The sequence below is a fragment of the Silvimonas sp. JCM 19000 genome, assembly GCF_054652575.1.
In genome coordinates this window covers 1-57080 of the sequence record NZ_BAAIHC010000026.1, presented here as the reverse complement: position 1 = coordinate 57080, position 57080 = coordinate 1, and the positions used below count along the sequence as shown (strand labels likewise).

The window sequence follows — 57080 nt, the reverse complement described above, 5'->3', positions numbered from 1 at the left end:
AGATTGATAAGAAAATGCTAATGTCATTTCAAACGCAGTGATCAAGGCGTCAGAAATGCGGCGCGAGTCTCACCATTCCGCCACGCTGCCATCGGCATGGCGCCACAAGGGATTGCGCCAGTCCGGCGCGTTTTTGCTGCGTTCAATAATCAGTGCCTCATCCAGTTCCACGCCCAGCCCTGGTTTGGTGAACGGTTTGATATGGCCGTTCTCGAGTGCGAAATCGTCCTTGTTCAGCACGTAATCCAGCACCTCGCCGCCCTTGTTGTAATGGATGCCCATGCTCTGTTCCTGGATAAACGCATTCCACGACACAAAATCCACGTGCAAACAGGCCGCCAGCGCAATCGGACCCAAGGGGCAATGCGGCGCCAGCGCGACGTCGTAGGCCTCGGCCATGCTGGCGATTTTCATGCATTCAGTAATGCCACCGGCGTGCGACAGATCGGGTTGCAGGATGGACAAGCCGCCGGCCGCCAGCACGTTCTTGAACTCAAAGCGCGAATACATACGTTCGCCCGCTGCCAGCGGAATATGCGTTTGCGCTGCCAGCTTGGGGTAGTACTCGGCTTGTTCGGCCAGCACCGGTTCTTCAATGAACAGCGGCCGATACGGCTCCAGTTCCTTGATCAGCACCCGGGCCATCGGCATGGTAACGCGGCCGTGAAAATCGAGGCCGAATTCGATTTTGTTGCCAAACGCCTCGCGAATTTCGGCCACTTTGCGCACGGCGGCATCGATGGCGCGGCTGTTGTCGATAACGGCCAGTTCTTCGCAGCCATTCATCTTGAAGGTGTCAAAGCCCACATCCACGCGCGCCTGTATGTCACGAATGATGTCAGCGGGCCGATCGCCGCCCACCCAGCTATAGGTCTTGACCCGATCCCGCACCAGCCCGCCCAGCAGCTGGTACACCGGCACGCCCAGTGCTTTGCCTTTGATATCCCACAGCGCCTGGTCGATGCCCGCAATCGCGCTCATCAAAATGCCGCCGCCGCGATAAAAACCGGCGCGGTACAGCACTTGCCAAAGATCATTGATGCGGGCGGGATCCTGCCCCACCAGGTATTCGCTCATCTCGTGCACGGCGGCTTCGACCGTTTTGGCGCGGCCTTCCAACACGGGCTCGCCCCAGCCGACGAGACCTTCGTCGGTTTCGATCTTCAAAAACATCCAGCGCGGCGGCACGCGGTAGGTGGTGATGCGGGTGATTTTCATAGTCGAGTGATGTCCCCGGTGGCGGCCTGATAAGCCGCGATAAAGTCGCGCGCCTGGCTGCTGGTGCGGCTGACCGGCTGGCCCGGTTTGTACAGATCGCTGCCGAGGCCAGCGCCGATGCAACCGGCGCGCAAAAAGTCTTTGAGATTGAGTGGCGTCACCCCACCCACGGCCATTACCGGCGTGCTGGCGGGCAATACCGCGCGGATGGCCTTGATGTAATCGGGGCCGAAGGCACCGGCCGGAAACACTTTGAGCGTCTGGGCGCCGGCTTCCAGTGCGGCAAAGCATTCCGTCGGTGTGGCCACGCCCGCGGCCACAATCTGGCCCAGTTCAACGGCGCGGCGGATTACGGCCGGGTTGGTGTTGGGGGTGACGATAAGCTTGCCGCCCAGCGCGGCCAGTTCATCAACAAAATGCGGCTGCAACACCGTGCCGCCGCCGATCAAGGCTTGCTCACCAAACGCCGCCACCACGCTGCGCAGGCTGATGGCCCAATCGGGCGAATTCAGCGGAATCTCGATTGCATCGAAACCAGCATCAATCAGCGCGCCCACATGGTCGAGCGCTTCCGGTGGGGTGATGCCACGCAGGATGGCGATCAGGGGCAGAGCGGTGGGCCAGGTCATGGCGTTCCTTGGGCAGATTATTCGTGATACAGCTGGCTGCGGCCGCCATCGATCAGGATGTCGGTGGCGTTGATAAAACGCGCTTCGTCGCTGGCCAGAAACAGGGCGGTATAAGCCACTTCTTCCGGCTCGCCGATGCGCTTGCACGGCAGCAGATCAGTCTGCCGCTGGCGCTCGGCCGGGCTGAGCGTGGCCAGCCAGTCTTCGGCCAGCGGCGTCAAAATCAGCCCCGGCGATACCGAGTTCACCCGGATACCTTGCGCCGCATATTGAATGCCCAGTGCTTTAGTCAGCCCGATCAAGCCATGCTTGGCCACAGGGTAGGGGAAGGCGCCGGGAATGATCTTGTGGCCGTGCACCGAGGCAATATTGACGATGTTGCCGTAGCCACGCGCCAGCATGTGCGGCAGCAGCGCCTGGGCACAGTGCCACGCGCCTTTAAGGTCGACGGCAAAGCAGCGCTCCCACTCGTCGTTGCTGAGTTTGAGCGGATCGTTAAACACATTGATGCCGGCGTTATTGATCAGGATATCCACCTGGCCAAAGCGCTCCAGCGCGGCCTCGGCCATGCGTTGCACGCTGTCGGCATCGGCCACGTCGGCTTCGGCGATCAGCGCGTTTTCCACGCCCACTTCGCTAAGCAAAGCACGGGCGCGTTCATCGCGTTGGCGCACATTGATGACCACCCTGGCGCCGTGCTGCGCAAACAGCCGCACGCACGCTGCGCCTATCCCCTGGGCTGCGCCGGTAACCAGCGCGACCTTGCCTTCCAGCCGTCTCATGCTGCGTCCTCCGTCGGGTGCCAGGCATCGTCGCGCACGGTAAACACATAGTCGCGCTGCAGCGTTTCGCCTTGTTGCAGTACCGTCAGGCCGTGCGGGCCATCGGGCAGGTTCAAGGCGTTGACGGGATGGTCGGCGGGTTCAACGCAAAAGTAATCGCGACCGGGCGGCGAATAAAACACGTAATAGTGGCTGTCGCACATCAACTCGACGTGCAGTTCGCGCTGTGGCCAGAACACGGTGATAACGCCCTGGGCACCGCTAAACGCATGATTGATGCGCGTGGTTTCCGGCAAGGCACGCGGCAGGCGGTAATCAAATTCGCCGCTGACGGGCACCAGTTCAATGGGCAGATCGTCTTCCGCCGCGCGCCAATAAGCTTGCGCCGGGGCCGCCACCAATACATCAGGCGTACGGGGAAAAAACGGATGCAGGCCCAGACCAAACGGCAGCCGGGTCGGGCTCTGGTTGGTGACTGTCACGCGCAGGCGCAAACGCGGACCATCCAGCGTGTAGCTTTGCGTGGCGTGATAGGCAAACGGGCCGGGGCCGGTATAGGTGTGGCTGAGGGTTACCGCGCTGTCGTCTTGCTGCGTCACTTGCCAGGGGGCAAACGCGCCGTGGCCGTGGATGGGGTATTGCTCGTTGTCGCGCGTGCGCGGCACCACATAGGTCTTGCCCTCAAACTCAAACGTGCCGTGCCCGATGCGGTTGGACCACGGCACCATGGTGTAGCAGCTGAGCGAGTTGGGTTCAGTCGGGCTGGCGGCCGGATCGCGCGGGCGAAAGATGGCTTGTGGCGTGGCGCCACCCAGCCAGTCAAAGCGCGCAATGCCACCGGCCAGTTGCGGCATGACTTCCAGCAGCAACTGCGCGTTTTTGAGCGTAACGGTGCCGGGTGCGCTGCTCATCAGACTTCTCCCAGCCAGATTTGCTCTGGCAAACCACGCACGCCCGGAATCTGGATGGCAAACACTGACCCGGCCTCGGGTTGTTGCGCGATGGCGGTGTCGTCCAGCCCGGCGCGGGCGCTGGTAATCAACAGGGTGTCGAGCTCGGGGCCGCCAAAGGTGACGCAGGTGGGCTGGCGCACCGGCAGCTGGATCTTGCGATCAACCCGCCCATCCGGCGCATAGCGGGTGACGCAATGCCCGGCCCATTCGGCGTTCCACAAATAGCCCGCGGCATCAACGGTCGAACCGTCCGGTTCAATCACCTGATCTTGCAGATCGTAGAACACGCGGATATCGGCGACGGCGCCACTGGCGCTGTCGTAGGCGCACTGCATGATCTTGTGCTGCAAGGAATCGCACCAGTACAGCGTGCCGCCATCGGGGCTGAAGGCCAGGCTGTTGGAAATGGCGATGGCGGGCAGCGCCAGTTGTTGCAGGCGGCTTTGCGTATCAAAGCGGTAGAAATGGCCTTTGGCCTCGGCGCCGCGCTCGTACATGGTGCCAAAGACCAGGTTGCCAGCGCGATCAACGCGGCCGTCGTTGCAGCGCGTGCCAGCGATTTCGGCCTCAACCGGCATCAAGCGTTTGATGGCGCCGCTGGCGGTATTGAACAACGCCAGACCGGCATCAAAGGCCACCAGCAACACGTCGTCATCCTGGGTAAAAGCAAAGCAGCACACGCGCTGCGGCATGCTCCAGTAGCGATGCTGACCGCTGTGCAGATCGAGTTGCCACAGTTCTTTGGCATGGATATTGGTCCACCAGACCTGGCCGGTGTGGGGATGCTGGATGATGCCTTCGGCCAGGTTGTACTGGCCTGCCGACAGGCTCTGCAGCGCTTGATGGTTGATGGCTTGATTCATGCAGCTATTCCTGTGATGGCGCGGCGTGGATCAGGTCCAGCCGCCGTCGATAATGAAATCCTGAGCCGAAATCATGCTGCTGTCGTCTGCCGCCATAAACAGGGCCAGCGCGGCCACGTGTTCGGGCCGGACGCGACCGGGCAGGGTCTGGCTATGGTCAATTTCGCGTTCTCCGGCTTCGTCCACCCAAAGCCGCAATTGTTTCTCGGTCATGGTCCAGCCCGGCACCAGCGCGTTGACGCGAATGTGGTGCTGGCCCAGTTCGCGCGCCAGGCTGCGGGTGAGGCCATGGATGGCGGCTTTGGCGGTGGCGTAGGCGGGGTAGCCAGGCGCCTTGATCATCCAGCTGGTGCTGCCCAGATTGATGATGGAACCGCCACCGGCTTGCTGCATATCGGGCGCGACGGCTTGCGCGGCAAAAAACTGATGGCGCAGGTTGATGTTCATGGCGTTGTCCCAGAACTCGACCGTGACTTCTTCCACCGTATGGCGCGCGTCGTTGGCGGCGTTGTTGATCAGGGCGGTGACGGGGCCATGCGCCTCGCGCGCGGCCGCAATGGCAGCTTGCAGGGCGCTGATGTCGGTGACGTCGCACTGGATGAACAGCGGGGTGTGCAGAACTTGTTCGGACAACTGCGCGGCAAGGGCGCTACCGGCTTCGGCGTTACGGCCGATAAAGGCTACTCGGGCGCCCTGGCGCGCGAACGCATCGACAAACGCGGCGCCGATGCCGGTGGTGCCGCCGCTGATAAAGACGCTTTTGTCGATCAGGCTGGGGTAAGTCGCAAACAGGTTCGCGTTCATCCGGCACTCCCGAGGCGTGAAAAGCCGCCCGTAAGGGGCGGCACGGCGGTTAATCTACGCTGCGTTTCAAACGCCGAGGATCAGGTGTAGCCCTGAGGCTGCACCCACAGCATGGGTCATGACCCACCCGGCAAAGCCATCAACAAGCACGCACACATGGCGGGTTTGATCAGCGGCTTTGAAGGGTGGGTCTTGACCCACCCTATGCAGCGATTTCCATACGGTGGGTCATGACCCACCCCCCAAAGCCATCGAGAAGCTCGCACACATGGCGGGTTTGATCAGCAGCTTTGAAGGGTGGGTCTTGACCCACCCTATGCATTTATCAAGATGTTTTGCCGCGGTTCTTCAGTTGGTCGATCAGCACCGCCACAAACAGGATGGCGGCGCGGACTTCGTATTGGTAGAAGGCGTCGATGTTCTTCAGGTTCATGGCGTTCTGCACCATGCCCATGATCAGCACGCCAACTACCACGCCGCTGATGGTGGCGCGGCCCCCGGCCAGCGAGACTCCGCCCAGCACGCACGCTGCAATAACATCCAGCTCAAAGCCCTGGCCCGAGTTGGGTTGGCCGCTGGTAATGCGCGAGGCCAGGATAATGCCGGCCAGCGCAGTCACCACGCCCTGAATCAGAAAGATGTAGATCCGGGTACGGTCCACCGCCACACCCGCCAGGCGTGCCGCGTCGGGGTTGCCGCCGATGGCCAGGGTGTTACGGCCATAGACCGTTTTGTTGAGCATTACGCCAAACACGATCACGCAACCAATCCAGAACAGCACCGGGATCGGAATATGAAACAGATCGTTATTACCCAGATTAAAGAAGCCTTCGTTGCTGATCCCCACGGCCTGACCGTGCGAGGCAATAAAGCCCAGGCCGCGCACCGCGCCCATGGTCACCAGCGTGGCAATCAGCGCATTGATGCGTAATTTGGCGATGGTAAAGCCGTTGAACAGCCCGATTGCCGCACCCGCCAGCAAGCTGCCGCCCACGCCCATGACAATGCTGCCGGTGGAGTTGATGATCATGGCGCACAGCACGCCCGAGAAGGCGATGGTTGAGCCGACCGACAAGTCAAAGTCGCGTGAGGCCAGACAGAACATCATGGTGCACGCCACCATGCCGATCTGCGACACCGACAGCGCCAGGCCCTGCATATTGGTCACCGAGAAAAAATACTCGACGTTGAACGACAGCACCACAAACAGCACCAGGAAAATCAGGATGATGCTGTAGTCGCTGGCGAACTTGATCAGCTTTTGTTGTCCGGCGCTGCGGCCCGGAGGCGGCGGTGCGGACGGCGGGTTGGCGGAAGCGCTGGTCGGCTCGGCCGGCAGCGGTTGTACCTGAGTGGGCGTGGTTTGCATGGCTAGTCCTCTGCGGGGCGTTAATCGGTGGTTTACGCCGCCACCGGCGTTGCGGCCGGGGTAGGGGCGCTGACGGGCAGGGCCAGCGTCAGTACATTGCGTTCATTGGCGTCAGTGCGGTTCAGTTCGCCGGTAATGCGGCCCTGGCACATGGTGATGATGCGATCGGACACGCCCAGCACTTCGGGCAGTTCGCTCGACACCATGATCACGGCCACGCCTTTTTCGGCCAGGCCGTACAGCACCTGATAAATCTCGTTCTTGGCGCCCACGTCGATGCCGCGCGTGGGTTCGTCGATGATCAGCACGCGCAAATCCTGTTCGGCCAGCCAGCGCGCCAGAATGGCTTTTTGCTGGTTGCCGCCGGACAAAAAGCGGATTTCCTGATGGCGGCTGGGGGTCTTGATGCGCAACAGCTTGATATAGCCTTCGGCGGTGCCGGCTTCGGCGCTGTCATTCACAAAGAAATGCGCGCGCCGGTAGTGCCGGCGGCAGCTGATATTGATGTTTTCCGACACCGAGCGGCCCGGCACGATGCCTTCTTGCTTGCGGTCTTCCGGGCACAACACCAGGCCGGCATGGATGGCCTGGCTGATGCTGGTGATATTGCCTTTGATGCCGTCCAGTTCCACCGTGCCGGTGGCGCGCACGTCGGCGCCATAAATCAGCCGCATCAGTTCGCTACGGCCCGCGCCAACCAGGCCAAAGAAGCCGAGGATTTCGCCTTTGCGTACCGAGAAGGTGGCGGGCGTCGGCACTTTTTTGCCGCTCAGGTTTTTGACCGTCATCGCCACATCGCCCAGCGGGCGTGGCTTGTAGTCAAAGATGTCCTTGATCTCGCGCCCGACCATGCCTTGTACCAGCTGGTCGCGCGTGATCTGGCTCAGATCATGGTGTTCGGCCACTTTGCGGCCATCACGGAAGATGGTGCAGCCATCGCAAAGCTCAAAGATTTCTTCGAGCCGGTGCGAGATATAAATCAGCGCCTTACCGCGTGCCTTCAGGTCGCGGATCATGCGGAACAGGATTTCGCTTTCGCGGTGCGAGAGCGAGCTGGTGGGTTCATCCAGCGCAATAACGGTGGCATCACGCAGCACCGCTTTGCAGATTTCCACCATCTGGCGTTGGCCGATCGACAGATCAATCAAGCGCGCCAGCGGGTCGATATCCACGCCCAGACGCTGCAAGTTGTCACGTGTCCAGCGGATGGCCTGACCCCGCTGGACAAAACCGAAGCGCGTGGGCAAATGCCCCAGCAGCAGGTTTTCCATCACGGTCAGTTCGGGAACGTATTGCAGTTCCTGGTGGATGATGGCGATGCCGGCATCGATGGAATCACGGCTGCGGCTAAAGTGCCGCTCCGTGCCATCGAGCATCACCTGGCCGCCATCAGGAATATATTCGCCGCCCAGAATCTTGAGCAGCGTGGACTTGCCCGCGCCATTTTCGCCGAGCAAACCATGCACCTGGCCACGGTCAACCGCAAAGCTGACATCCGACAGCGCCTTCACGCCCGGGAAGGTCTTGGTGATCGATCTGAATTCCAGAAAATGCGACAAAGCGGGACTCCTTGCTTCAACTTGATTTCCGCTGCGATAGGGTGGGTCGGGACCCACCTTTCAAAGCCATAAAAAACAGCATCAACGATTGCGGTCCAGGTCCGCGGCTTTGGGGGGTGGGTCTTGACCCACCCGATGCCGCGCATGTTCCAACGCCTTTCCGCTGCGATAGGGTGGGTCGGGACCCACCTTTCAAAGCCATAAAAAGCAGCACTAACGATTGCGGTCCAGGCCGGCGGCTTTGGGTGGTGGGTCTTGACCCACCCTATGCCGCGCTTATTCCGGCGCCCCCGAATGCAGGCGGACGCCAGAACAAGCAGACGGTTTTAAAACCACTGCCGCGCAGTGGCCCGAACCATCACTCCAGACCCATTTCTTTGCGGACTTGCTGGATATTGTCGCGGGTCATCAACATCCCGGTGGTCAGCGTCAGCTTCGGCGGTTCCTGGTTCTTGGCAATCCAGTTGTACATGTTGACCGAAGTTTCATAGCCATGACGTTTCGGGCTGATCAGCACCGTGCCAAAGAAGCCGGTTTTCTCGCCTTTCTTGAACTCGTTCAGCGCCGACTGGCTGCCGCCGATGCCGATGCCGATCATGTCGTCAGCCTTGGCGCCGTGGCCTTCTGCCGCACGCACCGCGCCCAGCACGGCTTCGTCGTTCAGACCAAATGCCAGCCAGTGCTTGAACTTGGGGTTCTGCGTGATTGCCACGTTGGCGGCGTTGAATGCGGCCTCGGTGTCGGTCTTGGCTTGCGGTGCGTTGATGATGTTGGCCTTGGGGAAACCACCGGCGGTCAGCGCAGCAATCGCGCCATCGGTACGGTCTTTGGCGGTGGGCAGCTGGTCGTAGCTGATGCGGATGGCACCCACTTCTTCCGGCTTCCAGCCGCGTTTCTTGATCTCGGCCATCATGGCGCTGCCGACTTGCTCACCAATCTTGAACGCCGAAATGCCCATATGTGGCACGGCTTCCAGCGGCTTGCCGCTGCCATCGACAAAGCGGTCATCGACGGTCATGACTTTGAGGCCGGCCGCTTTGGCACGGGCAACCACCGCAGGCCCCAGCTTGACGTCGGGCGCGCAGATCACAAAACCCTGGGCATGTTGCGCGGCCAGGTTATCGATGGCGGCCAATACCTGGTCACCACTCGGAACACCAATCTTGACCACGGTGAAGCCTTTGTCTTTGGCGGCCTGATCAGCGAATTTCCATTCGTCCTGGAACCACGGTTCTTCCGCTTGCTTGACCAGAAAACCGATCTTGACCGGATCAGCAGCGTGGACCAGGGCCGGTGCCATCATGGCGATGGACAAGCCCAGCGTGCTCAGTACCTTCTTCAATTGCAGCTTCATTTTTGTCGACTCCTTGTGTCCCGTGGGAAACGGGGTTGCTTGTGGACGGCGTGGTGCGCCGTCGTGCCGTGCGGGTGCAGAAAACCCGCCGTTCTTCTTCGGTAATGCGACTACGCGTACTTCGTTTCTTGATCTTGTGGGCGCTACATGGGGTGCGCGGGGCTAATCCAGCAAGCCGCGCGCGCGGGCAACTTCGATGGCACCAAAGCCGGCCAGATTGCTCTGTTGCTCGTCTGTGGTGACCACGATATCGCCCGAGAAAAAATCGTCGTGCTTGACCAGCAGGGCCAGCGCTTCACGCAGCATGGCTTTGCCGGTCACCACAAACTGGGTGCCCGGCGTCATACGAAAGGCGGAAGAATTCTTCAGGGTCAGCAAGTCAGCGCCCAGCACCGCGCCCAACAAAAAGTTGGCGCGGGCGTTGCGCTCATAAATCGTGAATTGATCAAGGATGCGCACGGTAAAGCACGCGCGGCCCAGCCCGATCTTGCCGGCCGAACGCGCACCGGCCAGCAGCATTTCGGTATCGATCTCGTCGGCGAAATCACTGTCGAGTGAGCCAGCGAGGATGGTGTTGTGGGTGATCACATGCAGCAACTCGCCCGCCAGCGTGGTGACACAACCGCTGATGCAGGCGTTTTCATCCAGATGCACAAACTTGGAATGCGAGCCCGGCAGCACGATGACCGTGGGCTTGTCTATACCGAGGCGGCGTACCAGCCCGATGGTCTCGACTTCTTCGCCGCGCATCATGTCCATGGCTTCGACGTTATGCAGGCCGATGTTCTCCACCCGATTGCGCACACCCGGCACAAACCACACCGGCGGCGCGCACACCTCGGGAATATGCGCCTGCACCATGGCAGCGGCCAGCGCGGCGCGCCCGGCCGGGGCCAGTACGTGCGGAACCTCGTGCAGGCCGACGTTGGAGGTGATCATGCCCGAGCCCAACACCAGATCGATCTGCGCCATTTCCAGCCGGGCATCGTCCAGCGCGGCGGCAATGGTCTGACGCACGCCGTTCTGCAAAGCCACCGGGCTGCCGCTGATGGCGGTATCGCGTACCCCCACCTGGCGAGCCGCCTGACACAGCGCCTGCTGGTCACGCCACACCGTAACGCGGGTGTTGGTAGTGCCTGTGTCGATGGTGAGGATATGCATGCGCAAAGGCCGGCGATTGGGGTGAGCGCATTTAATCCTTGTGTAGCGCGCTGTGACAAACTACAAATTTATTTGCTATCGTTAAGAAAAATTTGATGAGACATCATGCCCCGACGTTTACCTCCGCTTAACGCATTACGCATGTTTGAGGTCGCCGCCCGCTTGACCAGCTTTACGCAGGCGGCGCAGGAATTGCATGTGACCAATGCGGCAGTCAGCCATCAGATCAAGCAGCTCGAAGAATTTTTAGGGCTGCAATTGTTTGAACGCAGGAATAATCAGCTAAGCCTGACGATGGCAGGAGAAAGTTACTTACCACGGGTGCGTGAGGCTTTCAGGGCCTTGCAGCAGGCCACCGACGCCTTGCTGGATGACAAGACCACCACCTTGCGGGTGGCAGTGCCGCCCGCTTTAGGGACGAAATGGCTGGTGCCGCGCTTGTACCGTTTTCTGAATCTGCACCCGGATGTGCGGGTTGAGGTGTCGTCCGACTTTGACCGCGATTACCAGCGCAACGACATCACCATCGACCACCGCCAGGTGGATGCGCCCGACTTGGTGGTGGAGCGCTTTACCTCAAGTACGGTATTCCCTGTATGTAATCCGGCTATTGCGACTACGATCCGCAACACGCTGGACCTGTCGCGCCACACGCTGTTGCACGAGCGCAGCCAGCAGCGCCAGTCGCATCTGCCCAACTGGCAACAATGGCTGGAAGAATCGGGCGCCGCGCAGGTAGATGCCAGCCACGGCCCGGCTTTCTCTGATGCGCAAATGACCTTGCAGGCGGCCATAGACGGGCAGGGCATCGCGCTGGGGCAACAGATATTGGTGGAATACGACATCGCAGCGGGGCGTCTGGTGCGCCCGCTGGGCAAGGAAGTGTCGTTGCGCGTGCCGTATTACCTGATCTTTCCGCAGCACGCGGCGCAGAGTCATGCGTTTGCCGTGTTCCGGCAATGGTTGATGGATGAAGCAAAGCGCAGCACCTGACACCGCGCTCTGACCATCCGCCCGGCGGCGATTGTGCAATGCAGCATGAAGGCTAGAATCCAGCAAACGGTCGTTTTAATGCCGGGAGCCCAGATGAATAGCCGAATTCGTGAACCTGAACTGATGGAAGACAGCGCCAATGGCGGTAACTGGGGCGCTTTGATATTGCGTTGCAGCACGCTGGACGCCGATGCCGCCGCTGCATTTTTTCTGGATGCGCGTAACGCGCCGCTGCCTTTGGGGCTGGCTGACCAAAGCCTGGGCCTGCAAACCTGTTGATCGGCTGGGCCGTAACGCGCAATGCATCGGGCGCGCTCCAGCCATCCACTGCAACAGGCGGCTGTTTGGCCACTATCCGATAGGGTGGGTCAAGACCCACCAGCCAAAGTGGCGTGGCAAAGCGCTGCAGTTTGGTCGTCGGCGTTAATGTGTGGGTCTCGACCCCCGCCATGCCGGACTGCGGCGCATGGCGTCGGCCGCCAGCGATCAACCCACTTTTATATATAAAGGCAGCTTCGGCTGCCTTTTTCTTTCTTGTAATTTAACAATACAAACCACACTATCCATTACGCGTGTAACTGCTCGCGCCCATAAAAAGGGCCGCTCGAAAGCGGCCCTGGTCTGCAGTGCGAGGATCACCCGCAAAGCAATTACAGCGTGGTCGGTGCTACGGCGCGGAACGCATATTGCGTCATGCCGTTAATGGCCGAGGTCTTTTGCGCAGCGGCTTTCGGCGTAGCGACCTGAGTGGCCGGGGCAGCAGCCGGTACGGTGGCCGGGGTCACGGCGCGGAAGGCGTAGCTGGCCTTGCCGGCGCCGGTGCTGGCGTCGCTGGACTGCTCGATCGGGTGCGTAGCGCGTTGTGCGTACTGTGCCAGACCATCAGCAGCTTGCGCGGCGCCGAGCACACCGGCGAAAGCAAACGTGACCACAGCGATGTTGGTTGCAAACTTGTTCATGATGGTGCTCCTTTGTCTTGTTTTGGTGCCGCTATGCTTGCGGCATCGATGGACTGCATCATATTGACGCGACATATATTGATAAATATCAATACCGGATATTGTTTGTTTCCTGTGGGTTAACAAAGTATGGATACGTTGCTGAGCATGAAGGTGTTCAACCAGGTGGCCAGCCTGGGCAGTTTTGTCGCGGCGGCCGAGCGCATGGGCTTGTCCACGGCCATGGTCAGCAAGCATGTCAAACATCTGGAAACCCATCTGGGCGTGCGTTTGCTCAATCGCACCACGCGCAAATTGAGCCTGACCGGGCCGGGCGGCGTGTACTTCGAGCGGTGTCAACAAGCCATCCATGATCTGGAAGACGCCGAGGCCATGCTGAGCCAGGCCTCGGCCAGCCCGCGCGGCACGCTCAAATTAAGTGCGCCGGCCGCCTTCAGCACCAATTACCTGGCGCCGGTGCTCAGCGACTATTACGCGCGCTATCCGCATATGAAGGTCGATTTGTCGCTCACCGACAAAGTGGTCGATCTGGTGGAAGAGGGCTTTGATATGGGCATCCGCATTTCGGCCTCGCCGCATCCCACGCTGGTGGCGCGCCGGCTCAGCCCGATCAATTTATTGTTTGTGGCGTCGCCGGCTTACCTGGCCAAGCATGGCGCGCCCAAAAAACCGTCCGATCTGGTCGACCATCACTGCATTACCTACACCTACACCAACAACGGCAATGCCTGGGTGTTCGACGGCCCGGATGGCAAGTATTCAATTTCGATTGATCCGCGGTTGCGGGTGAACAACGGCGAAATGGCAGTGGAAGCCGCGCTCGCGGGCCTTGGCATTACAGTGCAGCCGACGATTCTGATCGAAGAACATATCCACGCCGGCCGCCTGGTACCGGTTTTGCTCGACTATCCCCGCCCTCCGATTTACGTCTACGCGGTGTATCCAAGTCGCGCATTTGTCTCGGCCAAATTACGCACTTTTATCGATTTGCTGGTGGAGCATTTCGGCGAGAACCCGCCGTGGGAAGAAGGTCCGCTGCGCGCCTATATCGAGAGCAAAAGCCGCACGCGCTCGCAGCCACGCACCACGGCGGGCCGCGAAGATCCAGAGCCCGTGGTGTCGCGGCCGGGCCTCGGCTAAAGGCAGCCCAGTCCGCTGCTGCAGATGTGGCGGGGCGACGGCCTTATTGCGCCGGTCCGTCGATCACACCCGGCGCCACCGGTTGCGGCGGGGCCGGAATGCGTTGCACCGCGACGGTCTGATCGGCTGCCGGTTGCGCCAGATCGGGCCGGGCGCCGGTGCCGCGTAACACGATCATCTTCTGCAATAAATCAAACCAGAACGGCGCGCCAAACATGGCCGCCAGCGCCGTCACCCCCCAACCACACAGCATCAGCAAAATGCCGCCAAAATGATGCAGCGAGGCCAGCCGGGTATCCGTCCAGCCCAAGGGCAGACTGGCCAGATTCTGAATCGCCTGCACCGCATTGTCGGCGCTGGCATTCTGGTACAACTCGGGCTTGATGCTGCCATTGGTCCACAGCGTATGAAACAGATACAGGCTATCCACATTGAGCAGCGCCGCCAGCGCCATGGCCACAAAGAAAGTGATGATTTGCTGGCGCTGTTTATAGCGGCCACTCACGCGTTCCATGCTGTGATCAAACCATTGCGCCAGACCCGCCACCACACGCGCTTCTTCGCCTTGGGCCTCGCGCAGCACGCCAGCCAGAAAGGTGCGCAATTGCGGGTCCGCAATGGTGTCGGTCAGCTCGGGCACGGCATTTTGTTGCTGGCTCTGGCGCAGGATGTCGAGTAGCGCGCTGGCAAACTGGCGCGACGGGATATACGCCGGTTTGTATTTAAGGTCGGCGGCCGTGGCTGCCTTGCCATCGCCCAGCGGATTGACCCGCGCATGGTTGTACAACGCCAGGGCCAGCCCACCCATTTGCGGGTCGTTCAGCATGTCTTTGACCGCATCCAGCAGCGTATTGGCGCGTAATTTAAAGAAGCTGGCGATGGCCTCGTTAACGCTGCTCACAATCAGACTGACCGAAAAATAACAGAACGCCATACCGGCGATGACTTCAAGTACGGTGCTGCCAAACATGGGAAAACTCCGCGAGCCTGTTGCGCGCGAGCATACCACCGCGCCAGCGCCACGACAGCCAGGCGCGGTTGTAACATAGCTGTCTTTGATCGCCGGTAGCCTCGCCGCATGCTGCTCAATACTGCCCAACCTTATGCCATTGAATCCGCCGGGCTGGTCTGCGGATTTTTGTGCTCGCCTGCCACCACGCCGCATCCGGTAGACGCCGCCGAGGCGCTGGCGTGGCTGGCTTTGCCGCCCGAGCAGACCGAGGGGTTTTTGTGGCTCCATCTGAATTTGTCGCAAGCGTCGACTGAACGCTGGATTCGCGAACATCTGGATTTGCCGGAGGCGTTTCATGAATCGCTGCATCAAGCCAGCCGCTCCTCGCGCGTGGAGCAAGAGGGCGATGCGCTGCTGGCGGTGATGAATGATGTGCTGTTTGAGTTCTCGTTTGAGGCCACCGACATTTCGACCTTGTGGGTCAGTCTGGAAAGCCGCTTGGTGGTCAGCGCCCGCACGCGGCCGCTGCGTTCGATTGATCGTTTGCGCGAGGCGGTCAAGAAAGGCGAAATCCTGCGTTCACCGGTGGATTTGATGGTGCGTTTGCTCAGCTTGCAGGTCAAAGTGCTGGAGCAGATCGTGCGCGACGCGGTGATCGAGGTCGACAATATCGAGGACCGCTTGCTGGCCGAACGGCTGCAAAGCCGCCGGGTTAATCTGGGCGCGTTGCGGCGGGTGATGGTGCGGCTGCAGCGGCTACTGGCGCCGGAACCGGCAGCCTTGTTCCGCTTGCTGAACAAGCCACCGCATTGGGTGGCAGAAGAAGATGTGCTCGATTTGCGCCAGTCCACCGAAGAATTTGCCGCCGTGCTGAACGACATGAGCGCGTTGCAGGAAAGGATCAAGTTGCTGCAGGAAGAGATCGCGGCACGCATCAATGAACAGGACAACCGCAGCCTGTTCGTACTGACCGTGGTCACGGTCCTGGCGCTGCCGTTCAATATTATTGCCGGGCTGCTCGGCATGAACGTCGGCGGCATCCCGCTGGCGCAACACGCGCATGGCTTCTGGATCGTGGTGGCGATCGTCGCCGTGTTTACCGCAACAGTGGCGTTCTTTGCGCTCAAACGCTGGCGGAGCTGAGCATTTCCGCGCTACCCCGGCCACAGCGCATAGGGTGGGTCTAGACCCACCATTCAAAGCCGACTAACAAAAACGCGAACGTTTCCTTTTTCTCTGCCCACTTTGCCCGATAGGTCTAGACCCGCCCAATAGGTTTACCGCTGTAAGAAAATTCCCTTACAAATCCCAACAGGGTTGTCAGTTTTCTGCTTTCAGATTACAGCGTAACCCTATGTATTTATTGAATATTTTTTACCAGGAGCCGTCCTGGTACACAGCCTTGGGCAGACACGCGAAGATGCGCCTTATCAAATCCCGGCCTTCTTCAAGGACTATCGCCATGCTGTTCAAGCCCCATCGTGCCAAGAGCTACAAAGCCAGCCGTACCCCGGTGCGCCGTCGTGTCGGTGCGGTTGCGGCGCAGCGACAACCCTTGCCCGCGCTGGCCTGGCGCAAGCGCGCCGAGTAATCGGCCTGACTTGATCGCGCCATAAAATCTACTGCGCTTTGATTCCTCTCGATTCCTGTTGATTTGCAACTGTGTGGCCACGCCAGCGGCGCCGCCCCGTTGCTGGAGTATTGCCATGACTATCGCAAATGCACAGATTGCTTTTAATGCCACCTGCATCGACTGCGGCCAATGTGACGTGCTCGATGCCGCCCCGGTAGTGGCCCCCAAGCGTTACGACGCGTTATCGCGCACGCTGCACTGGGTGTTTGCAGTCGCCATCATTTACGCCAGCGTGGCCGGTTATTCGATGCATATCGTCACCAATCCGATGCTGCATTCTTTCTTGTCGCAAATGAATATGTCGCTGGCCACCGTGCTGATCATGCTGTTTCCGCTACGGCTGATCTGGAAGCTGGTGCGCACCGAGCCCGAACCCGTCGCCAGCATCCCGACCAGGCAGCAAAAAATTGCGCACATCGCGCACAACGTGTTGTACGGCCTGATTGCCTGGGTGTTGATTACGGGTTTTGTGATGGTGCCGCACGGCTACAACCTGTTCTGGACCATCCCGATCCGCACGCCGTTTGAAGAAGGCGCCATGACGCATGCCTTCAATGTGGCGCATCGGATAGGCTGCATGACGCTGGCCAGCATGGTGTTGCTGCATGTTGCCGCGGCGCTCAAACATCAGTTTGTGTCACGTAATGGCGTGCTGGACCGCATGTTGTGAGCTGACGCGACCGCCCTATAAAGCAATGCTGTAGAAATTGAGCGGGTGGTCGATACCGGGAATTTCGATCACGCGCTCAAATACAAAGCCGACGCGCTGGAGCAAGCGGCCCGAGGCAATGTGCTCGCGATCGGTAATCGCCACCACCCGTTGCAGATTTTTTGTCTGGCGGCCCCACGCCAGCCAGGCGCGTGCGGCTTCACTGGCGTAACCCTGGCCTTCAAATTGTGGCAACAGGGCGTAGCCCAGATCGACGTCATCAAGGCCGGCGCGCTTGATCAGTCCGCTCATGCCGAGCAGTGCGCCATCGTCAGTCCGCACCATCACCCATAAACCGAAGCCGGTTGCGGCGTACATGGCCAGCGGACCGTCCTGGATATAACGCTGCGCATCGCTTTCATTGCGGACTTTTTTGTCGCCAATAAACTGCAACCAGCCCGGGCTGTTGAGCAATTGCACGATAAATCCGGCGTCGTCGCGCGTAATCGGGCGCAGGGTCAGGCGTTCGGTGGTGATGGGCGTCATGGGGCTAATCTGGCGGGCAAGGAAAACGGCTATGGTGCAAGCGTATGCGCCGCGCTGGCAAGCCAACGGCGCAGCTCCTTGCGGAGTCTGCGCCGTTTTTGCGTTCCCACTTATCAGAGGAGTGCGCGCGCCCTGTGACCGGGGCCGTGCGCATTACGCGTTAAAGCTGGCTTAGCTGGATTTTTTCGGCTGCTTTTCGTATTCAAACTTCGGCAAGGCCTTGAGTGCGTCTTTGCTGGCACCGGTCAGTACAAATTTGCCGTCGTTGGTGGTGAACTGGTCCACCGGAATGGCCACGTCATGGCGCGCCACACCCAGGAAACCGCCCACGCCGATCACGGCAAACGACAGCGACTTGTCCGGGGCCACGATCACATCTTCGACCTTACCGATCTTCTCGTTCTGGTCGTTGTAGACGTCCTTGCCCAGCACGCTTTTCTTCACGCTCCAGCCATTAACGATCAGTTGTTCTTGCTCGACGGTCACCCCCAGCGTGCTGCGGCCAGCAACAGCGGCAGTAGCGGGCAGGGCGGCGCCAAGACTGGCGGCAAACAGGGCGGCGATCACAGCATTCTTCTTCAGGGACATAGCGGGTACTCCGTTTTAATGTGTCCCCAGTATTGCTGCAGCGCAGCGCGGCCAGTAGCGTCATCTGGCCGAGTTGCCTGTAGGCCATCCAGGCTTGCCGTGTCCGGGCGTTTCCGATGCGGCGGCGCTTTAGCCCAGCAATTGGCTGGCGTCGATGCCCAGGCGCAAATTGCCCCAATGGCGGCCGCTGATATAAATCGGCAAATCTACTTCGGTCATGATTTCGCCGGTATCGCGCATATAGGTTTGCAACAAAAAGCGCTGGGTATTGGCCGCGGCACGTTTGCCGGACGCGTCGCTAAACATGCGCTTATTGCGGCTGGTGCGCAAATCGCTATCGGCGTCGCCGGTGGGTGGTTTGCTGAACCAGCTGTTATTGACCGGGCAAAACGCCTGGGTATTCAACATAAAGGCCACTTTGCCGCCTTTGACATCGCGCACCAGCTGATCGCATTCCGGCTGGCATTGCTCGTTCATGGCGTCGATATAGCGCGCGTTATATTGCTGCGGTTTGGTGCCCGGGATAGGCGTCAGATTCTGATCGAACAAATCAATACCGCGATCGGCCAGCGCCTGCATTCGCGTCTGCAATACATCGCGCGCTTTAAGCGCTCGATTAATTACATGGTCCAGATCGCCATGCCCCAAGACAAAGGTGCCGATCATTTCTTGCACGCGTTCAGTCAAGACCGCCAGATCACGCGTGGCGGTGGAAGCTTGCACCATGCGGGTACTGATTGATTCCGCGTCAGCATGAATTTGCGCCACGCGCCGATTGGTGCCGGCATTGTTATCGGCCACGGCCTGCAAATGGGTGGCGATACCACTCAGGCTGTGGCTGGTGGTTTCAAAATCGCCCACCATGGTACTGAAGTGATCGCACGCATTGATAATGCCGGTGCGCGTGGTGTCGGTGCTTGCGTTGATGCGCTGGGTATGCACGTGGATATTGTCGACTTCGTGCAGCATCGAATCCATATTGCCGCCGATTTCTTCCGTGGCCACGCGTACTTTCTCGGCCAGTTTGCGCACCTCATCGGCAACAACGGCAAAGCCGCGACCGGTTTCGCCGGCGCGGGCGGCTTCAATGGCGGCATTCAATGCCAGCAAATTGGTTTGATCCGAAATTTCCTTGATAAACCCGACAATTGATTTAATGCCGACTGAGCGATCTTTGAGCTCGGTCACCACTTTATTAAAGTCGTCCAGCAATGCGGTGATGCCGCTGATACTGGCGCTGGCGGCACGCAATTCGGCGGTCGAAGTGCGCGCCAGTTCGAGGTTTTGTTCGGTGCTGTCGGCAATGCCGCGCGTTTCGTGCGACACCATATCGACATTGGCGGCGGCGGCATTGCTTTCGTCCTGGACTTCCTGCGCAAAGCGGGCCTGATTGGCGGTGCTGGCGCTGGAATCATCCACATTTTTAAGCAAGCGGGTGGATTCCACCGCAATCTTGACCGTAAGCGATTGCACCGCGGCAATCATCTCGCGTTGCCGCTGCAAAAAGCGGTTGTAGCTATTGGCCAATTGGTGGATTTCGTCATGGGTCATGGTCGCCATATCGCGCGACAAATCGCCGGTGCCGCTATTGGCTTCGTCCAGCGCCGCAATCATGGTTTTGAGCGGGCGTACCACCAGATGGCGCAAATACCAGACCATAAAGGCGGTCAAGGCAAAGGAGGCCACGCCTACCCATAAAGCCAGTTGTTGCAATGTATGCACGCGGGCCTGCAAGGCCGCGCTGGCGGCGGGGCTGACTTGCTGGCGCTGCAATTCGGCCAGAATATCTTGCCCGCTTGACCACGCCACATAGACAAAAGCCAGTTGCAGCAACACCAGAATAAACAGGCTGGCGAATTTGCGGCTTAGCGTGTTGAACGCAATTTTTTCAAGCTCGATATAAGCTTGTTTAAAAAAATCCATTGGTACTCCCGTCAATCGGCGATGTTGCTGGCCGGCGTGCGTATATAAGCGCGCGATTATGTTTGAGAGCCTCAATCATTGAAAGTGTTGCAACGACTTTTTCGCTGGTTCAAGGCAGTAATCACACAAACGGTAGGGTCTTTAGGGGCAGGCTTAACCCAGTCCGGATGCGGCTTTCAGCCTCATGACACCAGCATAACCACGGCGCGGGCATTAATTAGATATATAGCCAAAAGCCAGCCTTTGAACCTGGCGCTAATTGACCCCGCTATGCATTTAACTGCCCGGCGCCATTAAAGGCCGCCAATTACGAAATAAAATTACAAAAAAAGACGGGCGCCTGGCCCGTCTTTGTTGTTTTAACCGACCGGATGATTACAGCGTCAATATCACGCTGCCGGTGGTTTTGCCGCTTTCCAGATCGCGATGTGCCTGAGCCGCCTGCGCCATGGGATAAGCGTGGCCCACCGGGTTGTGCAAACCCTGCGCCAATTCGGCCAGCAACACCTGCGCACCTTGCTGATACCACGCGACGTGCGTGGCAAAGGCCAGTACGCTGGGCTTGGCCAAGGCAATCGGCCCCATGGTTTTGATATCAACGGGTGCCACCGCGCCACCGGCCTGGCCGATATTGGCCACGGTGCCAAACGGCCGTACTGCGCCAAAGGTGGCGGGCAACACGGCGCCGCCTATGCCATCCACCGCCAGATGCACGCCCACGCCATCGGCCAGTGCCCGCACTTGCTGCGGCCAGTCGGGCTGGCTGTGCAACAACACCTGTTCGGCACCGTTGGCGCGGGCGATGTCGGCTTTGGCCGCGCTGCTTACTGTGGCGATGACGTGGATGCCTTTGCGCACCGCCCAGCGTGTCAATAACTGGCCCAGGCCCCCGGCGGCAGCATGCACCAGCAGCCAGTCGCCCTCCTGCAACGGCACCACCCGGTGCAACAACATATAGGCAGTCAGACCGCGCAACATGCTGCTGCCTGCGGTGTGGTCGTCCAGCTGGTCGGGCAACGCAATCAACGCAGTGGCGGGCAAATTACGGACTTCGGCATAGGCGCCCATGGGTGCACCCATATACGCCACCCGCTGGCCGGGATGCCAGCCGCTCACGCCTGCGCCCACGCGCTCGATAACCCCCGCGCCCTCAAAGCCAGCCACGGCAGGGTAGTGCGCCAGCGGGTACTGGCCTTGACGGAAATAGATATCGACAAAATTAACGCCAGCCACGCTCTGGCGTATGCGGACCTCGCCCGGCCCCGGTTCGGCCACGCTCTGATCAATTAATTGCAGGACGTCGGGGGCGCCCGGTTGGGTGATAACAACGGCAGCGGTCATGGCAGTACCTCATGCAGAGTGGATGAACGTCGCCATTAAACGCCCCTGCCGCAGGTGCATATAGTCACCATAGGCGCGCATGGCATGTGCAATACTGCGCAAGATGAACTGGCAAGATATCCACTATTTTTGTGCCTACGCCCGCAGCGGCTCGCTGTCTGCGGCGGCGCGTGAGTTTGGCGTTGATCACGTCACCGTCGGCCGCCGCATCGCCGCGCTGGAACAGGCGCTGGACTTGCGTCTGGTTGATCGGCTGCCGCGCAGCACGGTGCTGACCGACGCCGGGCGCGCTTTGGCGCTGCAGGCCGCCAGCATGGCCGAGCAGGCGCAAACGCTGGCGCGGCATGCGCGCAATCTGCAAGCCCGCAGCCGGACCACGGTGCGCATCAGCGCGCCACCGGCCGTGGCCAGCTGGCTGCTGGCGCCCCAGGTGGCGACGTTTTGCCAGCAACATCGCGATATCAAACTGGTACTGAGCGGGGCGGCGCAGACGGTGGCGCTGGACCGGGGCGAGGCTGATATCGCACTGCGCATGACGCGGCCGACCGAGCCGGAACTGATCGCGCAGCGCGTCGGCATCATGCGGTTTGCGCTCTACGGCAACGCCGATTACGCCCGCACGCCCGCAGAAGACTGGCAATTTATCGGCTACGACGCGCCGTTGGAAAACACCACGCAGCAAAGCTGGTTGCGCCAACTGGCGCAGGGCAAGGCCCTGGTGTTTGAGGCGAGCGATCTGGCGTCGCAGATTGCCGCGGTGCGCGGTGGCCTGGGCGTGGCGGCCTTACCGCAATTCATTGGCGACGCCGAGCCCGAGCTACAGCGTTTGCCCGCGCCATTGCCTGCGCCCGAACGTGAGATGTGGCTGGTCACTTATCCTGATCTGTATCGGGCGGCGCCGATCCGTAGCGTGATGGCGCTGTTGGCCCAGGCGTTCAGTCAGGCCTGCGCGCCAGGCTGAGTCGGGGCTATTTATTCAGCCCCAGATCTTCGCGCAGTTTGAACAGCACATCGTGCCCGATCGAGCCATGCAAACGCGCCAGAAACTGATCGGCCAGATGCAGCAAGCGCCGTTTTTCGCTGGCCTCTACCGTGCCGGATTGCAGATAGCGATTGAGTGCATGCGCGGCCGACAACATCAAGCGGCTGTTGAGCGTGCGCTCGGCCGCTTCGACCAGCAAACCCACGGATTCGCTGACCGCGTTGCGCATCATCAATTGCACGCCGCGGTTGTTCAGATCGATCACGTCCTGGCCGATACGCTGGATAAAGTCTTTCCAGGCCGGGCGCAGATTGGCGGCGCTTTCCAGCACGCCGGAAGTCTGGCGCGTGGTGATAAAACGTTGTGCCAGCGCCTGCAGCCAGCGCCACGGCGGTATGCCCGGAGCCGGGCGCTCGCCCTCCACCGTGGGTGGGCAAACCAGATCGGCCGTCATGATCAGATTAACCGCCAATTCCAGCGTGAATTCGGGGTGATGCAAAAACGGCTCGATCTTGTTTAATTCATCGGCTTTACCGCCAAAGATAGCGGCCGCGAGTATGCCGACCACCTGGCTATTGACGCCACCATCACGCCGCGCCACATCCACCAGCGTGCGCAGATATTTATCGGCATCGGCTGCCACGCCGCCGCGTTTGGCCGCCAGCGCCAATTGCAATACGGTCTCCGGCGCCAGGGCACTGCTATTGCCGCCACAGGCCACGGCTTTTTCCAGTAAGGCGCGCGCTTTATCGGATTGCCCCAGCATATTGGCCAGATTGCCGGCCTTTTGCAGGCGCGAGACGTTGTTCGGCGAAATGGTCAGGCATTGGTCGAACACGCCCATTGCATCTTCCAGCCGGCCTTCCGCCAGATAGGAATGCGCCAGCTCCTCATACGCATCCACGTAATTGGCGTGTTCGCTGATTGCCGTATTCAACAGCGTATTGGCCTGTTCTTTGCGCCCTTGTCGATTAAACACTTTAGCCAGGCCTAGCCGCGCCCACGGCACCACGCGTTTGTTCAGGATTTCTTCGTACAAGGTTCGCGCTTCATCCAGCCGTCCGGCTTCGAGCAACAGGCTGGATAACAGCCGCAATAAATCATTGCGATAAGACGCGTCGGCGCGCGGCATTAATTCGCGCGCAATCTGGATTGCGCCGTTGATGTCATCGTCGGCAATCTTTTCATACAACGGTTTTAGCGCTTGTTTGCGATCCCATGCATTGCGCAACCGATCCGACAATCTGGCACCGGTAAATGGCTTGAGCAAATAGTCGTCCGGACCCACTTCGGCCACCGCCACCACGCGTTCATACGAGGCTTCGGCCGTGATCATGAACCAGATCGTCGATAAGGGCAGTTCGCCGGTGCGGCGTAATTCTTCGAGCAATTCCTGCCCGTTCATGCCGCCGCCAAAATCGTAATCGCACAACACCACGTCGTAATTGCCGTTCTTGAGGCGCCGCCGCGTCTCTCCCACGCTGCTGGCGACGTCGACGCGGGTGATGCCGATGGTGGACAGCGTCAGCCGCAGCGATTGCCGCACGGTGGGCGAATCGTCAGCGGCAAGAACGCGGGCTTCTGCAAGCGCAGTAGAGGCCATGGGGGCAGGGGCTCAGCACAACGAGGTTGATCATAAAAGTTGTGGCCAGGTTACAGAGGTGGCAAGCAAAAATTGCCATGCCGGTCGGGCAGGGCGCAGCGGCTGGCCAGTCTTTGTAAGCTAACGTATCAAAATTTGCTGATTCGGATTCTGCCCGGACTTGGCCACGCCGACGAGACGGCGCCGACGGATTGTGGTTTATGCCACACGCATTGGCGCTGAACGGCGGTAAATGCCGCTTTTTTTGCCTGCGGCACCCGCAGATATTGGCACCACCTTTGGCAGTGAGCACCGTCACTGCGGTGCTGGATTAATTGGGAGCTGTCCTATGCGAGCGCGTGTGGTCGGCATGGTCTTATTCAGCGCGCCACCACGCCGGTTTCAGTGGCTTCTTATTTATTCTCAAATTCTCTTGTGGATCGCATCATGAAAAACCGAATTGCACGTCTCACTCAATCTGCAATTGCAATTGCAGCGATATGTACTAGCAGTTACGGCTTTGCCTATGACGGCACAGTTAATTTCAAAGGATCGGTGGTGGACGCGCCATGCTCAATCAGCGTGGAAACAAAAGACCAGTTGGTTGAATTTGGCGCAGTCGCATCAACGGGTTTTACCGGCGTGGGCTCCACCGTAACCACCAAGAAATTCCCCATCGTGCTGGAGAATTGCGCCGTGGGCACCTACACCAAAACCAGCATCCGTTTTGACGCCACGCCCGATGGCGAACATATCAAACTCACACCTGATATCGGCGTGGCTAAGGGCGTAGCAGTGCAATTGCTGTATCCGGACGGCAGCCCGGTGCTATTGGGCTACGACTCGCTGTCCACCAACCTGAATAACGGCTCCAACACTCTGCAATTTGGCGCACGCTATATCCAGACCGCCGCCGCCGTTACCACCGGTCCTGCTAATGCGCAGGCGCAATTCACGGTGAGTTATCAGTAAATAGTCCGCAGCGCAGCAGGCGCCGGCGCGCCTGCTGCGCTTTAATCCCACCCGCCGTCGCGCATTGAATTCAATTATCTAGCCAGGAAGAACCATGTTTGCAGGTCCGCGTTTGATTGCCATGCTGATCACGCTTTATAGCGGATTAATGCTTGCGATTCCGGTCCAGGCCGGCATTACGCTCAGCAGTACTCGAGTGATCTTTGAGGCCAATGCTCAGGCTTTGGCTGTGCCGCTACAAAACAACGATAACCGCGATTATCTGGTGCAATCATGGGTGGAAGATCAATCCGGCCAGAAAGCGCCCTTTCTGGTTACGCCGCCTTTGGTACGCGTGGATGCCAAAAAAAGTATGGTGCTCAAGATTATCCCCACTGACACCAGCGCTTTGCCGCAAGACCGCGAATCGGTGTTTTTTTTAAACGTCAAAGAAATTCCGCCGCGCGCCGATACTGAAAACGTCTTGCAGATTGCCATTCGCACGCGCATCAAAATGTTTTATCGCCCGGCGCAATTGGCGGGCGAGGTGGAGACGGCAGCCGCTCAATTGCAATGGCAAGTGTTGCGCGATGACGCCGGCGCGCTGCAGTTGCAGGTGCAAAACCCGTCCGCCTATGCCGTCACGGTGGTGGATGCCAGCGCGGATGGCGTGGCCCTGCGCAACGATATGGTGTTGCCACAACAAAGCCTGCGTTATGCGCTGCCGGCCCATACCGGCGCCAGCGTCGAGGTGACTTTCAGCAGCATGAATGACTTTGGCGGCACCAGCGTGCCGCTCAAGGTTCGCGCCCAGCGCGCCGCTACCGCGCCATAGAGACGACGCGCGATGTCTCAGTCTGAACTGGCCGCACACGCGGCTGCGACTGTCCCCGGTCGCCTGGTTTCTGCCCTGTTGTTGACGCTCGGCGCGCCACTGTCGCTGGCGGCAGAGCCCGCACCCGCCGCGCCCTTGCAGCCCTCGCGTAGCCTGGGCTTTGATCCCGGCTTTTTGCAGCTGGGCAGTCCGGAAGATCAAAGCAATGTGGATATCTCCGGCTATGCCGAACGCAATGTGGTACAGCCGGGCCTGTATCGCGCCGAGGTCTGGCTCAATGGCCGCCAGGTGACGGTGCGCGATCTGCAATTTGTGGCTGCTGCGGATAGCCAGTCTGATGCCACACCCTGCCTCAGCCGCGCGCTGCTGCAACAATGGGGCATAGACCTGCAACACGCTGTGGCCGCGACGCCCGACCAGGCCGATTGCGTCGATTTGCCCGCGCTGATCCCGCAAGCCAGCGTGAATTTTGATCTGCTGCAGCAACGCCTGGAAATCGGAGTGCCGCAAGTCTGGATGTCCCGGCCCCCGCGCGGTGCCAACATGGCGCAGTGGGATAACGGCACCAGCGCGGGCTTGCTGGAATACAGCGTCAATGCGGCCAGCGGCCGCGCCGCTGGCGTGCGCAGCGATACCGCCTATGCCAGCGCGCGGGCTGGCCTCAATCTGGGTGCGTGGCGGCTGCGTTCAACGTTGAATGCACAAAGCAGTCGCGGCCAAGCCAATACCGTGCAGGCGCTGGATAACTACGCCCAGCGCGATATTGCGCCCGTGCAGGCGCGGCTAACGCTGGGCCAGGCCGTCACGCCAGCCGACCTGTTCGATGGCGTGGCGTTCAGCGGCCTGCAACTGGCCTCGGACGACGCCATGCTGCCGGATGAGCAACAAGGTTATGTGCCGGTGGTGCGCGGGGTGGCGCAGACCAATGCGCGCATCAGCATTCGCCAGCGCGGCTTTGAAATCTATAGTGGCCTGGTGGCGCCGGGGCCATTTGCCATCGATAACCTGCCCAATGCCACCACCGGCGACCTGGAAGTCACCATCGCCGAAGCCGACGGCCGCGAAACCCGCTTTGTTACGCCATTTGCCTCGTTGCCGGCGCTGGTGCGCGAGGGCGGCTTCCGCTATAGCGCCACCTTTGGCCGCTATCGCGATGGGGCACGCCAACATGGGTCCTGGTTTGGCCAGGCCACGGCCACGCGCGGCATGCAGTTTGATCTGACGGTGTACGGCGGCTTGCTGGGCGCCTATGAATATCAGGCGGCCATATTCGGGCTGGGCAAGAATCTGGGCGAATTGGGCGCGCTGTCATTCGACCTGGCGCAATCAAGCACGCTGGCCAACTGGTCGGCCAGCGGTGCCGCGCTCAGCGGCCAGTCGGTACGTATGCTGTACGGCAAGGTGTTTGGCAATGGTTTGAATCTGCGGGTACTCGGCACGCGTTATTCCAGTTCTGGTTATCGCAGTTTTGCCGAGGCGATGCTGGAACAGCGCACCGGCAAGCCGCACGAGCATATGCAAGATCTGGCGCGCTTGGGCGCCCGCAAAATCCAGTTGCAGGGCAACCTTAGCCAGTCGCTCGGACGCATGGGCGCGCTGTACGCTGCGGTGACGCAGCAGTCCTATCACGCCGGGCCGCGCGCGCTGTCGGCGCAATTGGGCTATAGCACGGCCGTCGGCCCGTATGCCCTCGGCGTGTATTACACCGAGGGCCGCAATGGGGGCGGAGGGGCAACGCGGCAAGTCAGCGCCAACCTGTCGATTCCGTTTGGCGCGCCCGCCCGCAGCAGCCTGGGCACGGCGACGCTGAACAGCAGCGTGCTGCACGACAGCGTGAGCGGGATATCGGAACAACTCGGCATTAACGGCACCGCGCTGGCCGAGCGCACCCTGAGCTACGCCCTCAATGCGCATCATGGCGCCGGTGCCGGGCGTGGCGATGGCACGCTCAGTTTTGCCGGGCGTTATGCCACGGTCGGTGGCGGCATCAGCGCCGGTGCGGCCTATCAGCAACTGGGCCTGAGCCTGTCTGGCAGCGTGGCGGTGCATGGCGGCGGCATCACGCTGGGCCACGCCCTGGGCGACACCGCCGCGCTGATCGATACCCACGGCGCGCCCGATGTGGCGGTGGCGTCTTTTCCGGGCGTGCGTACCGATGGCCACGGTTACGCCATCGTGCCGAATCTGGCGGCCTATCGGGCCAATCGCATCGAACTTGATCCATCCTCGGCGCGCCGCAACGACAGCGTGGAAATGCAGGACACCATCAGCAGCGTCGTTCCCACTCGGGGTGCGCTGGTCCGCGTCAGTTTTGCCAGTCGCATCGGGCAGAAGGCCTTGCTGACCTTGACGGATGGCCTGGGCAAGGCCTTGCCGTTTGGCGCGCAAATCTACGACGTCAGCGGCCACGAAGCTGGCGTGGTGGGGGAGCGCGGCGAAGCCTATGTCAGTGGCCTGGCCGCGATGGGCGTGCTGAATGTGCGCTGGGGCTCGCGTAACCGCATCCAGTGCATGGCGAAATATCAACTCGATGCCGCGACCGTGCGCACCGGCCCCTTGCCGACGCTGGCTGTGCACTGTCTGCCGCAGGCGGAACGCTGATGCGGTGCCGCTATTACTTTTTGCCGGCGTGCGGCAAAGGACTCGCCATGTTGTTCCGGCCTGGGCGTCATCTGCTGGCTTTGCTCTGGCTGTTGCCCTTGCTGGCGCAGGCCGCCTGCATGACGCCGTCAGCCCGGCGCGGCACCACGCTGGACATCGTGGCCCGATCGGTGCGCATCCAGCCGGATCAGGCCATAGGCAGCCGCCTTGGCACGTGGACCAGCACCAGCGTGGCCAATGGCTGGCAGCGCAGCATCGGCTATGGCTTGCTCGATTGTCGCGATGGCGGCGGCAGCATCGGCTGGATGGGCGATACCCCGGTCGGGGCGGATGGGGTTTATCCCACCGGCAAGGCGGGCATTGGCATTCGTTTTCGCTTGAGCGGCGCGCTGGTGGATCAAACCCGCGGCACGCTGCTGGGGGTGGTGCTGGAAAGCGGCGGCCCGCGGCTGGCGCTGGCGGAGGGCAAATATCTGGCCAACACCTTGCCGTGGGTGCTGACCTATAGCCTGGTCAAGACCGGCCCGATCGAGCTCGACGACAAACTGCTGCGCGCCAGCTTTCATCTATCCAGCGCGGCCCTGGCCGGGGTGTGGGTGGGCGGCGATGGGGATGTCAGCGCGGGTACCGTCGCGCCGCGTACGGTGGCGTTCAATCTGGCCAGTAACGCGCGCTGGCATCTGTCGCCCGCCACCTGTTCTGTCACTACGCCGGACCTGAGCGTGCAGATGAACACCGCCTTGCTGCGTTACTTTTTGAATAACGAAACCAATATCGGACTGACCCCGTTTACGGTTGGGCTGACGTGTCCGGGCGGCGGCGGCAGCCTTAAACGGGTGTCGGTGGTGCTTAGCGATAATGTGCGCCTGGGCAATAGCAGCGACGTCCTTGGGCTGACGCCGTATTCCACCGCCAGTGGTGTTGGCATCCAGGTCTTGTATGCGGGCGTGCCAGTGCGCTTGCAGGCGGATTCCACCGATACGCGCGGCGTGACGCCCGCGACCGCGTTGGCGGTGGGCACGGTCAACGGCAAGCAGTTCAATATCCCGTTCAGCGCGCGTTATGTCGCCACCCATGGCAATCAGAATGTAGAGGTCGGCACCGTAAACGCGCGCATGTCCTTGACGGTGTATTACGACTAGCGGGCCGTCGGCGCATAAAAAAAGGCATCCGTATGGATGCCTTTGGTTTGCCGTGCCCGGAGCACGCTTCGCGCTCAGTGTCCGCCTGCTGCCGCGGCACTGGCACCGCCGCCTTTGGGCGCAAACGGTGGTTTGGCAAAATACACCACAAAGATTAGCGACAGGAACAGCACGCCCAGCATGTTGAAGTAGTCGATGGTCGACATCATCATCGCCTGGCCTTGCACGATGCGATCCATCACCGCCGCGCCTTGTGTGACATTGCCGTGGCCCAGTTGCGTCATGGCTTGTTGCGTGGCCGGATCGTAGATCGAGATATGTTCGGTCAAGCGTGCATGATGCTCGGTGCCGCGGCGTTGCCAGATCCACGTGGTCAGCGAAGCGGCAAAGCTGCCGCCCAGCGTACGCAAGAACGTGGCCAGGCCCGAACCGGCCGAGATTTCATGCGGTTGCAGATCCGACAACACAATCGACAGCACCGGCATAAAGTAGAATGCCACGCCCAGCCCCATCAGCAACTGCACCAGCGCCACGGTGTGGAAATCGACATCGGTGGTAAACGAACCGCGCCAGAACGAGGTGCCCGCCAATACCACAAACGAGATCGATGCCAGCAAGCGCAAATCAAAGCGCGGCGCGTATTTGCCCACCACCGGCGTCAAAATCACCGGCAGCACGCCGATTGGCGCGGTGGCCAGACCGGCCCACACCGAGGTGTAACCCAGCTGCGTTTGCAACCACAACGGCAGCAGCAAGCTCATGCCAAAGAAACCGGCATAACCCAACACCAGCGTGATGGTGCCAAAGCGGAAATTGCGATGGCGGAACAGCTTGAGGTTAACGATCGGGTCTTTATCGGTCAGTTCCCAGATCAGGAATACCGTCAGCGCAATCGCCGCAATAATCGCCAGCCAGATAATGAAGGTGGACGAGAACCAGTCCAGATCATTGCCCTTATCCAGCAGGATTTGCAGCGCGCCCACGCCGATAATCAGCGTGACCAGGCCAACATAATCCATGCGCGGTTTTTCCAGGCGCTCGGGCCGGCCCTTCATCTGGCCCGATACCACCCACGAGGCAAAGATGCCGATCGGCACGTTGATAAAGAAAATCCACGGCCATGAGTAGTTATCGGTAATCCAGCCGCCCAGAATCGGCCCGGCAATCGGCGCCACCACGGTAATCATCGCCAGCAAGGCCAGGGCCTGCCCGCGTTTATTGGCCGGGTAGATCGAGATCAGCAACGCCTGGGTAATCGGATACATGGGCCCGGCCACCGCGCCTTGCAGGGCGCGGAAACCCACCAGCATGCCCATGCTCTGCGCAATGCCGCACAAGAACGACGCCAGCGAAAACAGCAGCGTGGCCCACACAAACGGCTTTACCTCGCCATAGCGGCGGGTCAGAAAGCCGGTCAGCGGCAGCGCAATGGCGTTGCTGACCGCAAACGACGTGATGACCCACGCGCTCTGATCCGAGCTCACGCCCAGATTGCCCGCGATGGTGGGCAAGCTGACGTTGGCGATGGTGGTGTCCAGCACCTGCATAAAGGTGGCCAGACACAGGCCGATGGTGGCCAGCGCCTGGTTGGGCGGACGAAACGTCGGATGGCTCATGACGATTACTTCTTGGCGACAGTGGTGGGCAGATTGCTGTGGATCACATCGGCGATCAGTTGGTCTGCGGCAGCCAGTTGTTGCTTGTAGATGTCGGTGGTAAAGACCGGCGTGGTGGCGGCGGTTTGCGACAGCGCCGGGCCATCCTGGTTATGCAGTTCCACATCGACCGCCATCGACAGACCAATGCGCAGCGGATGCGCTTCCAGTTCTTTCGGGTCGAGCGTGATGCGCACCGGAATCCGTTGCACGATCTTGATCCAGTTGCCGGTGGCGTTTTGCGCCGGCAGCAGACTGAACGCGCTACCGGTACCCACGCCCAGGCTTTCCACCTTGCCGTGATATTCCACGCTGCCGCCGTACAGATCGGCCTTCAGCGTCACCGGTTGGCCAATGCGCATATGTTGCAGCTGGGTTTCTTTAAAGTTGGCTTCCACCCACACCTGGTTGAGCGGCACCACCGCCATCAGCGGCGTGCCCGGCTGCACCCGTTGACCCACTTGCACGGTACGTTGCGCCACATAGCCAGTGACCGGCGCTTGCAGATTGGTGCGCACGTCATCCAGATAGGCCGAGCGCAGCTTGGCGGCAGCAGCTTGCACGTCCGGATGGCTGGCAATTACGGTGTCTTCGACCAGTACTTTGCTGGTGCTGAGCTGGCCTTCGTACGAAGCAACGGCTGACTGCGCCGTCGCCAGCGCATCTTGTGCGTGGCTCAGTTCTTCGGCCGAAATTGCGCCAGTTTTAGCCAGCGCCAGACGACGCTCGTAATCCTGTTTCGCTTTTTGCAGCGAGATGTTCTGTGCGGCCACCTGTGCTTGCAGGCTACTCACATTGCTGAACAAACCGCGCACCTGGCGTACGGTGCGGGCCAGATTGGCTTTGGCTTGTTCCATGGCGACATGCGCGTCGCTGGGGTCCAGCGCCACCAGTTGCTGGCCCACTTTCACCAGCGCGCCATTATCCGCGCCGATGCTGGTGACGGTGCCCGGCACTTGCGGCGTGATCTGCACCACGTTGCCTTGCACATAGGCATCATCGGTGTCTTCGTTCCAGCGGCCGACGGTGTAATACCAGAACGCCCACGCCACGGCGGCGATCACCACAATCAGGGCCACCAGGCGCAGCAGGAAAGTACGGCGCGACGGCTTTTGCGGCGCGGCTTGCTGTTGTTCGTTGCTCATCTTTTATGTCCTCAAGCTAGCTGAGTTCGGCCAGGCCGAAATGTCTTGTCTTTGTATGCGGCGTTTATTGGGCGCTGGCGACGCTGCTGGCGTCGACCTGGCCGGGCAGCGCGCCGTCGGCGTTAAACCCCCCACCGAGGGCCTGCACCAGCAACACCGAGGCATCGATCTGCTGCGCATTCAGCGCGGCCAGACGCATTTCGCCGGCATACAGTTGTTGTTCCACGGTCAGCGCATCCACGTAGTTGCCCAGCCCGCCGTGATAGCGCTGCATGGCCAGATCAAACGCTTCGCGCGCGATGCGAATGCTGTCTTGCTGTTGCGCTACCTGCTTTTGCAGCGATTTAAGCGCGCTGATCTGCGCGGCCACATCGTGCACGGCGTTCACCAGCGTCAGGTTGTACTGCGCCACGGCTACGTCGTATTGCGCGTCTTTGCCAGCCAGGTTGTTGCGCAGGCGGCCGCCATCAAAAATCGGCAGCGTAATGGCCGGGGCCAGTTGCGCGTAGCGGCTTTCCCAATGCGGCAGATCGCCCAGACCCAAAGAAGCCAGGCCGACGGCGGCACTCAGATTGAAGTCGGGGTAGAACTTGGCCTTGGCCGCCTTGATATCCTGGCTGGCACTTTCCACACGCCAGCGTGCAGCCACCACATCGGCGCGACGCCCCAGCAGATTGGCAGGCAGGGTATTGGGCAGCGCCAGGCGGGACGGCTCGATCAGCTGCGGCCGCGCCAACTGATCCGCGCGATCCGGGCTGGCGCCCACCAATGCGGCCAGTTCGAGGCGCGCATCGTCGATTTGCTGTTGCGCGGCTTCGATCTGTTGCTGCGCAGCGGGCACGGCGGCTTGCGCTTGCTTGGATTGCAGCTGGCTATCGATGCCGGCGTCTACGCGTTGCTTGACCAGCCCCAACAAATCCTGCGAGCGCTTGAGCTCGGCGCGCGCCACATCCTGCAGCGACCAGGCATAGCCCAGTTGGGCGTACGTGCGGGCGATATTGCCGGACAGCGTGATGCGCGCTTGTTGCGCATCGACGGCGGCGGCGCGGGCCTGGCCGGCGGCGGCTTCCCACGCGGCGCGTTCGCCGCCCCACAAATCGAAGTCATAACTGAATTTGAGCGACACCATCTTCAGCGCGGCATAGCTGTCGCCATAGGGCGGCGGCAGCACCGTGCCAGGGATGCGAATGCCGGAATACGCGGCAGCGGCATCCACACGCGGCGCGCGCGCGGCGTCGGCGGCGCCGGCCTGGGCAAGTGCGGCACGATTACGCGCGTCGGCGACTTCCAGGTTGGGGTTGTTCTTGAGCGCGTCCGCAATCAGCGCATCGAGTTGGGCATCGTTCAGGCTGTGCCACCAGTCCTGCGCCGGCCACACGCTGGCATCCGTGGCGTTTTTGCCCACCACGCTGCTGGCATCACGCAGGCTGGCGCTGGTGTCCAGACCCTTCATATTGGCGCAGCCCGCCAGAATCGACGCGGCCAGCACCGTGAGCAACGCGGGGCTACGCCAGCGCGCTGCAGCGGTTTCTACGGCTTGGGGGATCACTTATTTGCTCTCCAGCGTATTGCGCACACGCTTTAACAAAGACACCAGTTGTTCTTGCTCGGCGTCATTCAGATCAGACACGGCCACGGCCATCGAGGCCTCACCACAGGCCTGCATGGTGGCCCACAGCGCCTGGCCGGCTTCGGTCAGCGAAATCTGCAGCGCGCGGCGGTCTTCCTGATGCGGCTGGCGGCGCAGATAGCCTTTTTCTTCGAGCTTATCCAGCAGGCGGGTCATGGCACCGGCATCGTGGTCGATGGCACGGGCCAGTTCAGTGGCAGTCTGCACGCCGTGGTAAGCCAGACGCTTGAGCACCAGATACTGGCTGAGATTCAGCTCAAGGCCGCTTTGCGCCAGCTTGTGTTCAAACAGATGAAACATGCCGTCGCGAACTTGACGGACCAGAACGCCCAGATTTTCTTCCGGGGGTTGAGTGATGGACATGAGCAAACCCTTAGCGAAATTCTCAAATTCTCAAAATACGCCGAGGATGATAGGTTTCACCCAATATAGTTGTCAAAGCAATCATCATTTTGTTGATCACCTGTTTTCGGGTAGTCAATTCCTAAATCATTGAAGTGCATCAGATTTACCTTATTTGCGGCAAGACGAACGGTCGGTCGAAATGACTAGTCGATCGACTAGCAGACGCAAACCCGCATTCCCCTTAGGGTTTTTTTCTGCTGCAACGCACAAGGGGGCCTGTCGGTTGTCAGGCTAAGGTGGATTATTTACGGCGTGTGCGCCAAAAAAATGCCCGCTGCAGGCAGCGGGCATTCGGTAGCACACAACTATTGGATCAGGCAGGGATCTCGTCGCCCAGTGCCGTAATCAGGGTCGGCACCAGCTGGCGCAGCTCGCCGAGCAGCAATGTCAGGCCAGCATTGAACAAGGCTTCCTTATCGGCCGCGTCGCTGTCTTTCATTTCTTCTTCCAGCGTATCCATCATGGCGACGCGCTTCAGTTCCAGTTTTTCAGTCAGCTGGAAGGCCACGCGGTCTTGCCACGACACGGCTATCTTGGTGACCAGTTTGCCCGCGGACAAATGCATCTGGATTTCGTCGCCGGACAAAGGCTGGCGCACCAGCCGCGCAATGGCCCCATCATCGCCGGGTACGCGCAGTTCAACGTCCTGGCCCAGATCAAATTCACCGGCATCGCCGCTTTCCAGCCACAACGTCATGGCGGTTTGCGGCGTGGTCTGGGTTTGCAGCAGACGCGTGGGCAAGCTACCGAGGCTTTCGCGCAGCAAGGACAACAATTCTTCGGCTTTGCTGGCGCTGGCGCTTTCGACCAGTACCAGGCCGGCTTGCAGATCGATCAACGCGCGTTGCGTGCGGCTGCGCGTGAAGGCGCGCGGGATCAGCTCATCGACGATGCGTTCGCGAATTTCTTTGGCTTCGCGCTTGCCCACTTTGCGGTTCTCGCGCGCTTCGATCTCGGCGACCCGCGCATCGGCCGCGTTCTTGATGACCGCGCCTGGCAGCAGTTTGTCTTCGGTCTTGAGCATGACCAGCACGGCGTCTTGCCACGGATAGGCAAATTGCTCGGGCGCGTGGGCGGCGGGCGCAATCCAGCCTTGCGACATCATGTCGCTGCTGCCGCACGGCACAAACGGCCGCTTTTCCAGGCAACTGCTGATGCTTTCCGCAGTCAATGCGTGATCAGGGGCCAGACGATAAATTTGCAGATTACGGAACCAGAGCATACGCAGGACTCGACATATAGATAGAGCGGGGGGCGATTGTACCGGCCCCAAAGAGGGAAGGGAACGCGCCGCACTTGTGTTGCGCGTACTGGTTTGTAAACATGTTGGCCCAACAGCAAAAACAAGGCCCGTCGGGCCGCCGGAGTCAAACACCATGCAGATCGCATGCCCGCATTGCCACACGCAAAACCGTATCGAAGACAGCCGCTTGGCTGATGACCCCAACTGCGGTGCTTGCCACAAGCCGATCTTTAGCGGCGCGCCGCTGGCGGTGGACGAGGCGCAGTTCCAGACGCTGATCAAGACGCTGGCGCGCCCCATCATCGTGGATTGCTGGGCCACCTGGTGCGGCCCGTGCCAATCCTTCGCCCCGGCCTATGCCAGCGCGGCCGAGCACTTTGCCGGCAAGGCGACGTTTTTGAAGGTGGATACGGATCAGCAGCAGAATCTGTCGGGCGCGCTACGTATCCGTAGCATTCCCACCATTCTGGTGTTTGAAGGCGGGCGGGAGATAGACCGCGTCAACGGCGCGATGTCGTCGGGGCAGTTCAAGGCGTGGCTGACGCAGTTCTTCTAAAACAAAAATAGGGTGGGTCTAGACCCACCAACCAAAGCCATTCGTCCGGACATCAATGTCCGGTTATGCCGCTCTGGTTGGTGGGTCTTGACCCACCCTATGCATGCTTTGCTTTAGCTACGTGCCAGCGCGACCGGGCTGGTTTCCAGCCATTTCTTTACGCGGATGGCATCGCCGATGCGGGTGTATTTACCGGTCGAATCCAGCAGCACGATCACCACCGGAGTGCCGCTGATGGTGGCTTCCATCACCAGACAGTGGCCCGCTTCGTTGATAAAGCCGGTCTTGGTCAGCCCGATGTCCCAACGGTCTTCTTTCACCAACGGGTTGGTGTTATGAAAAGACATCGTGCGGCCATTCAGGTTGGACGTGAACTCGTATTGCGACGAGGTGGTGAACTCGTGGATTTCCGGATAACCACGGGCGGTCTTGACCATGGTGACCAGATCGCGTGCGGTGGAGACGTTTTGCGGCGTCAGACCGGTTGGATCATAAAAATGCGTGCTGTGCATGCCCAGCGCCTGGGCTTTTTCGTTCATCTTGGTGATGAACAGTGCCTTGCCGCCCGGATAGGTGCGCGCCAATGCCGCAGCCGCACGGTTTTCCGAAGACATCAGTGCCAGCAGCATGACTTCGGCACGGGTCAAGCGGGTGCCCACCGTCAGACGCGAACTGGTGTTCTTGAGCGTGTCGACGTCTTCTTCGCTGATGGTGATGAATTCATTCATCGGCAAATGCGCGTCCAGCGTCACCATGGCGGTCATCAGCTTGCTGATCGACGCAATCGGTGTCACGTTGTCCGGGTTCTTTTGATAAACCACGTCACCGCTGTTCTCGTTCAGGATCAACACGGCGGCTGATTGCACGCCGGGGTTGTCCATCGACGACAACGCCATGGCCGGCTGCACGCGCACGCCACGGCGGGCTTGTGCAATGGCGCGACGGCTGACCGAACCTTTAACGGACGGCGCCAGCGTGGTATCGACACGCGCAACGGTTTTTTTGGACTTGCTGGACTTTTTGGCGCTAGCTTGCGCGGTGGTCTTGTGCTTGTGATGCGTTGCTGCTTGCGCACCGGGGGCCATGGCCAGAGCCGCCGCAGTCAGCAACGAAATAATCAGGGGGTTGAGAGGACGCATGGTCGGTCTCCAGAATGCGTGGGCCATATCGATCAGATTGCGCGTCATGGTAATTGAGAAGAGTAAGAAAGTCATGTCAAATCAAGCAGTACTGCGCGATTTGCAAAGCGCTGTCTTAGAAAATTTCACCGAACTTGCAGCAAAAACCGCGTTTTCGTATGCTGGTTTACCTCACCAGTCTGGTGCGGTTTTTTTCTGTCCAGTTCTGTTGCGAGGCATGTAGTGGCCGATTCCTCCTCTTTCGATGCGTTTTATCAGCAACTGGCCGCCAGCCAGCAGCAATTGTGGCAGCAATGGATGAACGTGGCGGCGCCCGCGCCCAACGGTGCAGCTGCCGAGCAGAATGCCCAACAAAACAAGGGTCTGACAGCCGAATGGCCGACGTTGCAAGCTCAGTGGTTGCACGACCAGATGACCTTGTGGGCCACTTATCTGCGTGGCACGCCCGCTGAACCCCTGATACAGCCTGAAGCCGGCGACCGCCGCTTTGCCGCGCCCGAGTGGGACGCCGCGCCGTTTTCGTTCATCAAACAAAATTATTTACTTACAGCGCGGTTACTCAACACGCTGGCCGCCACGCATGCCAGCGGCGATGCCGCCGCTCGCTCCCGCCAGGCGTATTTCACGCGGCAACTGACCGATGCGCTCAGCCCGGCCAATTTTGCGTTCACTAATCCTGAGGTCATGAAGCTGGCCGCCGAAACCGAAGGCGCCAGCCTGCAACAAGGCATGCAGAAGCTGGCGGAAGATGTGCGCAAAGGCACCATCACCATGACCGACGAATCGGCGTTTGAAGTGGGCCGTAATCTGGCCACCACCGAAGGCGCTGTGGTGTTCGAAAACGAGCTGTTCCAGCTGCTGCAGTACAAGCCTTTGATGAGCAAAGTCAGCGAAGTTCCGCTGCTGATTGTGCCGCCATGCGTGAACAAGTTTTACATCATGGATTTGCAGCCTTCCAACTCGATGGTGCGCTGGTGCGTGGCGCAGGGGCAGACCGTGTTTCTGGTGTCGTGGCGCTCGATTCCGGCCGAGTTGGGGCATCTGCAATGGGATGACTATGTTGAGGACGGCATCATCAAAGCGGTTGAAGTAAGCCGCGCCATCAGCAAGCAGCCGCAAATCAATGTGCTGTCGTTCTGCATCGGCGGCGTGCTGGTGGCCACGGCCATGCCGGTGCTGCAAGCGCGCGGCCATGACTGGATAGCTTCGTTGACCTTGATGGCGGCCATGCTTGATCACGCCGATCCGGGCGATATCCAGCATTTTATCGACTGGAACCTGGTCAGCCAGCGCGAGGCGCAGTTGGCGGCAGGGGCGGGCGGCCTTGTTTCCGGCAAGGAGCTGTCGCGCACCTTTGCCGCGCTACGCGCCAACGACCTGGTCTGGCACTACGTGGTGCACAACTACCTGAAAGGCAAAACGCCGCCACCGTTTGATTTGCTGTACTGGAACAACGATGGCGCTGACCTGGCAATGCCGATGCATACCTTCTTTTTGAAGAACATGTATCTGCAAAACAATCTGACCCGACCTGATTCGTTTTCGCTGTGCGGCGTGCCCATCGATCTGGGCCAGATCAAGACCCCGACCTATATCTTCGCGGCGCGCGAAGACCATATCGTGCCGTGGCAAGCCGCGTGGCAAAGCACGCATTTGCTGGGCGGCCCCACACGCTTTGTGCTGGGCGCATCCGGCCATATCGCCGGCACCATCAATCCGCCCGCAGCCAACAAACGCAGCTACTGGACGCGGGACGCGGCGGTGGCCGAGCCGCAACAGTGGCTGGACGGCGCCGAACAGCATGCGGGCAGTTGGTGGACCGACTGGTTGGCATGGTTGCAGCCGTTTACCGGCAAGAAGGTAGCGGCGCGCAAGACACTGGGTAACGCCACCTACAAACCCATCGAGCCTGCACCCGGGCGCTATGTGAAGGCCAAAGCCGGCTGAGCCGCTGCGGCAAGCCGTCGCCCGCCCGTGCGAGCTGCGGTCCGATTGCGTTTGAAACGATTAGCGGCCCTGCGCCTGTTGCAGCGCAACAGGCACAATCGCCCGCAATATCAACGCCGGACGCGCCGACCACGTATTGGCGCGCCGTGTTCTCTGGAGATTTCGATGCTTGAAGTAGCGATCGTTGCGGCTGGACGTACGGCCATTGGTAACTTCGGCGGCACGCTGGCCCATGTCAGCGCGCCGGAACTGGGTGCCACGGTGATACAGGGCCTGCTGGCGCGCAGCGGCGTCAGCGCTGAACACATCAGCGAAGTCATCCTCGGCAATGTGCTGACCGCCGGGCTGGGGCAAAACCCGGCGCGCCAGGCCGCACGCAAAGCCGGTATCCCCGATGCCGTGCCCGGGCTGACCGTCAATCAGGTTTGCGGCTCGGGCCTGAAGGCCGTGGCGCTGGGCGTGCAATCCATCCTGTCGGGTGACAACCAGATCGTGATTGCCGGTGGCCAGGAAAACATGAGCGCCGCGCCACATCTGCTACCCAATAGCCGCGACAGCTTTCGCATGGGCAATGCCGCGCTGGTGGACAGCATGGTGTATGACGGCCTGACCGATGTTTATCACCAGTACCATATGGGCGTGACCGCCGAGAACATCGCGCGCAAATACGGCATCAGCCGCGCCGAGCAAGATGAATTTGCCGCCACGTCGCAGGCGCGAGCTGCTGCGGCGCGCGAGGCCGGGCGCTTTGTTGACGAGATCATTCCGGTGGCGGTACCGCAACGCAAAGGTGAGCCGCTGCTGTTCAGCCAGGATGAGTTTATCCGCCCCGGCACCACCGCCGAAGCGCTGGGCAAATTGCGTCCGGCTTTCGACAAAGAAGGTACGGTCACGGCGGGCAATGCCTCGGGCATTAACGACGGCGCGGCAGCCGTGATGCTGATGAGCCGCGAGCGCGCGCAGGAACTGGGCTTGCCGATTCTGGGGGTGATCCGCGCGGCGGCTTCGGCGGGCGTTGACCCCGCCTTGATGGGCATGGGCCCGGTGCCGGCCACACAGCGCGCGCTGGCGCGGGCAGGCTGGAGCCTGGATAGTCTGGATCTGATCGAAGGCAATGAAGCCTTTGCCGCCCAGGCCCTGGGTGTGGCGCGCGAATTGCGTTGGGATCTGCAGCGCGTCAGCGTCAATGGTGGCGCGATTGCGTTGGGCCATCCGATCGGTGCATCGGGCGCACGTGTGTTGGTGACCTTGCTGCACGAAATGGCACGGCGCGATGTACAACGCGGCCTGGCCACCCTGTGTATTGGGGGCGGGATGGGTGTGGCGCTGGCGGTTGAGCGCGTCTGATCAGTTGCAGTGGTGACACCGCCTGCGGCAGAGGTGGCGGCAACGTTTGCGTGCGGTTGCTGCCACGCCGCGTGCACCAGCGCGGGGCGACACAAAAAAAGCTTGTGCATAGTCCGTGCGAGCCATGCCAATCCGGGTTATAACGTGCGGGGCATCGGGGCGCATTGGCCGCCCCCGAGCCCCCAAACCGGAGCCCGATGACATGTTCCCACTGCTGTCCGTGGACCAACTTGCCAGCGCACTAACCGACCCCAAGCTGGTTGTGGTCGATTGCCGCAATGATCTGCTGTCGCCTGACAGCGGCCGCGCCGCCTGGCAGGCGGGGCATATACCCAACGCAATCTATCTGCATGTCGACGCCGATCTGTCCGGCCCGCGCAACGGCGCCAACGGGCGGCATCCCTTGCCCGCCCCGCTGTGGTTGGCGGCACGGCTGGGCAGTCTGGGCATAGGCAATGACAGCCGGGTGGTGGCCTATGACGCCGCGGGCGGCATGTACGCCGCGCGCCTGTGGTGGCTGCTGGGTTGGTTGGGGCACGACAATGTGCAAGTGCTGGATGGCGGTTTCCCGGCGTGGCAGGCGGCCGGGCGGCCCATCAGCGAAGAACGTCCGGTGCCGTTGGCGGCGGTGTTTGTGCCACATGTGCGCAGCAACCGGGTGGTCAATGCCACGCAAGTGATGGGCAATCTGCGCGAATCCGCGTTTCAGGTGGTCGACGCCCGCAGCCCGTCGCGTTTTCGCGGTGAGGGCGAAACCATGGACCCGGTCGGCGGACACATTCCCGGCGCGCTCAACCGCTTTTATGCCGATAACCTGGTCGACGGGCATTTCAAACCGATTGAACAATTGCAGCAAGAATGGCGCGAGCTGCTAGGCGCGATTCCGCCCGCTGATGTGGTGCACCAATGCGGCTCGGGCGTGACGGCGTGCCATAACTTGCTGGCGATGGCGGTGGCCGGCTACAACGGCGGCCGGCTGTACGCCGGATCATGGAGCGAATGGGTCGCCGACCCGGCCCGGCCCGTCGCCACACAATAAGCCGGCAACCCGGGTATCCCATAGGGTGGGTCTAGACCCACCCTCCAAAGCCGCAGACAAGACCCGCAACTGTTTGCATTCGTGGGGATGGGTTTGCTGGGTGGGTCATGACCCACCCTATGCGGTTTAGCGGCGGATCAGGTCGTCCCATACCTTGTTCAGGCGCTTCAGCGAGATCGGGTACGGCGTACGCAGTTCTTGCGCAAACAAGCTGATGCGCCATTCCTCGATCATCCAGCGCACCGGCAGCAGCGGGGCGGTGTCGCGGCCGTCGCGCTGCCACTTGTCCAGTTCGGCCTGATAGCGCGCCTCAAACGCGGTGACCTCATCCGCGCGTTGGGCATCCCGCGTGGGATTGGCGCTGCGTTTTTCCAGCCGCAGTTTGATCGCGCGCAGATACAGCGGCACGCGCGGCAATTGCTCCCATGGCGTGCCGGACATAAAGCCCGGATACACCAGCCGCGCCAGTTGCGCCTTCAGCTCGTGCGCAATCGGGCCCGGCTTGTGCGCCAGCGGGGCCACTGCGGTGTATTCGGCGGTGATTTCGGTCAGTGCCCGCACCGCGCCATCCCGTACCGACGGCAGCCGCACCTTGGCACGGGTCTTCTGTTCATCAAACGCTTTCTTTGTGCGCGGCGCTTCGTCGTCACCGAGGAAAGCGCGATTGCAGATGCAGTCGACCAGGTCGTCCATCAGCATGTCGCTATTGCCCAGACCACGCAGCTGGATGGCCAGTTGCTGAAAGCCCGGTACCGCTTTGGGCAATTGCTTGACGTGCTCTTTCAGCTCCAGCTTCATCAACTGGATCACGCCCGGGCGGTGTGCCGCTTCGGCGGCGAATTCGGTATCGAATACGCGTATGGCACAGCTTTCGGCTTCCGCCACCAAGGCCGGGTAACCCGTGATATTGCGACCCTGGCGCTTGAAGGTGAGCTTGGCGGGTAGGTCGCCAAAGTCCCATTTGGTGATGCCGCTTTTCTCGATTTCGGGGCCGGCTTCGTCGCCACTCTCGCGGAAGGTGAGCTGCGCCGCTTCGCCCAGCTGATTGCGGATGGCGATCAGATCACGGCCTTGCGCCAGTTCCTGGCCCGCGTCATCCACAATGCGGAAGTTCATGCGCAAATGCGCTGGCAGTTCGGCTGCGGCAAAGTCATCTTCGCTGATGCTATGGCCGGTGCCACGCGTGGCGGCGTGGGCCAGTTGCGGCAACAGCGGCGCTTCGCGGTCGGCCTTGTCCAGTTCGGTCAGCATGCGCGTGGCAAATTCGGGCACCGGCACACACAAGCGGCGGATCGGTTTGGGCAGCGCTTTGATCAATAGCGTGATCTTTTCGCGCAGCATGCCCGGTACCAGCCAATCGAAAATACTGGCGTTGACCCGATTGAGCTGATGCAGCGGCAAGGTCAGCGTTACGCCATCCAGCGCGTGGCCCGGCTCAAAGCGGTAGGCCAGTGGCAAGCGCGCTTCGGCCAGCTTGAAGTAGGTAGGGAACTGCTCTTGCGTCACGCTACCCGCGGCCTGCGTCATCAAATCATCGCGGTCGAGGAACAGCAGCTTGGGATCAGCTTTTTCCGCCTCTTTGCGCCAGGCTTCAAAGCCGGCGCCATTGACCACATCGGCCGGGATGCGGGCATCAAAAAAGCGGAACAACACTTCGTCATCCACCAGAAAGTCCTGGCGCCGCGCTTTGTGTTCCAGCTCTTCAATCTCCAGCAGCAGCTCGAAATTGTGTTCGTAATAGCGCGCTTTGGTGTTGTAGTTAAAGCGCACCAGACCTTCGCGGATAAAGATTTCGCGCGCCTCGGCCGGGTTGATGGCGCCGTAATGCACTTTGCGGCGCGGCACGATGGGCAGGCCGTATAAGGTGACGCGCTCGCTGGCCGTCACCTGCGACTGGTCTTTTTCCCAGTGCGGCTCAAAGTATTGGCGCTTGACCAGATGGCTGGCCAGCCGCTCCACCCAGAGCGGTTCGATGGCGGCCACGCTGCGACCAAACAGCTTGGTGGTTTCGACCAGCTCGCCCGCCAGTACCCACTTCGGCCGCGCCTTCTTCAGGCCGGAGCCAGGGAAAATCTGGAACTTGATGGCGCGCGCGCCAAGGTACTCATCGGCCTCCGGCTGTTTCATGCCGATATTGCCGAGCAAGCCGGTCAGCAACGCCTTGTGGATTTGCTCATAAGTGCCGGGCTTTTCATTAAGACGCCATTCCAGATCCTCAACGATGTCTTCCAGCTGCCGGTGCAGATCACGCCATTCGCGCAGGCGCAAATACGACAAAAAGTGCTGATGGCACAGATTGAGCAACTGGCGATTGGACTGCTTGTTGGCCTGCGCTTCTTCAAAGAAGGCCCAGACCTTGAGATAGGACATGAAGTCGGATTTATCGTCGGCAAAGCGCAGATGTGCGCGGTCGGCCGCATCGCGCGCTTCAAATGGACGCTCACGCGGGTCTTGCAAGCTCATCGCGCTGGCGATGATCAGAATCTCTTTGAGACAGTGTTCCTGATGGCCACCCAGCAGCATGCGGCCCAGCTTGGGGTCGACCGGCAAGCGCGCCAGTTGCTTGCCGATAGGGGTGAGCACATCGCCGTCATCCACCGCGCCCAGCTCGCGCAGTTGTTGGTAGCCATCGGCCACCAGCTTGCCGGACGGCGCTTCGAGGAAAGGAAACTCATCCACGCGGCCGAGCTTGAGCGCAGCCATGCGCAAGATCACCGCCGCCAGCGACGAGCGCACGATTTCGGGATCAGTAAAGGCGGGGCGGGCGTTGAAATCGCTCTCTTCATACAAGCGTACGCAAATGCCGGAAGACACCCGGCCGCAACGACCGGCGCGTTGCCGGGCCGAGGCTTGCGAGATCTTCTCGATCAGCAGCTGTTCGACCTTGGCGCGTGGCGAATAACGGTTGATCCGCGCCAGGCCCGAATCCACCACATAACGGATGCCGGGCACCGTCAGCGAGGTTTCGGCGACGTTGGTCGCCAGCACCACGCGGCGGCCATTCGAGGCACGAAAAATACGCTGTTGTTCTTCGTTGGATAGACGCGCCAGCAGCGGCAGGACTTCGGCATCGCGCACTTTGGCTTTGCGGAAGGCCTCAGCGGTTTCGCGGATTTCGCGTTCGCCCGGTAGAAACACCAGCACATCGCCGGGGCCGTCATGGCGCCACAATTGCTCGACCACGGTGACCACGGCTTCTTCCATTTCGATTTCAGCGGCGTCTTCGTCGCTGGCTTCGGGGGCGTGATAACGCACTTCCACCGGATAAGTGCGGCCGGACACTTCGATTACGGGCGCGCCGGTAAAGTGGTTGGCGAAGCGATCGGCATCGATCGTGGCCGAGGTGACGATGACTTTGAGATCAGGCCGCCGTGGCAGCAGCTGCTTGAGATAGCCCAGCAGAAAGTCGATGTTAAGGCTGCGCTCGTGCGCCTCGTCGATCAGGATGGTGTCGTAGGCGCTGAGCAGCGGGTCGGACAAGGTTTCGGCCAGCAAGATGCCATCGGTCATCAGCTTGATGTAGCTGGCGTCGCTGGTCTTGTCGGTAAAACGCACCTTGTAGCCGACCACGGCGCCGATCTCGGATTTGAGCTCTTGCGCGATGCGGGTGGCAACGGTACGCGCGGCCAGACGGCGCGGCTGGGTGTGGCCGATCAAACCGAAGGTGCCACGGCCCAGTTCCAGACAGATTTTGGGCAACTGCGTGGTTTTGCCGGAGCCGGTTTCGCCACAGATGATGACGACCTGGTTGGCCGCAATCGCAGCGCGGATTTCATCGCGCTTTTGATTGACCGGCAGGTTTTCGTCGAATTCAGGTTGCGGCAGCTGATGCTGGCGCCGCTCGGCCTTTTGCAGGCTGGCGATCATGGCCTGGCTGATTTCCGCCAACGCCCGGTCCGCCGGTTTGCCGGAACGCAGCCGCTGGGCGGCGGACTGCAAACGCGGCGCCAGCGCAACACGATCACGCGCCATGCAGTGTTCAAGTTGCGTTTGCAGTTCGGCGAGGGAAGCGGACATAGAATAACCGGACGTAAAAGCGGCCGATTTTATCACGGATGGAAAGCGAGGCTGCGGGGCATGGCGTAGCACGGCACGTACTGCCGCTTGCTAACGGTTCGTACGCGCACGCCGGTGTGGCTCGAGAGGGGCGGGGCGCATAGGGTGGGTCCAGACCCACCACGCAAAGCCAACGGCTAGCACCACGCCGGCTAGCGCTGTTCGATGTTCTGGCACTTACGCGAAAGATCGCGCCACACGGGCGCGTCGGGAGGCTTTGAGTGGTGGGACCAGTCCCACCCTATGCCACTTTCTGTGGGTTCAGGCCAGCACGAGCAGGGTGCGGGTGCTGTCTTCTTCTTCGCCGACTTGCTGCACGTGGCAATCGTATTCGGCGTGGCCGCGCACAAAGCGGATGCGTTGCGGCACGCCGGGCTTGGGGTTAGCCAACAAATCGTCGCCATTGCTGGCCACAGCTTGCAGCGGACGGCCGAGCAGATCAGAAGGCGGCGTGTTGAGGCGTTCGCACAGCGGGTTGTTGACGAATTCGATAATGCCGTCGCGCACCAGCATGAACGGCACCGGCAGCGCATCGGCAACGCCACTGGAGAGCGGGTCAGACGCAGCCAGTGCCGCTTCGGCGGCTTTGACGTGCGTGATATCGATGGCGATATTCAGGATGTAGACATCGCCATCACGCACCAGCGGTTGCTTGGTGATATCAAACCAGTGGATGCGGCCATTCGGCAGCGTCCAGTGATCGACCACGCGCACGGTGTCACCGTTTTCCAGGACTTCGGTATCGCCGACGGTAAACGGCAACTGCGAGTCATGGGCTGCCAGATGCGATTGCACCAGCAGTTCATGCCCCAGCGTGGTTTGCGTAGCGCGGTTAACCAGCAAGAAACGGCCGTGTTTATCGCGCACAAAAATCAGGTTCGGGCTGGAATCGATAATCTGATGCACAAACAGCTGCTGGTTGAACAAGGCTTCTTCGGTGGCCTTCATCTGCGTCACGTCGCGGATAACGGCTATACATTCTTTAGTGGACAGCGGCAGCAGGCGGGCTTCAAACACGCGCAGGCCGGATTCATCGCCGTTACCCAGACGATATTCAAACTGCTGCATGCTTTGCGCGCTTTGCACGGCAATCAGCGCTTCCAGGTACTGGCGCGACACGCGGGCCGGAAACAAGCCGGACAAGCGCACGTTGTTGCCCTGCGCCACCGGGTGATGCACGGCATAGGCTTGATTGAGCGAGGTCACCACGCGATTGGCAAAATCGATACGCCAGACCAGATCGGGCAGCGATTCGGCAATGGGCAGATTGCGCAGATCTTCTTCAACACCATGGGTATCACTGGCGGCGGGGAGGGGGGCGTCAGCCGGAGCGGCGTTGACGACGGCCAGCCACAAGGTACCAATGACCAACCAGGCGCCAATCAGAAACAGCGGCAAACCCATGGCCATGCCGCCCCACCAATGCACAGCCGCAACACCGCCCAGGCTCACGCAGAGCGCAGAACCAACCAGCATGGGTCGGAAGCGGGGTAGAGCGGCACGAGCGGCTGAAGACATGTTTTATAAGTTGGCCTGGATTTGGGGACGAATTTGCGCCAGAGCGGGGGCTCGGGTCAAGTGCCAGGAGGCCTGGAAATGACGGGCGCGGTGGCCTGCGGGGCAAACAATGACGTGCGGGCATTGTAACAATGCAAATGTCATACGTCAGTATTATCTATAGTGTTCTAGCGACGGTAAGCAGTGGGGTGTGAACTACGCTGCAGAAGTTCTACTTTGTACCAAGTAGCGCAGCCATATTGCTCAGGGATAAGCAACAAAGGTGATGGCGGAGTGGACGGGACTCGAACCCGCGACCCCCGGCGTGACAGGCCGGTATTCTAACCAACTGAACTACCACTCCGCAGTGGTATGACGATTTGAAGCAGTTAAAACTTTAAAACTGATGGTGGGCGATGACGGGGTCGAACCGCCGACATCCTGCTTGTAAGGCAGGCGCTCTACCAACTGAGCTAATCGCCCTCCGACAAGAGAGGCGCATTAAAACATAAGGTGAAGAATGCGTCAATCAACTATTTAAAAAAGTTTTAGCACATTCCGCATTACGTATTAATACATTTCTATTTGTCGCGGGCTAATAACAGATATCAACACTTAACAAATAGAGGTCTTGCATAAATAGAAAAAGCCGCTTTAAAAAAGCGGCTTTCCTGGAATGCTGGCGGAGTGGACGGGACTCGAACCCGCGACCCCCGGCGTGACAGGCCGGTATTCTAACCAACTGAACTACCACTCCGCAGTGGTGGGCGATGACGGGGTCGAACCGCCGACATCCTGCTTGTAAGGCAGGCGCTCTACCAACTGAGCTAATCGCCCCTCGTCTTTCGAGAGGTGCGCATTAAAGCATACGCAAAAAGGGTGGTCAATTTTTTTTTGCAATCGGGCTCAAATATTTTTAGACGGCGTTGTCTCAAAGGCATGCGCCTTCTTATGTAACTCGCTGTGGGTAGCAACGAGCGCGCCCATTGCGGTATAAATGGCCTCCTGTTCGCACAAAGATGTATTTCCGGTGAAAGCTTCAAGACTTCAATCCTTCGTGGTGGCACGTGCTCCCTTATGGCTGGAGCTGGTGTTGCTGGTGGTGCTGGCGTGGATGGGCGCAGGCCTGTTCTGGCAGATCTTTGCCCCGCGTTCGCCGCAAGTACGTCTGGCCCCGCCTGTTCAGCCGCTGCCAGCCCAGCAAATGGCATGGAATAACGCGCCCGTATGGTTCGGCCAGGCCGCCGTTGCCACCGGCCCGACTACGCTGGCCGCACAACTGATCGCCGTGATCGCGGGCGGGGATAGCTATAGCGCCGCCATCTTTACCAGTCTGGGCGCGGAGCCAGTGGCCGCCAAGGTGGGCCAGGAACTGCAACCCGGCGTCAAGTTGCTGCGCGTAACACGCGATCATGCCGAAGTCAGCCATAACGGCCGCACCGAGAATATTCCGCTGCAGGGGGCTGATGCATCTGGCGTGGCCGCCGCTGCAGCGGGCGCACAGCCGGCCGACCCCAGTCAGATGACCCCGGTCGTCACCACGCCGCCCCCCGGCGGTGGCCCGGCCATTCCGCCTGGCGTCGAACCAGCCAAACCCATGCCCAGAGCCGCTTCTTCGGCCACGGCGGGTTCCAGTTCCACCGTTACGCGGGGTCAGTTAGCCGCGGCGATGCAGAACGGCAATGTGGCCGATTGGGCCAAGGGTATCGGCAACGCCAATGGCGGCGGTATCCAGATTGATAATGCGGCCGCGCAGCCTTTTGCCGGTCCGCTCGGATTACAGAATGGCGATGTATTAAAGTCTATTAATGGGCAAAACCTGAATACGACTTCAGATATATCAACGCTTTACACGCTATTTAGTCAGCAGTCGCAAGTGGCGCTGGTGGTTGTCCGCCATGGCAGCAATTTGCGATTGAGTTATCAGATTCAGCCTTGACGGACTTCCATGAAACCTCGTGTGCGCTCTTTGTTTATTGCTTGTTTGTTGGCCAGCCAGTTAGTCCAGGCGGCCGACAACACCGTGATGCTCAATTTCGTTAACGCCGATATTGAATCCACGATCAAGGCAATCGGCCTGATTTCGGGCAAGAATTTTGTCATCGATCCGCGCGTTAAAGGCACGGTGAATATCATTTCGTCAGAGCCCGTCGCCAAAGACGCGGTGTATCCGATTCTGCTTTCTGCATTACGCCAACAAGGTTTTACTGCGCTGGAATCAAATGGCGTGATTAAAGTCATGCCCGAAGCTGACGCCAAACAGCATTACAGCGCCACCGGCAGCACGCGCATGAAGTTGTCGGGTGATCGCATCGTTACTCAGGTTTATCCGCTTAAATATGAATCGGCCTCGCAACTGGTGCCGATTTTGCGGCCACTGGTTTCTCCAAATAATGCGGTAGCGGCTTACGCGGCTGGCAATACGCTGGTGATTACCGATTACGCGGATAACGTGCGGCGGCTTAACCGCATTATCGAGAATATTGATCAGCCGTCGTCCTCCGATATTTTTCCGATCACGCTCAAGTACGCCTCTGCGCTCGAAGTTGCGCAGACGCTGGCCAAGCTGATGCCGGAAATCGCCATGCAAGGCGTTTCGGCGGCCAATCAGATGGGCGAGGGCATCCGGCGCAGCACGGTGGTGCCGGACCTGCGCAGCAACTCGCTGCTGGTGCGCAGTGAAAACGCCGCCATCGCCACCCAGATCAAACGCCTGGTCGCCACGCTCGATACACCGGGTGCGGCCGGCGGCAATATCCATGTGGTGTATTTGCGTAATGCCGAGGCGGTCAAACTGGCCGGCACCTTGCGCGGCATTCTGACCGGCTCGGACGGTGGCAGTAGCAGTAGTTCCAGCCAGGGGCTGTCGACCTCATCCAGTAACAGCAGCGGCACCAGCGGCACCAGTGGCAGCTCGTCCAGCACCAGCGGCACCTCGGGCACTTCGGGCAGCAGCGCCGGTTTGTCGTCCAGCAGCAATACCGGGAGCAACAGCAGCAGCAACCAGAGCACCGGCACCAGCGTGCAGATCGGCGGCGCCACCGTGTTGTTGCAGGCCGATCAGACCACCAACTCGCTGGTCATTACCGCGCCGGACAATGTGTATAACAATCTGCGCAGCGTGATCGACAAGCTGGATGTGCGCCGCGCGCAGGTTTATGTCGAAGCCATCATTGCTGAAGTCAACGCCAGCAAAGCCAATGAACTGGGCGTGCAATGGGTGCTGGGTGGCTCCAGTTCGTCCGCTTCGATTATTGGTCTGTCGTCCTTGTCGAGCGTGGGCTCGCTGGGCAACGCGCTCGGCACCATAGTCACGGCGGCATCCAGCGGCGATTACAGCTCGCTGCCGACCGGTTTCAACGTGGGCGTGGTGAATGGCTCGCTCACCGGTAACGGCAAGACGCCGACTGTGGGCCTGTTGTTGTCGGCCTTGCAGAACCAGGGCGATGCCAATGTGCTGTCAACGCCTAACCTGGTCACGCTGGATAACGAAGAAGCCAAGATCATGGTCGGCCAGAACATTCCGATCCTGACTGGCCAGACTGCGTCGAGCGGCTCCAATACCAACCCGTTCAATACCTATACCCGGCAGGACGTCGGTATCACGCTGGCGGTGCGGCCGCAGGTGTCGGAAGGGGGTTCGATTACCATGCAGGTGTACCAGGAAGTCTCGGCCGTCGATAGCACGGTGGATACCTCCGGCGGCGGCCTGGCCACCAAAAAACGCACCATAGAATCTCGCGTGCTGGTGGATAACGGCCAGACCATCGTGCTGGGTGGCTTGCTCGAAGATTCTTCGCAAAACGCCGAAAACAAAGTGCCGGTGCTGGGCGATCTGCCGTGGATCGGCGGCCTGTTCCGCTATCAGGCGCGTAACTGGTCCAAGACCAATCTGATGGTGTTCTTGCGCCCGGTCATTCTGTACGACAGCAAAGATACCGATGCACTGACCAGCGATCGCTACGGCTATATCCGCGGCGTGCAGCAGAACTTCAAGATGTCGGATAGCGCGGCCTTGCCTGCGGTGCCGGATGTGGTGTTGCCGGGGCTGGAAGGCAGCACCAAGCTGAAAACCCGCAATGGCCGCTATGACACGCAAGATCTGACGCTGCCCGATACCACACGTGCGCCCGCCAGCGATGCTTCTGGCGTTAATGCCACCACGCCGTCGGTGGGCCCGATCCCGGCACCGACGGATAACACGGAGGCGCCAGCCAAGTGAGCGCGCGTCTGGTTCCTTATCACTTTGCCCGTGACAACGGCGTGGTCGATATCGCCCAGGACGGCGATGTCATCCACGTGTTGATGCGGCGCGGCGCTGAACTGTCGGCGTTGAGCGAGCTGCGCCGGGTGGCGCAACGCCCGCTGACGGTGGAGCTGGTCGATGCCGATGTCTACGATGGCCGCCTGACCCAGCTGTTTTCCAACGCAGGCGGGGCATCGGCCTCGGTGGCGTATGACCTTGAAAGCAATATCGATCTGTCGCGGCTGGCACAAGAGCTGCCCGAAATCGAAGACCTGCTGGAAACCGAAGACGACGCGCCCATCATTCGGTTGATCAACGCCTTGCTGACCGAAGCGCTGCGCGAAAACGCCTCCGATCTGCATCTGGAGCCGTTTGAAACCCGTTCCGTAGTGCGTTTTCGCGTCGATGGCAATTTGCGCGACATCCTTGAACCCAAGCGCGCATTGCACTCGGCGCTGGTGTCGCGAATCAAGGTGATGGCGGGGCTGGATATTGCCGAAAAACGCCTGCCGCAAGATGGCCGGATCACTTTGCGCATCGCCGGGCGCCCGGTCGATGTCCGGGTCTCCACGCTGCCAACCGGTCATGGCGAACGCGCCGTACTGCGTTTGCTTGATAAATCAGCCGGCCGGCTGGACCTGGAAAAACTGGGTATGGGCCGCGATACGCTGGATATCCTGCAAGGCATGCTCAACCAGCCGCACGGCATCGTGCTGGTGACGGGCCCCACCGGCTCGGGCAAAACCACCACGCTATACGCCGCCTTGTCGCGCATGGATGCGCAAGTCGCCAACATCATGACGGTGGAAGACCCGATCGAATACGACCTGGATGGCGTTGGCCAGACCCAGATCAACCCGCGTATCGATATGAGTTTTGCCCGGGCCTTGCGCGCCATCCTGCGCCAGGATCCGGACATCATCATGATCGGTGAAATCCGCGATCTGGAAACCGCGCAGATTGCCGTGCAAGCCTCGCTCACCGGTCACCTGGTGCTGGCCACCTTGCACACCAACGATTCGGTCAGCGCGGTCACCCGGCTGGTTGATATGGGCATCGAGCCGTTTCTGCTGGCCTCGTCCTTATTGGGGGTGCTGGCCCAGCGGCTGGCGCGCAAACTGTGCCCGGTCTGCCGCCGTCCGGATACGCCCCTACCGGATGAACGCCTGGCTTTTGAAGGGATCGACACGCCGGTGATCTACCGACCGGTGGGCTGTGCCGAATGCAACGGCGCCGGGTATCGTGGCCGTACCGGCATCTACGAATTGTTCCAGGTCGACGAAACCGTACGCACCATGATCCACGCGCGTGCGGCCGAGCTGGACCTCAAAGCGTATGCCCAACAGCACGGTATGCTGACCATGCGCCAGGACGGCCTGCGCCGCGTTCTGCGTGGCGAAACCAGTCTGGAAGAGGTCTGGCGCGTGACGCGCGAATCCTGAGCGTAATCCGCCACCCGCTGACAGCGGCGCGCCGCACCGGCTGCCACAATCCGTACATTCGTCTCAAATAAAAGCGACGCACATGCATGCGCCGCACGGGGGCTAGATGGGTCAGCGCGAGCAAAGAACGTCACGGCGTGTTCCGATGAACTGCAAGGTCAAGCTGCGGTTCAAGAATTCCAGCATGCCGGCCTATGGCATCTGCACCGACCTTAGCGTGGGTGGCCTGACTATCCGCAGCAGCTATGTCCCCCGCCCCGATGAAACGTTTGATGTGTTTGTGATGCCGCCCGCCTCCGGGCCGGGCCCGCGCACGCCGTTTGCGGCGCATGTGCAGGTCAAGCGCTGCCACGAAGTCGAGCGCGGCAAACTCTATGAACTGGGGCTGGCCATTATCGAGGTGCTGCAATGAAAACATTGTCGTCTTTATGCTGTTTGCTGGCGCTGTGTGCGCCGGCGGCCTTTGCCGCGGATTCCGCCGCCAGCCAACCCGAAGCCCACGTCACCAAAAATGGCGATACGGTCGAACTGGATACCCAATTCAGCGTGCCGGTGTCGCGCGAAATTGCCTGGGCCGTGCTGACCGACTTTGAACATATGACCGCGTTTATTCCCAATCTGGCCTCGAGCAAGGTGCTGGAAAAAAACGGCAATGTGTGGAAGGTGGAACAGACCGGCAAAGTCAGCGCCGGCTTGTTCCATGTTAATTACGATTCAGTGCGGGAACTGACGCTGACCCCGCAAACCGAGATCAAGGCCCATACCGTGGGCGGCGATTCGGGTGCCATGGAAAGCGTGAGTACGCTCAGCGAGAAAAACGGTGAGACCGTGGTAAGCTACCGCGCCCAATGGACGCCCAATTCGTCGCTGCTGGGCAGCCTGGGCGCTGGCTCGGCCAAAAACCAGCTACAACGCCAGTTTGCTGCGATGGAACACGAAATGCTCAAGCGCGCCGGCAAGGCCACCGCCTCGGAGCCCGCCAGCCGCTAGCCGCCTAACCCTCAGTTACCAGAACCCGGATGTATGCGTCTTCTTGCTCTCAAAATTGATGTAGACACTTACCGTGGCACGCGCGTCGGCATCCCCGCGCTGGTCGAAGCGCTGCAACGCCATGGCGCCAACGCCACTTTTCTGTGGAGCCTGGGCCCGGATCACACCGGCCGCGCCATCAAACGCGTGTTCCGCCCGGGCTTTATGAAAAAAGTGTCGCGCACCTCGGTGGTCGAACATTACGGCTTTAAAACCCTGATGTACGGCACGCTGTTGCCCGGCCCGGACATCGGCAAACGCTGCGCCGGCATCATGCGCGACGTGGCCGCCGCCGGTTTTGAGAACGGCATCCATACCTGGGACCATATCCGCTGGCAAGACGGTGTCGCCCACGCCGATGCGGCCTGGACGCAATCCGAAATGAAAGTCGCCTTCGAGCGCTTCCAGAGCATCTTCGGCGCACCAGCGCGCACCCATGGCGCGGCGGGTTGGCAAATGAACGAACACGCCTACCGCTTCGAACAACAAATGGGCTTGCGCTACGCCTCGGACACCCGCGGCACTCATCCTTTCTGGCCCGTGGTGCGGGGCGAGCTGGTGCGCGTGCCGCAACTGCCGTCCACACTGCCCACGCTGGACGAACTGATCGGCGTGGACGGCCTGACCCCGGACAATGTGCACGAACACCTGCTGCGCCTGACTGCCGAGGAAACCCCCTACGGCCACGTCTACACCTTGCACGCCGAACTGGAAGGCATGAAGTTGTTGCCCGTATTTGAGCGTTTGCTGGAAGGCTGGAAGGCACAGGGCTACACCCTGGTGTCGACGGCTGATCTGTGCGATTCGATCGATCTGGCGCGCCTGCCGTATCACCATGTCGAGATGGCCGAGATTGAAGGGCGCAGCGGGGTGCTGGCGGTGCAGGGGGCGGTGTTTCCCTGATCGGTTCACTTAGGCAAACCTATGCGTTCTGCCTTGATAAAAAGAAAACAAGCCCGCTGTTATCAGCGGGCTTTTTGCAGAGCGCGGCTTTGAATGCGCTGGATCGGCAATATCAAAATATTCGCCATTCTGGCCGGCGTCCAATCTGCTCTTTAGAGCGCCGTGGATAGGGCGCACGGCAAATGGGCAATCGGCTATGTCCGCGATGAGAACGAAATTGTGATCGATGATGCCGGCGGTTTATGCGCTTTGGTTGATATGCAGGCAATACGGATCAATTCCTCTGTGTATTCGTTTCTGCTTTGTCTGTTAGCCTATGCTCATTGTGCTCTCCTGCTTCGATATCGAATTCGGTTTAACAGATTTGACGGGTTTCTTAGGCGAGGAGCAAGCGCATGCTTTGGGAAAGATTGATACTTAGCGACAGCGACCACGAACATCTGGTTAGTGAGCTATATTATGGCGGGCAGTTTTTGCTATTGATGGACCGTGAACAGGGGCGCGCTGCGGTTTGTGTTTCGTTTCCGGATAAAACGGAGAACTTGGCCTTAGAATTCCTCTGCAAGAGTTTATCGAGAAATTGCAAGAAGCCGCCGATGACTTATGTAATTAGCGGTTCCCGGAGACTTCGCCGTTCTGGAAATCCCGCTTGCAGAGATGATTGAAACCAATTGGTGATTAAGCGTAATCCTTTCGATATTAAATACGACGCTAATCGAATCACTGAGGCACGCCTTGATCCACGCGCGCGCGGGGTAAATGAAAGTGCGCGTAAAAATGCGGCCCAGCGAAATGGGGTTCTGGAAAGGGAGGTAAAGCGATGTTAGAGCTAAACGAAGACCAATTACGGCTGGACCTCGGCGCGCTTAGTCACGAGCATCGCGCATTGTTCGGCCTCTCCCTATGTGAACGTTTATTGCCCAATGCGTCGATTTTTGCACAGCGGCATAATCTCGATTATTCCGGCTTGAGACAATATTTGAATAGCATTTGGGAAAATATCGACCAAGGACATCAATTCGACTTTTTCCGTTTGGCCGCCGAATGCGAGGCAGTTGCGCCTGATACGGAAGACTATGACGATCCACTCGTTTCTTCCGCGTTGGACGCCGTGGTCGCAACCAGTAATCTTCTTCGCTTTATGGTTGATGACGCCGTGGGCCTTATTGTGGAGATATCAGTACTCGCTTGTGACACTGTGGATATGTACATTCAAGAGGCGGACGGCCTGGATATTGAAGATCCCGATTTTGAGCAAAAAATCTTGTCGCATGCGCTGATGCAAGCGGAAATTCAACGTCAAATCGAAGATTTGAGTTTCATCAGCACATTGACTTTGATCGACAAGATGAATGCCGCGGCGCTAAGAAGCAAATTCAGTAACAAAGTGATCGGTAACATCGGTCTTGCTTGAAAAACCAGGCGATGATTGAAATAGGCACATGCATTTTACGGCTGTGATTACATCGCCGTGGCAAAGACTCAGAGCAAAGCAGCACCATCATGAAGAGTTTGATAATTCACAGTCGAATGGTAGGGGCACAGTGAATAACTCTCAAAAAATGACAGTTACTTAACCGGCGAATTACATTCATTGAGGTAAAAAGGTGAGTTTTTCCATCGAAAGTTCAGAGTTTGTCGTCCTTTCCTGCTTTGATATCAAGCTGGATTTGATGAAGGAACTGGTGAGAGAACACTTCCGGGACCCCGCCCGTGCGGCCGGTTTCACCTTGAATGAGGGAAAACTGGATCTAAATACCGTAAATGCAGGCAGACCCTACTACGGTAGCCGGAATCCCATAAAGGCATTAATTTACCAGCCTCTCATTTATATCGATCGATGTTTTTTTATTGCCAATTGCAGCGACGGGTGGCACAGCATGGTCTATCAGCTGTGCAAGAGATTCGAACTGGACTGTATAAGTATTTCCACCAGTTCTAATGATGACGAATATCCGATGAACTCGATCCGTGTCTACCAAAGCGGAGTTACCAGACGTTTGGTTCGAGCTTTCAAGGATGGCGACCGGTGGGATTTTTTTGAGAAGGGCGATCCTGTGCCGTTTGAGCAGGTGGAGAACTATAAGAAAAGGCGAATTCGGGATCGATTGGATCGTGAAAAGCTGCTAACGAGCGTGGAAAGGGCAGGGCTGGATTTGAAAAATCCTGGCGCGTGGGTCACGAATCAAGACACGTTATATATCAATGAATGTAGAACCCCTGGCGGCTGATATGGAAGAGGGAAGTAACCATTATCTTTTTTCAGGACGGGCACGATGAAAAGATCTCAAT

Annotated in this window: 48 protein-coding genes and 4 tRNA genes; 23 read left to right on the top strand and 29 right to left on the bottom strand. The window is 60.0% G+C overall.

Annotated features, from left to right (window positions below; genetic code table 11):
* Nucleotides 1-69: 69 nt before the first annotated feature.
* The 10 genes from dgoD to ACYQ1A_RS18450 form a co-directional block, all read right to left on the bottom strand.
* On the bottom strand, nucleotides 70-1218 hold the full coding sequence (dgoD, locus tag ACYQ1A_RS18495) for a galactonate dehydratase (protein ID WP_499364362.1): 1149 nt from the start codon (nucleotides 1216-1218) through the stop codon (nucleotides 70-72).
* The gene (locus tag ACYQ1A_RS18490; protein ID WP_499364360.1) at nucleotides 1215-1847 is read right to left on the bottom strand and encodes a 2-dehydro-3-deoxy-6-phosphogalactonate aldolase; all 633 of its coding nucleotides are present in this window, start codon (nucleotides 1845-1847) and stop codon (nucleotides 1215-1217) included. The genes dgoD and ACYQ1A_RS18490 overlap by 4 nt, the downstream gene beginning before the upstream one ends.
* A 17-nt stretch (nucleotides 1848-1864) precedes the next feature.
* Complete coding sequence (locus tag ACYQ1A_RS18485; protein WP_499364357.1) at nucleotides 1865-2629, bottom strand: SDR family oxidoreductase; 765 nt, start codon at nucleotides 2627-2629, stop codon at nucleotides 1865-1867.
* Nucleotides 2626-3540, bottom strand: a complete 915-nt coding sequence (locus ACYQ1A_RS18480; protein WP_499364355.1) for an aldose 1-epimerase — start codon at nucleotides 3538-3540, stop codon at nucleotides 2626-2628. The genes ACYQ1A_RS18485 and ACYQ1A_RS18480 overlap by 4 nt, the downstream gene beginning before the upstream one ends.
* Nucleotides 3540-4445 carry an SMP-30/gluconolactonase/LRE family protein gene (locus ACYQ1A_RS18475; protein ID WP_499364353.1) on the bottom strand — a complete coding sequence of 302 codons (906 nt, stop codon included), beginning with the start codon at nucleotides 4443-4445 and terminating at the stop codon, nucleotides 3540-3542. The genes ACYQ1A_RS18480 and ACYQ1A_RS18475 overlap by 1 nt, the downstream gene beginning before the upstream one ends.
* A gap of 30 nt (nucleotides 4446-4475) precedes the next feature.
* Nucleotides 4476-5249, bottom strand: a complete 774-nt coding sequence (locus ACYQ1A_RS18470) for an SDR family NAD(P)-dependent oxidoreductase (protein WP_499364351.1) — start codon at nucleotides 5247-5249, stop codon at nucleotides 4476-4478.
* Nucleotides 5250-5574: 325 nt separating this feature from the next.
* Nucleotides 5575-6618 carry an L-arabinose ABC transporter permease AraH gene (gene araH / locus ACYQ1A_RS18465; RefSeq protein ID WP_499364349.1) on the bottom strand — a complete coding sequence of 348 codons (1044 nt, stop codon included), beginning with the start codon at nucleotides 6616-6618 and terminating at the stop codon, nucleotides 5575-5577.
* Nucleotides 6619-6650: 32 nt separating this feature from the next.
* On the bottom strand, nucleotides 6651-8177 hold the full coding sequence (araG, locus tag ACYQ1A_RS18460; protein WP_499364346.1) for an L-arabinose ABC transporter ATP-binding protein AraG: 1527 nt from the start codon (nucleotides 8175-8177) through the stop codon (nucleotides 6651-6653).
* Nucleotides 8178-8535: 358 nt separating this feature from the next.
* Nucleotides 8536-9531 carry an arabinose ABC transporter substrate-binding protein gene (locus tag ACYQ1A_RS18455; protein WP_499364344.1) on the bottom strand — a complete coding sequence of 332 codons (996 nt, stop codon included), beginning with the start codon at nucleotides 9529-9531 and terminating at the stop codon, nucleotides 8536-8538.
* 162 nt (nucleotides 9532-9693) lie between these two features.
* Nucleotides 9694-10692 (bottom strand): 2-dehydro-3-deoxygalactonokinase, encoded by a 999-nt coding sequence (locus tag ACYQ1A_RS18450; RefSeq protein WP_499364339.1) that lies wholly within the window; start codon nucleotides 10690-10692, stop codon nucleotides 9694-9696.
* A gap of 105 nt (nucleotides 10693-10797) precedes the next feature.
* Between ACYQ1A_RS18450 and gcvA the strand changes: the two genes are divergently transcribed.
* Nucleotides 10798-11685: a transcriptional regulator GcvA gene (gene gcvA, locus ACYQ1A_RS18445; RefSeq protein ID WP_499364337.1), complete on the top strand. Its 888-nt coding sequence runs from the start codon at nucleotides 10798-10800 to the stop codon at nucleotides 11683-11685.
* 93 nt (nucleotides 11686-11778) lie between these two features.
* Nucleotides 11779-11964 carry a hypothetical protein gene (locus ACYQ1A_RS18440; protein ID WP_499364334.1) on the top strand — a complete coding sequence of 62 codons (186 nt, stop codon included), beginning with the start codon at nucleotides 11779-11781 and terminating at the stop codon, nucleotides 11962-11964.
* 371 nt (nucleotides 11965-12335) lie between these two features.
* Here the strand turns inward: ACYQ1A_RS18440 and ACYQ1A_RS18435 are convergent, their stop codons facing one another.
* On the bottom strand, nucleotides 12336-12644 hold the full coding sequence (locus ACYQ1A_RS18435) for a hypothetical protein (protein WP_499364331.1): 309 nt from the start codon (nucleotides 12642-12644) through the stop codon (nucleotides 12336-12338).
* A gap of 129 nt (nucleotides 12645-12773) precedes the next feature.
* On the opposite strand from ACYQ1A_RS18435, the gene ACYQ1A_RS18430 reads away from it, so the two are divergent.
* Nucleotides 12774-13784, top strand: a complete 1011-nt coding sequence (locus tag ACYQ1A_RS18430) for a LysR family transcriptional regulator (RefSeq protein WP_499364329.1) — start codon at nucleotides 12774-12776, stop codon at nucleotides 13782-13784.
* A 43-nt stretch (nucleotides 13785-13827) separates the two neighbouring features.
* On the opposite strand, the gene ACYQ1A_RS18425 is transcribed toward ACYQ1A_RS18430, so the two are convergent.
* Entirely contained in the window at nucleotides 13828-14754 is a 927-nt protein-coding gene (locus ACYQ1A_RS18425; protein ID WP_499364327.1) for a hypothetical protein, read from the bottom strand.
* Nucleotides 14755-14862: 108 nt separating this feature from the next.
* Here ACYQ1A_RS18425 and ACYQ1A_RS18420 point away from each other — a divergent pair, with 108 nt between their 5' ends.
* From ACYQ1A_RS18420 to ACYQ1A_RS18410, 3 genes are all read left to right on the top strand, one after another.
* Nucleotides 14863-15879, top strand: a complete 1017-nt coding sequence (locus ACYQ1A_RS18420) for a transporter (protein WP_499364325.1) — start codon at nucleotides 14863-14865, stop codon at nucleotides 15877-15879.
* Between the two features lie 319 nt (nucleotides 15880-16198).
* Entirely contained in the window at nucleotides 16199-16327 is a 129-nt protein-coding gene (locus ACYQ1A_RS18415) for a hypothetical protein (RefSeq protein ID WP_499364323.1), read from the top strand.
* Between the two features lie 115 nt (nucleotides 16328-16442).
* Nucleotides 16443-17039 (top strand): cytochrome b, encoded by a 597-nt coding sequence (locus tag ACYQ1A_RS18410; RefSeq protein ID WP_499364320.1) that lies wholly within the window; start codon nucleotides 16443-16445, stop codon nucleotides 17037-17039.
* A gap of 15 nt (nucleotides 17040-17054) precedes the next feature.
* On the opposite strand, the gene ACYQ1A_RS18405 is transcribed toward ACYQ1A_RS18410, so the two are convergent.
* From ACYQ1A_RS18405 to ACYQ1A_RS18390, 4 genes are all read right to left on the bottom strand, one after another.
* Entirely contained in the window at nucleotides 17055-17564 is a 510-nt protein-coding gene (locus ACYQ1A_RS18405; protein ID WP_499364318.1) for a GNAT family N-acetyltransferase, read from the bottom strand.
* 171 nt (nucleotides 17565-17735) lie between these two features.
* Nucleotides 17736-18152 carry a PRC-barrel domain-containing protein gene (locus ACYQ1A_RS18400; RefSeq protein ID WP_499364316.1) on the bottom strand — a complete coding sequence of 139 codons (417 nt, stop codon included), beginning with the start codon at nucleotides 18150-18152 and terminating at the stop codon, nucleotides 17736-17738.
* Nucleotides 18153-18281: 129 nt separating this feature from the next.
* Nucleotides 18282-20075 carry a methyl-accepting chemotaxis protein gene (locus tag ACYQ1A_RS18395; protein WP_499364315.1) on the bottom strand — a complete coding sequence of 598 codons (1794 nt, stop codon included), beginning with the start codon at nucleotides 20073-20075 and terminating at the stop codon, nucleotides 18282-18284.
* A 375-nt stretch (nucleotides 20076-20450) separates the two neighbouring features.
* Complete coding sequence (locus tag ACYQ1A_RS18390; protein WP_499364313.1) at nucleotides 20451-21416, bottom strand: quinone oxidoreductase family protein; 966 nt, start codon at nucleotides 21414-21416, stop codon at nucleotides 20451-20453.
* Between the two features lie 103 nt (nucleotides 21417-21519).
* On the opposite strand from ACYQ1A_RS18390, the gene ACYQ1A_RS18385 reads away from it, so the two are divergent.
* Entirely contained in the window at nucleotides 21520-22377 is an 858-nt protein-coding gene (locus tag ACYQ1A_RS18385; RefSeq protein ID WP_499364311.1) for a LysR family transcriptional regulator, read from the top strand.
* A gap of 7 nt (nucleotides 22378-22384) precedes the next feature.
* Here the strand turns inward: ACYQ1A_RS18385 and ACYQ1A_RS18380 are convergent, their stop codons facing one another.
* Entirely contained in the window at nucleotides 22385-24001 is a 1617-nt protein-coding gene (locus ACYQ1A_RS18380) for a response regulator (protein ID WP_499364309.1), read from the bottom strand.
* A gap of 426 nt (nucleotides 24002-24427) precedes the next feature.
* Between ACYQ1A_RS18380 and ACYQ1A_RS18375 the strand changes: the two genes are divergently transcribed.
* From ACYQ1A_RS18375 to ACYQ1A_RS18360, 4 genes are all read left to right on the top strand, one after another.
* Nucleotides 24428-24952 carry a fimbrial protein gene (locus ACYQ1A_RS18375; RefSeq protein WP_499364368.1) on the top strand — a complete coding sequence of 175 codons (525 nt, stop codon included), beginning with the start codon at nucleotides 24428-24430 and terminating at the stop codon, nucleotides 24950-24952.
* Nucleotides 24953-25046: 94 nt separating this feature from the next.
* Entirely contained in the window at nucleotides 25047-25766 is a 720-nt protein-coding gene (locus tag ACYQ1A_RS18370; RefSeq protein WP_499364306.1) for a fimbrial biogenesis chaperone, read from the top strand.
* A 12-nt stretch (nucleotides 25767-25778) separates the two neighbouring features.
* Entirely contained in the window at nucleotides 25779-28367 is a 2589-nt protein-coding gene (locus tag ACYQ1A_RS18365) for a fimbria/pilus outer membrane usher protein (RefSeq protein ID WP_499364303.1), read from the top strand.
* Between the two features lie 47 nt (nucleotides 28368-28414).
* On the top strand, nucleotides 28415-29509 hold the full coding sequence (locus ACYQ1A_RS18360) for a fimbrial protein (protein ID WP_499364300.1): 1095 nt from the start codon (nucleotides 28415-28417) through the stop codon (nucleotides 29507-29509).
* A 74-nt stretch (nucleotides 29510-29583) separates the two neighbouring features.
* On the opposite strand, the gene ACYQ1A_RS18355 is transcribed toward ACYQ1A_RS18360, so the two are convergent.
* The 5 genes from ACYQ1A_RS18355 to ACYQ1A_RS18335 all read right to left on the bottom strand — a co-directional run bounded on the left by ACYQ1A_RS18355 (nucleotide 29584) and on the right by ACYQ1A_RS18335 (nucleotide 35566).
* On the bottom strand, nucleotides 29584-31125 hold the full coding sequence (locus ACYQ1A_RS18355; RefSeq protein WP_499364298.1) for a DHA2 family efflux MFS transporter permease subunit: 1542 nt from the start codon (nucleotides 31123-31125) through the stop codon (nucleotides 29584-29586).
* A 5-nt stretch (nucleotides 31126-31130) separates the two neighbouring features.
* Entirely contained in the window at nucleotides 31131-32309 is a 1179-nt protein-coding gene (locus ACYQ1A_RS18350; protein WP_499364295.1) for an HlyD family secretion protein, read from the bottom strand.
* A 64-nt stretch (nucleotides 32310-32373) separates the two neighbouring features.
* A complete protein-coding gene (locus tag ACYQ1A_RS18345) occupies nucleotides 32374-33858 on the bottom strand; it encodes an efflux transporter outer membrane subunit (RefSeq protein ID WP_499364293.1) in 1485 nt (494 codons plus the stop codon).
* Nucleotides 33859-34302, bottom strand: a complete 444-nt coding sequence (locus ACYQ1A_RS18340; protein ID WP_499364290.1) for a MarR family winged helix-turn-helix transcriptional regulator — start codon at nucleotides 34300-34302, stop codon at nucleotides 33859-33861.
* Nucleotides 34303-34657: 355 nt separating this feature from the next.
* Entirely contained in the window at nucleotides 34658-35566 is a 909-nt protein-coding gene (locus ACYQ1A_RS18335; RefSeq protein ID WP_499364288.1) for a recombination-associated protein RdgC, read from the bottom strand.
* A gap of 154 nt (nucleotides 35567-35720) precedes the next feature.
* On the opposite strand from ACYQ1A_RS18335, the gene trxC reads away from it, so the two are divergent.
* On the top strand, nucleotides 35721-36143 hold the full coding sequence (gene trxC, locus ACYQ1A_RS18330; protein ID WP_062224919.1) for a thioredoxin TrxC: 423 nt from the start codon (nucleotides 35721-35723) through the stop codon (nucleotides 36141-36143).
* Nucleotides 36144-36256: 113 nt separating this feature from the next.
* Here the strand turns inward: trxC and pbpG are convergent, their stop codons facing one another.
* On the bottom strand, nucleotides 36257-37282 hold the full coding sequence (gene pbpG / locus ACYQ1A_RS18325) for a D-alanyl-D-alanine endopeptidase (RefSeq protein WP_499364284.1): 1026 nt from the start codon (nucleotides 37280-37282) through the stop codon (nucleotides 36257-36259).
* A 222-nt stretch (nucleotides 37283-37504) separates the two neighbouring features.
* On the opposite strand from pbpG, the gene phaC reads away from it, so the two are divergent.
* The 3 genes from phaC (at nucleotide 37505) to ACYQ1A_RS18310 (ending at nucleotide 41615) form a co-directional block, all read left to right on the top strand.
* Nucleotides 37505-39229 (top strand): class I poly(R)-hydroxyalkanoic acid synthase, encoded by a 1725-nt coding sequence (phaC, locus tag ACYQ1A_RS18320; protein ID WP_499364282.1) that lies wholly within the window; start codon nucleotides 37505-37507, stop codon nucleotides 39227-39229.
* Between the two features lie 165 nt (nucleotides 39230-39394).
* Nucleotides 39395-40576: an acetyl-CoA C-acetyltransferase gene (locus ACYQ1A_RS18315; RefSeq protein ID WP_499364279.1), complete on the top strand. Its 1182-nt coding sequence runs from the start codon at nucleotides 39395-39397 to the stop codon at nucleotides 40574-40576.
* 202 nt (nucleotides 40577-40778) lie between these two features.
* Nucleotides 40779-41615, top strand: coding sequence for a sulfurtransferase (locus ACYQ1A_RS18310; protein WP_499364275.1), 837 nt, complete (start codon nucleotides 40779-40781; stop codon nucleotides 41613-41615).
* Between the two features lie 126 nt (nucleotides 41616-41741).
* Here the strand turns inward: ACYQ1A_RS18310 and hrpA are convergent, their stop codons facing one another.
* The 6 genes from hrpA to ACYQ1A_RS18280 form a co-directional block, all read right to left on the bottom strand.
* Entirely contained in the window at nucleotides 41742-45632 is a 3891-nt protein-coding gene (gene hrpA, locus ACYQ1A_RS18305; RefSeq protein WP_499364272.1) for an ATP-dependent RNA helicase HrpA, read from the bottom strand.
* A 300-nt stretch (nucleotides 45633-45932) separates the two neighbouring features.
* Complete coding sequence (locus ACYQ1A_RS18300) at nucleotides 45933-47147, bottom strand: PAS domain-containing protein (protein ID WP_499364269.1); 1215 nt, start codon at nucleotides 47145-47147, stop codon at nucleotides 45933-45935.
* 308 nt (nucleotides 47148-47455) lie between these two features.
* Nucleotides 47456-47532 (bottom strand) — tRNA-Asp (locus tag ACYQ1A_RS18295).
* Nucleotides 47533-47575: 43 nt separating this feature from the next.
* Nucleotides 47576-47651: transfer RNA gene (locus tag ACYQ1A_RS18290), tRNA-Val, on the bottom strand.
* 197 nt (nucleotides 47652-47848) lie between these two features.
* Nucleotides 47849-47925, bottom strand: a tRNA-Asp gene (locus tag ACYQ1A_RS18285).
* A gap of 4 nt (nucleotides 47926-47929) precedes the next feature.
* Nucleotides 47930-48005 (bottom strand) — tRNA-Val (locus ACYQ1A_RS18280).
* 220 nt (nucleotides 48006-48225) lie between these two features.
* Here ACYQ1A_RS18280 and ACYQ1A_RS18275 point away from each other — a divergent pair.
* The 8 genes from ACYQ1A_RS18275 (at nucleotide 48226) to ACYQ1A_RS18240 (ending at nucleotide 57019) form a co-directional block, all read left to right on the top strand.
* The gene (locus ACYQ1A_RS18275) at nucleotides 48226-49107 is read left to right on the top strand and encodes a type II secretion system protein N (protein ID WP_499364265.1); all 882 of its coding nucleotides are present in this window, start codon (nucleotides 48226-48228) and stop codon (nucleotides 49105-49107) included.
* Between the two features lie 9 nt (nucleotides 49108-49116).
* Nucleotides 49117-51390: a type II secretion system secretin GspD gene (gene gspD / locus ACYQ1A_RS18270; protein WP_499364262.1), complete on the top strand. Its 2274-nt coding sequence runs from the start codon at nucleotides 49117-49119 to the stop codon at nucleotides 51388-51390.
* A complete protein-coding gene (gene gspE, locus ACYQ1A_RS18265) occupies nucleotides 51387-52856 on the top strand; it encodes a type II secretion system ATPase GspE (RefSeq protein WP_499364259.1) in 1470 nt (489 codons plus the stop codon). Before gspD ends, gspE begins: the two co-directional genes overlap by 4 nt.
* 106 nt (nucleotides 52857-52962) lie before the next feature.
* Nucleotides 52963-53268 (top strand): PilZ domain-containing protein, encoded by a 306-nt coding sequence (locus tag ACYQ1A_RS18260; RefSeq protein ID WP_499364255.1) that lies wholly within the window; start codon nucleotides 52963-52965, stop codon nucleotides 53266-53268.
* Nucleotides 53265-53846: an SRPBCC family protein gene (locus tag ACYQ1A_RS18255; RefSeq protein WP_499364253.1), complete on the top strand. Its 582-nt coding sequence runs from the start codon at nucleotides 53265-53267 to the stop codon at nucleotides 53844-53846. The genes ACYQ1A_RS18260 and ACYQ1A_RS18255 overlap by 4 nt, the downstream gene beginning before the upstream one ends.
* A gap of 33 nt (nucleotides 53847-53879) precedes the next feature.
* Entirely contained in the window at nucleotides 53880-54788 is a 909-nt protein-coding gene (locus ACYQ1A_RS18250; RefSeq protein ID WP_499364252.1) for a polysaccharide deacetylase family protein, read from the top strand.
* Between the two features lie 820 nt (nucleotides 54789-55608).
* Nucleotides 55609-56202 (top strand): DUF416 family protein, encoded by a 594-nt coding sequence (locus ACYQ1A_RS18245; RefSeq protein ID WP_499364249.1) that lies wholly within the window; start codon nucleotides 55609-55611, stop codon nucleotides 56200-56202.
* Nucleotides 56203-56395: 193 nt separating this feature from the next.
* On the top strand, nucleotides 56396-57019 hold the full coding sequence (locus ACYQ1A_RS18240; RefSeq protein ID WP_499364247.1) for a hypothetical protein: 624 nt from the start codon (nucleotides 56396-56398) through the stop codon (nucleotides 57017-57019).
* Nucleotides 57020-57080: the final 61 nt, after the last annotated feature.

Excerpts from the sequence above, each read along its gene's own strand:
- ACYQ1A_RS18360 (WP_499364300.1), top strand. The coding sequence starts at position 28,415 with ATGTTGTTCCGGCCTGGGCGTCATCTGCTGGCTTTGCTCTGGCTGTTG.
- ACYQ1A_RS18310 (WP_499364275.1), top strand. The coding sequence starts at position 40,779 with ATGTTCCCACTGCTGTCCGTGGACCAACTTGCCAGCGCACTAACCGAC.
- ACYQ1A_RS18420 (WP_499364325.1), top strand. The coding sequence starts at position 14,863 with ATGCTGCTCAATACTGCCCAACCTTATGCCATTGAATCCGCCGGGCTG.
- pbpG (WP_499364284.1), bottom strand. The coding sequence starts at position 37,282 with ATGCGTCCTCTCAACCCCCTGATTATTTCGTTGCTGACTGCGGCGGCT.
- trxC (WP_062224919.1), top strand. The coding sequence starts at position 35,721 with ATGCAGATCGCATGCCCGCATTGCCACACGCAAAACCGTATCGAAGAC.
- gspD (WP_499364262.1), top strand. The coding sequence starts at position 49,117 with ATGAAACCTCGTGTGCGCTCTTTGTTTATTGCTTGTTTGTTGGCCAGC.
- ACYQ1A_RS18400 (WP_499364316.1), bottom strand. The coding sequence starts at position 18,152 with ATGTCCCTGAAGAAGAATGCTGTGATCGCCGCCCTGTTTGCCGCCAGT.
- gcvA (WP_499364337.1), top strand. The coding sequence starts at position 10,798 with ATGCCCCGACGTTTACCTCCGCTTAACGCATTACGCATGTTTGAGGTC.
- ACYQ1A_RS18380 (WP_499364309.1), bottom strand. The coding sequence starts at position 24,001 with ATGGCCTCTACTGCGCTTGCAGAAGCCCGCGTTCTTGCCGCTGACGAT.
- ACYQ1A_RS18245 (WP_499364249.1), top strand. The coding sequence starts at position 55,609 with ATGTTAGAGCTAAACGAAGACCAATTACGGCTGGACCTCGGCGCGCTT.
- ACYQ1A_RS18475 (WP_499364353.1), bottom strand. The coding sequence starts at position 4,445 with ATGAATCAAGCCATCAACCATCAAGCGCTGCAGAGCCTGTCGGCAGGC.
- ACYQ1A_RS18375 (WP_499364368.1), top strand. The coding sequence starts at position 24,428 with ATGAAAAACCGAATTGCACGTCTCACTCAATCTGCAATTGCAATTGCA.
- ACYQ1A_RS18440 (WP_499364334.1), top strand. The coding sequence starts at position 11,779 with ATGAATAGCCGAATTCGTGAACCTGAACTGATGGAAGACAGCGCCAAT.
- ACYQ1A_RS18480 (WP_499364355.1), bottom strand. The coding sequence starts at position 3,540 with ATGAGCAGCGCACCCGGCACCGTTACGCTCAAAAACGCGCAGTTGCTG.
- ACYQ1A_RS18470 (WP_499364351.1), bottom strand. The coding sequence starts at position 5,249 with ATGAACGCGAACCTGTTTGCGACTTACCCCAGCCTGATCGACAAAAGC.
- ACYQ1A_RS18315 (WP_499364279.1), top strand. The coding sequence starts at position 39,395 with ATGCTTGAAGTAGCGATCGTTGCGGCTGGACGTACGGCCATTGGTAAC.
- ACYQ1A_RS18455 (WP_499364344.1), bottom strand. The coding sequence starts at position 9,531 with ATGAAGCTGCAATTGAAGAAGGTACTGAGCACGCTGGGCTTGTCCATC.
- ACYQ1A_RS18425 (WP_499364327.1), bottom strand. The coding sequence starts at position 14,754 with ATGTTTGGCAGCACCGTACTTGAAGTCATCGCCGGTATGGCGTTCTGT.
- hrpA (WP_499364272.1), bottom strand. The coding sequence starts at position 45,632 with ATGTCCGCTTCCCTCGCCGAACTGCAAACGCAACTTGAACACTGCATG.
- ACYQ1A_RS18365 (WP_499364303.1), top strand. The coding sequence starts at position 25,779 with ATGTCTCAGTCTGAACTGGCCGCACACGCGGCTGCGACTGTCCCCGGT.
- ACYQ1A_RS18255 (WP_499364253.1), top strand. The coding sequence starts at position 53,265 with ATGAAAACATTGTCGTCTTTATGCTGTTTGCTGGCGCTGTGTGCGCCG.
- ACYQ1A_RS18340 (WP_499364290.1), bottom strand. The coding sequence starts at position 34,302 with ATGTCCATCACTCAACCCCCGGAAGAAAATCTGGGCGTTCTGGTCCGT.
- ACYQ1A_RS18350 (WP_499364295.1), bottom strand. The coding sequence starts at position 32,309 with ATGAGCAACGAACAACAGCAAGCCGCGCCGCAAAAGCCGTCGCGCCGT.
- ACYQ1A_RS18430 (WP_499364329.1), top strand. The coding sequence starts at position 12,774 with ATGGATACGTTGCTGAGCATGAAGGTGTTCAACCAGGTGGCCAGCCTG.
- ACYQ1A_RS18355 (WP_499364298.1), bottom strand. The coding sequence starts at position 31,125 with ATGAGCCATCCGACGTTTCGTCCGCCCAACCAGGCGCTGGCCACCATC.
- dgoD (WP_499364362.1), bottom strand. The coding sequence starts at position 1,218 with ATGAAAATCACCCGCATCACCACCTACCGCGTGCCGCCGCGCTGGATG.
- ACYQ1A_RS18370 (WP_499364306.1), top strand. The coding sequence starts at position 25,047 with ATGTTTGCAGGTCCGCGTTTGATTGCCATGCTGATCACGCTTTATAGC.
- ACYQ1A_RS18485 (WP_499364357.1), bottom strand. The coding sequence starts at position 2,629 with ATGAGACGGCTGGAAGGCAAGGTCGCGCTGGTTACCGGCGCAGCCCAG.
- ACYQ1A_RS18335 (WP_499364288.1), bottom strand. The coding sequence starts at position 35,566 with ATGCTCTGGTTCCGTAATCTGCAAATTTATCGTCTGGCCCCTGATCAC.
- ACYQ1A_RS18415 (WP_499364323.1), top strand. The coding sequence starts at position 16,199 with ATGCTGTTCAAGCCCCATCGTGCCAAGAGCTACAAAGCCAGCCGTACC.
- ACYQ1A_RS18250 (WP_499364252.1), top strand. The coding sequence starts at position 53,880 with ATGCGTCTTCTTGCTCTCAAAATTGATGTAGACACTTACCGTGGCACG.
- ACYQ1A_RS18390 (WP_499364313.1), bottom strand. The coding sequence starts at position 21,416 with ATGACCGCTGCCGTTGTTATCACCCAACCGGGCGCCCCCGACGTCCTG.
- ACYQ1A_RS18490 (WP_499364360.1), bottom strand. The coding sequence starts at position 1,847 with ATGACCTGGCCCACCGCTCTGCCCCTGATCGCCATCCTGCGTGGCATC.
- ACYQ1A_RS18395 (WP_499364315.1), bottom strand. The coding sequence starts at position 20,075 with ATGGATTTTTTTAAACAAGCTTATATCGAGCTTGAAAAAATTGCGTTC.
- ACYQ1A_RS18435 (WP_499364331.1), bottom strand. The coding sequence starts at position 12,644 with ATGAACAAGTTTGCAACCAACATCGCTGTGGTCACGTTTGCTTTCGCC.
- ACYQ1A_RS18300 (WP_499364269.1), bottom strand. The coding sequence starts at position 47,147 with ATGCTGGTTGGTTCTGCGCTCTGCGTGAGCCTGGGCGGTGTTGCGGCT.
- ACYQ1A_RS18385 (WP_499364311.1), top strand. The coding sequence starts at position 21,520 with ATGAACTGGCAAGATATCCACTATTTTTGTGCCTACGCCCGCAGCGGC.
- araH (WP_499364349.1), bottom strand. The coding sequence starts at position 6,618 with ATGCAAACCACGCCCACTCAGGTACAACCGCTGCCGGCCGAGCCGACC.
- ACYQ1A_RS18410 (WP_499364320.1), top strand. The coding sequence starts at position 16,443 with ATGACTATCGCAAATGCACAGATTGCTTTTAATGCCACCTGCATCGAC.
- ACYQ1A_RS18260 (WP_499364255.1), top strand. The coding sequence starts at position 52,963 with ATGGGTCAGCGCGAGCAAAGAACGTCACGGCGTGTTCCGATGAACTGC.
- ACYQ1A_RS18450 (WP_499364339.1), bottom strand. The coding sequence starts at position 10,692 with ATGCATATCCTCACCATCGACACAGGCACTACCAACACCCGCGTTACG.
- ACYQ1A_RS18405 (WP_499364318.1), bottom strand. The coding sequence starts at position 17,564 with ATGACGCCCATCACCACCGAACGCCTGACCCTGCGCCCGATTACGCGC.